At 41.6% G+C, this 57671-nt stretch carries 49 protein-coding genes (2 of these 49 only partly in view); 27 read left to right on the top strand and 22 right to left on the bottom strand.

Features of this window, described 5'->3' with window-relative positions; all coding sequences use genetic code 11:
- The 8 genes from P4S60_RS20185 to P4S60_RS20150 all read left to right on the top strand — a co-directional run.
- On the top strand, positions 1 to 474 hold the 3' portion of the coding sequence (locus P4S60_RS20185; RefSeq protein WP_337117274.1) for a hypothetical protein. It extends 759 nt beyond the left edge of the window; only the last 474 of its 1233 coding nucleotides appear in the window; its start codon lies beyond the left edge, outside the window; its stop codon occupies positions 472 to 474.
- Positions 464 to 1495: a DUF2169 family type VI secretion system accessory protein gene (locus P4S60_RS20180; protein ID WP_337117272.1), complete on the top strand. Its 1032-nt coding sequence runs from the start codon at positions 464 to 466 to the stop codon at positions 1493 to 1495. The genes P4S60_RS20185 and P4S60_RS20180 overlap by 11 nt, the downstream gene beginning before the upstream one ends.
- Complete coding sequence (locus P4S60_RS20175) at positions 1485 to 2393, top strand: hypothetical protein (protein ID WP_337117271.1); 909 nt, start codon at positions 1485 to 1487, stop codon at positions 2391 to 2393. The genes P4S60_RS20180 and P4S60_RS20175 overlap by 11 nt, the downstream gene beginning before the upstream one ends.
- Entirely contained in the window at positions 2381 to 3454 is a 1074-nt protein-coding gene (locus P4S60_RS20170; protein WP_337117270.1) for a DUF4150 domain-containing protein, read from the top strand. The genes P4S60_RS20175 and P4S60_RS20170 overlap by 13 nt, the downstream gene beginning before the upstream one ends.
- 2 nt (positions 3455 to 3456) lie before the next feature.
- On the top strand, positions 3457 to 6738 hold the full coding sequence (locus P4S60_RS20165; RefSeq protein WP_337117269.1) for a hypothetical protein: 3282 nt from the start codon (positions 3457 to 3459) through the stop codon (positions 6736 to 6738).
- 248 nt (positions 6739 to 6986) lie between these two features.
- Positions 6987 to 7793, top strand: coding sequence for a hypothetical protein (locus P4S60_RS20160; RefSeq protein ID WP_337117268.1), 807 nt, complete (start codon positions 6987 to 6989; stop codon positions 7791 to 7793).
- A 51-nt stretch (positions 7794 to 7844) separates the two neighbouring features.
- Complete coding sequence (locus tag P4S60_RS20155) at positions 7845 to 9041, top strand: hypothetical protein (protein ID WP_337117267.1); 1197 nt, start codon at positions 7845 to 7847, stop codon at positions 9039 to 9041.
- Between the two features lie 65 nt (positions 9042 to 9106).
- The gene (locus P4S60_RS20150) at positions 9107 to 9553 is read left to right on the top strand and encodes a DUF6795 domain-containing protein (protein WP_337117266.1); all 447 of its coding nucleotides are present in this window, start codon (positions 9107 to 9109) and stop codon (positions 9551 to 9553) included.
- Here the strand turns inward: P4S60_RS20150 and soxR are convergent.
- A complete protein-coding gene (gene soxR, locus P4S60_RS20145; protein WP_337117265.1) occupies positions 9550 to 10005 on the bottom strand; it encodes a redox-sensitive transcriptional activator SoxR in 456 nt (151 codons plus the stop codon). The two genes, P4S60_RS20150 and soxR, sit on opposite strands and share 4 nt — an antisense overlap.
- Before the next feature lie 76 nt (positions 10006 to 10081).
- Between soxR and P4S60_RS20140 the strand changes: the two genes are divergently transcribed.
- Genes P4S60_RS20140 through P4S60_RS20130 form a run of 3 tightly spaced genes read left to right on the top strand, consistent with a single transcriptional unit; the run spans position 10082 to position 11742 of the window.
- Entirely contained in the window at positions 10082 to 10546 is a 465-nt protein-coding gene (locus P4S60_RS20140) for a flavodoxin family protein (protein WP_239963268.1), read from the top strand.
- 48 nt (positions 10547 to 10594) lie between these two features.
- The gene (locus tag P4S60_RS20135; RefSeq protein ID WP_138624998.1) at positions 10595 to 11119 is read left to right on the top strand and encodes a DsrE family protein; all 525 of its coding nucleotides are present in this window, start codon (positions 10595 to 10597) and stop codon (positions 11117 to 11119) included.
- Positions 11119 to 11742 (top strand): SGNH/GDSL hydrolase family protein, encoded by a 624-nt coding sequence (locus tag P4S60_RS20130; RefSeq protein ID WP_337117264.1) that lies wholly within the window; start codon positions 11119 to 11121, stop codon positions 11740 to 11742. The genes P4S60_RS20135 and P4S60_RS20130 overlap by 1 nt, the downstream gene beginning before the upstream one ends.
- Before the next feature lie 53 nt (positions 11743 to 11795).
- On the opposite strand, the gene P4S60_RS20125 is transcribed toward P4S60_RS20130, so the two are convergent.
- A complete protein-coding gene (locus P4S60_RS20125) occupies positions 11796 to 14054 on the bottom strand; it encodes a TonB-dependent receptor (protein ID WP_337117263.1) in 2259 nt (752 codons plus the stop codon).
- Between the two features lie 262 nt (positions 14055 to 14316).
- Between P4S60_RS20125 and P4S60_RS20120 the strand changes: the two genes are divergently transcribed.
- From P4S60_RS20120 to P4S60_RS20105, 4 genes are all read left to right on the top strand, one after another.
- Positions 14317 to 15324, top strand: coding sequence for a LacI family DNA-binding transcriptional regulator (locus P4S60_RS20120; RefSeq protein WP_337117262.1), 1008 nt, complete (start codon positions 14317 to 14319; stop codon positions 15322 to 15324).
- A 101-nt stretch (positions 15325 to 15425) separates the two neighbouring features.
- A complete protein-coding gene (locus tag P4S60_RS20115; protein WP_063701326.1) occupies positions 15426 to 16676 on the top strand; it encodes an MFS transporter in 1251 nt (416 codons plus the stop codon).
- Between the two features lie 9 nt (positions 16677 to 16685).
- Positions 16686 to 18194: a trehalase family glycosidase gene (locus tag P4S60_RS20110; RefSeq protein WP_337117261.1), complete on the top strand. Its 1509-nt coding sequence runs from the start codon at positions 16686 to 16688 to the stop codon at positions 18192 to 18194.
- Positions 18195 to 18358: 164 nt separating this feature from the next.
- Positions 18359 to 19057, top strand: coding sequence for a helix-turn-helix transcriptional regulator (locus P4S60_RS20105; protein WP_063528060.1), 699 nt, complete (start codon positions 18359 to 18361; stop codon positions 19055 to 19057).
- Between the two features lie 4 nt (positions 19058 to 19061).
- Here P4S60_RS20105 and P4S60_RS20100 read toward each other — a convergent pair whose 3' ends face one another.
- The 6 genes from P4S60_RS20100 to P4S60_RS20075 all read right to left on the bottom strand — a co-directional run bounded on the left by P4S60_RS20100 (position 19062) and on the right by P4S60_RS20075 (position 23370).
- A complete protein-coding gene (locus P4S60_RS20100; RefSeq protein WP_337117259.1) occupies positions 19062 to 19739 on the bottom strand; it encodes a phytanoyl-CoA dioxygenase family protein in 678 nt (225 codons plus the stop codon).
- Positions 19729 to 20127, bottom strand: coding sequence for a hypothetical protein (locus tag P4S60_RS20095; protein WP_337117258.1), 399 nt, complete (start codon positions 20125 to 20127; stop codon positions 19729 to 19731). The genes P4S60_RS20100 and P4S60_RS20095 overlap by 11 nt, the downstream gene beginning before the upstream one ends.
- 112 nt (positions 20128 to 20239) lie before the next feature.
- Positions 20240 to 21013 (bottom strand): CsgG/HfaB family protein, encoded by a 774-nt coding sequence (locus tag P4S60_RS20090; protein ID WP_337117257.1) that lies wholly within the window; start codon positions 21011 to 21013, stop codon positions 20240 to 20242.
- On the bottom strand, positions 21013 to 21438 hold the full coding sequence (locus tag P4S60_RS20085) for a curli assembly protein CsgF (protein ID WP_063701311.1): 426 nt from the start codon (positions 21436 to 21438) through the stop codon (positions 21013 to 21015). Before P4S60_RS20085 ends, P4S60_RS20090 begins: the two co-directional genes overlap by 1 nt.
- Positions 21428 to 21820: a curli production assembly/transport protein CsgE gene (locus tag P4S60_RS20080; RefSeq protein WP_063701308.1), complete on the bottom strand. Its 393-nt coding sequence runs from the start codon at positions 21818 to 21820 to the stop codon at positions 21428 to 21430. The genes P4S60_RS20085 and P4S60_RS20080 overlap by 11 nt, the downstream gene beginning before the upstream one ends.
- A gap of 35 nt (positions 21821 to 21855) precedes the next feature.
- Positions 21856 to 23370 carry a curlin gene (locus P4S60_RS20075; protein ID WP_337117255.1) on the bottom strand — a complete coding sequence of 505 codons (1515 nt, stop codon included), beginning with the start codon at positions 23368 to 23370 and terminating at the stop codon, positions 21856 to 21858.
- Between the two features lie 558 nt (positions 23371 to 23928).
- On the opposite strand from P4S60_RS20075, the gene P4S60_RS20070 reads away from it, so the two are divergent.
- Together P4S60_RS20070 and P4S60_RS20065 are read left to right on the top strand one after the other, a co-directional pair.
- Positions 23929 to 26427, top strand: a complete 2499-nt coding sequence (locus P4S60_RS20070; RefSeq protein ID WP_337117254.1) for a S8 family serine peptidase — start codon at positions 23929 to 23931, stop codon at positions 26425 to 26427.
- Between the two features lie 138 nt (positions 26428 to 26565).
- Complete coding sequence (locus tag P4S60_RS20065; protein ID WP_337117253.1) at positions 26566 to 27777, top strand: sugar efflux transporter; 1212 nt, start codon at positions 26566 to 26568, stop codon at positions 27775 to 27777.
- 55 nt (positions 27778 to 27832) lie between these two features.
- Here P4S60_RS20065 and P4S60_RS20060 read toward each other — a convergent pair whose 3' ends face one another.
- From P4S60_RS20060 to P4S60_RS20050, 3 genes are all read right to left on the bottom strand, one after another.
- Positions 27833 to 28918, bottom strand: a complete 1086-nt coding sequence (locus P4S60_RS20060; RefSeq protein WP_119853088.1) for a methyl-accepting chemotaxis protein — start codon at positions 28916 to 28918, stop codon at positions 27833 to 27835.
- Positions 28919 to 29108: 190 nt separating this feature from the next.
- Positions 29109 to 31508 carry a TonB-dependent siderophore receptor gene (locus P4S60_RS20055; RefSeq protein ID WP_337117252.1) on the bottom strand — a complete coding sequence of 800 codons (2400 nt, stop codon included), beginning with the start codon at positions 31506 to 31508 and terminating at the stop codon, positions 29109 to 29111.
- Between the two features lie 152 nt (positions 31509 to 31660).
- Entirely contained in the window at positions 31661 to 32881 is a 1221-nt protein-coding gene (locus P4S60_RS20050) for an MFS transporter (protein WP_337117251.1), read from the bottom strand.
- A gap of 138 nt (positions 32882 to 33019) precedes the next feature.
- On the opposite strand from P4S60_RS20050, the gene gtfA reads away from it, so the two are divergent.
- Complete coding sequence (gtfA, locus tag P4S60_RS20045; RefSeq protein ID WP_337117250.1) at positions 33020 to 34492, top strand: sucrose phosphorylase; 1473 nt, start codon at positions 33020 to 33022, stop codon at positions 34490 to 34492.
- Here gtfA and P4S60_RS20040 read toward each other — a convergent pair.
- Positions 34489 to 35520: a LacI family DNA-binding transcriptional regulator gene (locus P4S60_RS20040; protein WP_063701281.1), complete on the bottom strand. Its 1032-nt coding sequence runs from the start codon at positions 35518 to 35520 to the stop codon at positions 34489 to 34491. The two genes, gtfA and P4S60_RS20040, sit on opposite strands and share 4 nt — an antisense overlap.
- Positions 35521 to 35649: 129 nt before the next feature.
- Between P4S60_RS20040 and P4S60_RS20035 the strand changes: the two genes are divergently transcribed.
- Positions 35650 to 36321 carry a YoaK family protein gene (locus tag P4S60_RS20035; RefSeq protein ID WP_337117249.1) on the top strand — a complete coding sequence of 224 codons (672 nt, stop codon included), beginning with the start codon at positions 35650 to 35652 and terminating at the stop codon, positions 36319 to 36321.
- Here P4S60_RS20035 and P4S60_RS20030 read toward each other — a convergent pair.
- Complete coding sequence (locus P4S60_RS20030; protein WP_337117248.1) at positions 36311 to 37219, bottom strand: AraC family transcriptional regulator; 909 nt, start codon at positions 37217 to 37219, stop codon at positions 36311 to 36313. The genes P4S60_RS20035 and P4S60_RS20030 overlap by 11 nt on opposite strands.
- A gap of 177 nt (positions 37220 to 37396) precedes the next feature.
- Here P4S60_RS20030 and exaC point away from each other — a divergent pair, with 177 nt between their 5' ends.
- From exaC to P4S60_RS20015, 3 genes are all read left to right on the top strand, one after another.
- Positions 37397 to 38917 (top strand): acetaldehyde dehydrogenase ExaC, encoded by a 1521-nt coding sequence (gene exaC, locus P4S60_RS20025; protein ID WP_337117247.1) that lies wholly within the window; start codon positions 37397 to 37399, stop codon positions 38915 to 38917.
- 134 nt (positions 38918 to 39051) lie between these two features.
- On the top strand, positions 39052 to 39537 hold the full coding sequence (locus P4S60_RS20020; protein WP_337117246.1) for an arsinothricin resistance N-acetyltransferase ArsN1 family B: 486 nt from the start codon (positions 39052 to 39054) through the stop codon (positions 39535 to 39537).
- A 670-nt stretch (positions 39538 to 40207) separates the two neighbouring features.
- Positions 40208 to 41692 (top strand): S41 family peptidase, encoded by a 1485-nt coding sequence (locus P4S60_RS20015; protein ID WP_337117244.1) that lies wholly within the window; start codon positions 40208 to 40210, stop codon positions 41690 to 41692.
- A 104-nt stretch (positions 41693 to 41796) separates the two neighbouring features.
- Here the strand turns inward: P4S60_RS20015 and P4S60_RS20010 are convergent, their stop codons facing one another.
- The 4 genes from P4S60_RS20010 to P4S60_RS19995 form a co-directional block, all read right to left on the bottom strand.
- Positions 41797 to 42258, bottom strand: coding sequence for a hypothetical protein (locus P4S60_RS20010; RefSeq protein ID WP_337117243.1), 462 nt, complete (start codon positions 42256 to 42258; stop codon positions 41797 to 41799).
- A gap of 111 nt (positions 42259 to 42369) precedes the next feature.
- Positions 42370 to 43245, bottom strand: a complete 876-nt coding sequence (locus P4S60_RS20005; RefSeq protein ID WP_337117242.1) for a BamA/TamA family outer membrane protein — start codon at positions 43243 to 43245, stop codon at positions 42370 to 42372.
- 8 nt (positions 43246 to 43253) lie between these two features.
- Complete coding sequence (locus tag P4S60_RS20000; protein WP_337117241.1) at positions 43254 to 43538, bottom strand: hypothetical protein; 285 nt, start codon at positions 43536 to 43538, stop codon at positions 43254 to 43256.
- Between the two features lie 38 nt (positions 43539 to 43576).
- On the bottom strand, positions 43577 to 44368 hold the full coding sequence (locus P4S60_RS19995; RefSeq protein ID WP_337117240.1) for a hypothetical protein: 792 nt from the start codon (positions 44366 to 44368) through the stop codon (positions 43577 to 43579).
- 391 nt (positions 44369 to 44759) lie between these two features.
- Here P4S60_RS19995 and P4S60_RS19990 point away from each other — a divergent pair, with 391 nt between their 5' ends.
- The gene (locus P4S60_RS19990; RefSeq protein WP_337117239.1) at positions 44760 to 46025 is read left to right on the top strand and encodes an arylsulfatase; all 1266 of its coding nucleotides are present in this window, start codon (positions 44760 to 44762) and stop codon (positions 46023 to 46025) included.
- Positions 45977 to 46255, top strand: a complete 279-nt coding sequence (locus tag P4S60_RS19985; protein ID WP_337117238.1) for a hypothetical protein — start codon at positions 45977 to 45979, stop codon at positions 46253 to 46255. Before P4S60_RS19990 ends, P4S60_RS19985 begins: the two co-directional genes overlap by 49 nt.
- 52 nt (positions 46256 to 46307) lie before the next feature.
- On the opposite strand, the gene P4S60_RS19980 is transcribed toward P4S60_RS19985, so the two are convergent.
- Positions 46308 to 48548, bottom strand: coding sequence for a tetratricopeptide repeat protein (locus P4S60_RS19980; RefSeq protein ID WP_337117533.1), 2241 nt, complete (start codon positions 48546 to 48548; stop codon positions 46308 to 46310).
- A gap of 239 nt (positions 48549 to 48787) precedes the next feature.
- Between P4S60_RS19980 and P4S60_RS19975 the strand changes: the two genes are divergently transcribed.
- Complete coding sequence (locus P4S60_RS19975; RefSeq protein ID WP_337117532.1) at positions 48788 to 49651, top strand: HAD family hydrolase; 864 nt, start codon at positions 48788 to 48790, stop codon at positions 49649 to 49651.
- 49 nt (positions 49652 to 49700) lie between these two features.
- Here the strand turns inward: P4S60_RS19975 and P4S60_RS19970 are convergent, their stop codons facing one another.
- From P4S60_RS19970 to P4S60_RS19960, 3 genes are all read right to left on the bottom strand, one after another.
- Positions 49701 to 50927: a threonine/serine ThrE exporter family protein gene (locus P4S60_RS19970; protein WP_082873990.1), complete on the bottom strand. Its 1227-nt coding sequence runs from the start codon at positions 50925 to 50927 to the stop codon at positions 49701 to 49703.
- 149 nt (positions 50928 to 51076) lie between these two features.
- Complete coding sequence (locus P4S60_RS19965; protein ID WP_337117236.1) at positions 51077 to 52297, bottom strand: glycosyltransferase; 1221 nt, start codon at positions 52295 to 52297, stop codon at positions 51077 to 51079.
- Entirely contained in the window at positions 52294 to 53301 is a 1008-nt protein-coding gene (locus P4S60_RS19960) for a LacI family DNA-binding transcriptional regulator (RefSeq protein ID WP_337117235.1), read from the bottom strand. The genes P4S60_RS19965 and P4S60_RS19960 overlap by 4 nt, the downstream gene beginning before the upstream one ends.
- A 162-nt stretch (positions 53302 to 53463) precedes the next feature.
- Here P4S60_RS19960 and P4S60_RS19955 point away from each other — a divergent pair, with 162 nt between their 5' ends.
- Positions 53464 to 55917 carry a S9 family peptidase gene (locus P4S60_RS19955; protein WP_337117234.1) on the top strand — a complete coding sequence of 818 codons (2454 nt, stop codon included), beginning with the start codon at positions 53464 to 53466 and terminating at the stop codon, positions 55915 to 55917.
- A gap of 132 nt (positions 55918 to 56049) precedes the next feature.
- Here the strand turns inward: P4S60_RS19955 and P4S60_RS19950 are convergent, their stop codons facing one another.
- Positions 56050 to 56955: a LysR family transcriptional regulator gene (locus P4S60_RS19950; RefSeq protein WP_337117233.1), complete on the bottom strand. Its 906-nt coding sequence runs from the start codon at positions 56953 to 56955 to the stop codon at positions 56050 to 56052.
- A 110-nt stretch (positions 56956 to 57065) separates the two neighbouring features.
- Here P4S60_RS19950 and P4S60_RS19945 point away from each other — a divergent pair, with 110 nt between their 5' ends.
- On the top strand, positions 57066 to 57671 hold the 5' portion of the coding sequence (locus tag P4S60_RS19945; protein ID WP_337117232.1) for an SDR family NAD(P)-dependent oxidoreductase. The gene runs 153 nt beyond the window's last position; 606 of the gene's 759 nt are visible here — the first part of the coding sequence; its start codon is at positions 57066 to 57068; the stop codon falls past the right edge of the window.

Here is a 57671-nt window from a genome sequence, read left to right as displayed (position 1 = left end):
CATGAGCCTTGCGCTTTATTTTGTAAAGCTCACCCTGAATTTTGCCAAACCGTATTAAGCCACTTTGTGTATAAACCAGCACTGGTATTGGTGATAGAGCTTATGGGTGTTGCGCATACGCAGCAAGCGGCTTATCAAGCTTGGCTAACGTTAACAGATAGACCACTTGCAAAGGCTGAAGCATTAACGCTTGTAAGCTCGCAAAATCAGCATCATGTGCAAGCCGGTATAAACTTGCATGATGCAGAGCATGTTAGGCAGGCACTGGCTTTAAGCAAAGGAGAGTGTGTTCTAAAAGGCGTGAGTTTTACAAAAGCGCAGCCAGAGCAAGGCTTAGCAGAATTTGCCGGCGAGATTGTACAGCGAGTATTTGCCCCTCAGTTTGAATTAACACTGGCCTGTGGCCTTTATCATACTCAGCAAACAGCAGTTCAGTGGCAAAAGTTAACAGCAGGAGCACAACATGCTGCATAACTTTACTCCTTGGCAAGCAAGCGTGTTCGAAGGTTGGCAAGCAGATGGCACTGCGTCTCATGTTGTTTTGGTAAAACAAAGCTTTGAGTTTGATGAAAAAGGCAATACCAGCTTAATGGAACCGTGTATTGAAATCGTCATGGCAGACGAATATAGCGGTGATCCGACTAGCGAGCCGCTGGTGGCAGTGAATGAACAAGTGGCATTTAAGCAAGGTTTCGAAGTGTATGGCAACTTTACTGCGTACCCGCCAAAGGGCAAAACTGCGCGTGTTATTGAGGTTGAGCTAGGTTTAACTGCAAACGACACACCGATAATTAAAAAGCGATTACGCCTTACTGGCGAACGTAAATGGCGCCGTTCATTGCTTGGCCCTGTGGCTACGGATCCTACCCCAATTACGCCAACAGCTGTTTGCTATAGCCGTGCGTTTGGGGGCAAAGCACATCATGAACAAAGCGATTACAGCCTCGAAAATCCTATAGGTGTTGGCTTTAAACTGAAAAACAAGCACGCAGTAGGGCAGCCTTTACCTGCGATAGAGTATGCCAACGAGGTATTAAGAAAACCAAGCCATCAAGTAAGCGTTGCTGGCTTTTCGGCAATTCCGAGTCATTGGTCACCGCGTATAGAGTTAATGCCAGAGATTGACGAACAAGCACTTATGGCTGGTAAGTACCCGTTCAAAACGTCATTGGCTAGCAACTTTTACAATACAGCCCCGACAGATCAACAAACAAAGCAATTGTTTACAAAAGGCTGGGCGTTTTCGTTAAGCGGATTATATCCATTACAAGAATATGGGCAGCAACAAACTGTAGAGCTTCCTGTGCTTAAGCCACTAGTACAAGTGGTTAATACGTTAACGAGGCATGATATCGACATGCACTGCGATACCTTAGTGATTGATTCGGACGCACAGTGCTTTTCGCTGTTATGGCGCGGGCATATCAACAGCGACAACGTGGCAAGTAGCAGCAATATAATTGTTGCTGAGCAAGGAGGTAAAGATGCAGTTTGATACTCTTTATCATGTTAATGCCGCTGGGTGCTATACCGAAAGCTTTTATACTTCAGTGGCAAACCAAATGTTGTATTCAAAGCCAAGCAAAGCGCTGATCCGTCGCGATATTAGTTTAGATGCCCCTTATGTATTTGTAGAACTGACTGAGCTTGCTGGGTTTGATAGGCAAACTCGTTGCTTACTAATTTTGTCTCATATTATTGAAAATATTGAGTTAAAAAAACTTTGTTGTTCATTTAGGGTCAAGAAAGTTCAGTTTATATTACCGCACGGCAGTAATGGCGAGCCGCTGATTGATGATGACACATTAAGTGAATTATTGACTGACGCAATGCCTGAGCAAACACCAGCCTTTGAGCAGGTAAGTGATTGGCAGCTCGAAGCAACCGACCTCGATACCCTCGTAGTTGCCGTTGATTCGTGTAATGGTTTTGAATACGTGTCTGAGCAAGCTAAACAACACACAGTACAAGTTGTAAATGGCCCTAGCGGCGTAATTAATGGCGAAGGTGGCTATGCGTTATTGGTACACAGACAAGGTTGTTTTAAAGCCACGACTTTTGATGAGTCAATGCCTACTCAGCTTCAAAGCGCAAACATACAGGTTAGTGACTCCTTTATTTTTGCTGGCATGCAGTCGTATGAATGGCAAAAACAGTGGTTTAGTTATACCCAAAAGCACTATAAAAATGATGACGAATTAATAGAGTTTGCCGAACTAAATACCGTAATAGGTTATCAAGGCGTGGCAAACCAATCTGCGGCATTTGCATTAGCTGGAAGCTATTTGCATAACCCGCTGATGGCTGACATTGAGCACGTATTTGTGGTGTTCAATCAGCCAAATGAACAGCTATTTAAGATTTCAAGGAGTGAAAGCGAATGTCATATATAAATGCCATGGCTGGCAAAGAATCAGGCAGCGTACAATACGACATAGACGCACTCACTGCTGACGTACGAAGCGGCGGCAGTGTTACATGGCGCCATAATAACCCGACATTACTTGGTCTAACCAATAGTGCACGCAGCAATGGTGCACTTGGCAAAGCCAATGGTATTGCCATTTTTTCGGACCGCTCTGAAGGCGAATCTGCTTTTTTAGATGAAATTGCCAGACCTAAGTACCGAGAGCATACACTTGGTGAATTGGTTAATCGATTTATTCCAGATTACATTATTCCGCCACCACAATGGGATAACGAGAAAAACCAGCCAATTCTGCCGTGGAACGAACCCCAGACCAATATGGACGTTAACAAACCAATCGATAACCCTCGTGCCTTTTTAGATTTAGTGTCGAATCATTTAGGTTGGCAAGCAGGTACAGAGCAGCAATTAGTTAAAGATACAGAATCAGAGGCACCGCAAACCGCAACAGTCTCTGGGCAAAATGTGCTTATTAATGGCCGTACCGCTGTGCATCAAGATAGCGGTGGTAAGCTAACAACAATCGATGTGTGCTTAACCACAATTGGCCCGAGTGTTGTGCCTATTCCCTACGTAAATAATGCTAAATCTTCTGATGTAACTGCGGTTGCAGGCTCAGTTAAAGTCAATGGCAAAGGCGCTGCCACAATTAAAAGTAACTTTTCAAAAAGTAAAGGCGATAAACCCGGTAATAAAAAAGGAATTGTTAGCGGAACGAACGACGGTAAAGCCGAATTTATCATGGGGTCATTTAACGTAATGATTGAAGGCAAGCCAGCGGCTCGCCAAGGCGACCCGATGATATCAAATAATAAAAATACCCCACCCATGCCTCTTATGCAGTCTGGCGGCCCCGCACCAAGGGGACTAAGAGTGCAAGTTAGGGATTTAGATACACAAAGTGAAGACCCAGTAGAAGCAGTTTATGACACCAAAGCTGCATCGAAGGAGTTATTTCTAGGTCAAGGTACATTTAACCTTTCACAAGGTGGTTTTCAGAAAAATAAAGTATTTGGTGAGGAGTAAGTATGTCTTCAATTCGTAATTATGCTGTTAATGTTCCAGATGCTGATACTCCTTGTTCACTCGATTTACATGTGCCAGCCTTATGCGGTGGAAATTTGCTAGTGCCATTTGGTGAAGCTGAAGTTCAAACCAAGAGTAATCCCAAAACATCTGACCAAATTCCACAAAGTTTAGTGATAACGCCACGTGTATTTATTGATCCCTCTTTAAATAAAAGTACAGCGGCAGAGCCTAGCTATATTGAGCAGCCTGAAAATTTTGTCGAAAATACAGCATGTGGTTATATATACCTATTTGTTGATGGTTTTTTGTGGCGAGAATATGCGGCACTTGGCTTTAATGGCTACAGTGAAATTGACTTAACGAAAGAGCATAGTTTAGATATTCGGGGTTATTCAGGAGCTCATGTTAAGAACATTATAATCCCAACGGCAGCTAAAAATTTATACAATGGCAGTTCTCTTAATAAAACAAAAGTAGAAATAGCCTTTTCAAGAATTCAATGGTCTTGGGATTATATTTGCACTTTAGGCGGCATGTTTGAAAGTGATAAACGATTATCAATTAAACCGCAGTTAAAAAAATGTCCGGATCGTGCGAAAGCTGATGCGTTTAGGTCTCAAAGGTGTACTTTGCTTGACTTTACACAAGGAACACCTTCAATTCTTGACGCTGATGGAAATGTGTATCTACATGACAAGCTTGGGATTGCCCATCGTTTGTTTTTGCAAATGGAAATGGCCAAAATAGCCATGCAATTTGATTATAACAAATTAAAGTCAAAACCTTTTTATGACTCGGCGATTCTTGCTTATCAGTTGTATTTAAATGAAAAACTACATAAAAAAATATCAAAGTTTGCAGGCCCAGCAGCAGGGAATGTGGAGGTTCATGAAGATAGGAGTCTAGAAGCTGGATCACTGCGTGATGTAGCAAAGCACCTTGACGAAAAAGAGATAGAAAAGTGGCTTATTTCAGACGCTGCAATTAGTGCGTTAGAAACCTATTTAGACCGTCGAGAGCAGCTTACAGATTTCTTTCAGGATAAGTCGGAAAGCGAATCGCTTCAAACAATATGTAGCAACCAAAATATATCACCCTTACCGAGTTGGAGCGCAGTAACGAGAGATTTAACATGCTTAAATGAAAATGCTTACGGGGCCGCTATAAGTACGCTATACCAGTATTTGAATGCAACCATTGAACGTACCGCTGAATTGCCTATTTTTATTAAACCCATTACGGATGCTGCAAAAAAAGCCGAACTAAAACGTCGTTTAGCCGAAGCAGAAAACGAAGGGAAAGCACTGGCTAAAAACCTATGCAATAGCGCAGAAAGCTTTGTAAGAAAGCAACTAAGTGCTAAAGAAAATGCCTATGGCAAAGACTTTAATAACGCGCAATATGCGAGCGTTGTTGATGATAAATCACAAGAGCCAGGTACATTTGACCCCGATAAATGGCAAGCTTATTTCGATAAGATAAGTCATGCGGGGCACAATTTAGGCAATACTGAAACCTTAATAGCGATTGCACTAAAAACATCAGATAAAGTATTAACAGAGCTTATAAAGTATTGGAAGCGAGCGTTTGACCCAGTCAACAACCCCGATATTTCTACATTACAAATAACCGTTGTTGGCGCAAGTTTAAAAGCGTCAGGTATTGAACCTTACGGAAACATTAAAATACATGATTTTAATGGCGTACCAAAAGGGCATACGATTATTGGCGTTGATATAGTTGAAGCTGCATTATTCCAAAATCCAAAATTACGCAGAGCGAATAAAGCACTTGATAGAGTGATTTCAGCAGTTGAGAAAGGCAATCAACCTGACTCAAAAGACATCAAAATAATAGCGGGTAGTGTTCCTCGTGAGGTCACCGGAGGCAAAGGTGCTCATGGCACTGTTAAAATCACTGACCGCAAAACGGGTAAAACCATCGGTGTACAGGCATCAAAACATGCGGCGGCATTTATTCAAAAAGGACTAGACACCAAAAACTTCGCAAAAGATTTGTCGTCACTCACGTTTAAAGTGATGAGTATCCCGACTGATAAAGTGTCAAATAACTTGCTTGCTGCAAACTACAACAGCTTAAACCCTATTCAAAGTACGGCAATACGTTTACCTAAAACAGCACGCCTTATGGATACGTGGATAAAATCAAATCCAGGCACCTTCTTTTTGCTTGATTCACTTACAACAATAAATACCTATAAAGAATATAAAAAGAACTTTGAAGGCAAAGGTTTCTTTTATGAACTAGCAAAAAATATAGCGTCCATTTCTTCGGTTATTATTTCATCTGCCCAAGTATACGAGGCTTACTTTGATAGTCGTACAGCTATGTCAAATGCGATGTATACAGAGGCTGCAAAAAAGCTTGAGAATAAAGGTGGTTACACTAAAGGCACTGTGCTATTCACTAAGCTAAGGTCCGCAGCTGGCTTTGTAGGTGGGGTTACTTCTGGTTTATTAATATGGGATGCATACGATTTAAATAAAAAAGGGCAACATGGCGCGGCGCTTGCGAGTTTAATCGGCGGCGGCTTAGGCATTGCTAGTGCGCTTCATGGTGCTGTTTTTGTATCTATGGGGCCATTTGGTTGGGCGTTTTTGATTGGCAGTATAGTAAGCGGATTAATTGTGAGCTATTTAACCCTAACAGATGCAGAAACTTGGGCTAATTATGGGCCATTTTCTAAAGATTCATCACAGCGAATACAGCTAGACGAACAGTCATTAAAAGCCACTGTGCCAGCGAATAATAAATATGAATTATTTGCAGACCCAAAACTATATATGCGGTTTATTACCTCGGTGCTGTTTAGCCCACAAGTTGCGATTAAGCATCTCCAAGGCACTTATTATGTAATTGAGGTAAATTTACCGCTTTATAACAACCACAATAGCGATGTGTACCTAAATGTGGGTTTAAAACGTTTTGCCAGAGGGGCGCAATCACTGAATGTTGATATTAAACCTATCAACGTGCCCAAAAATGGCCAGCCTATTTTATCTCAGACTAAATGGGGGATTAAAGAAATAGCCTTATTGCAGCCGCTGCAATTTCAACGTAATGACAATGGGCAAATAATCAAAGCGGAGGCGTTTGGTATGTTTGATGATAACTATGTATTTAACGTCAGTGCTAAAGCGCGAGTTGATATTGAAGGCGTTTCTTACCCACAAAAACTTATTTCATATAAAACCATTGATGAAGAAAAAGCCAACCCTGAAAATGCCACAGATTGGCAAAATACAGTACTTCATCTTTAAGGATATTCATGTCAATTTCATATAAATTTGCAAAATTAAATGCAAGAGTGATAGAAAACTCGCAGAACTTTAAACACTATATAGAATCACACCTTTTTGAATATAAAGACATAATGGGATTTTCTATAGTAGACTTGTTAATTTTTAATAGAAAAGAAAATGGCAAAAATGTCCAACCTCAAAGCTTAGATAACAAAAGCCGCTACTTGGGTTTTCATAATGCTGGGGATTGGACGCTTGGGATTACATTGGGGTCTATTATCTTGGGAGCAACGGGTGGTATTGTCTCAATTATTTTTTTAGGGTGGTGTTATACTCAATTTACATCAAAACCAGAAGACTTCCCATTTTGGTTTATGTTACCTGCAATCGGTTTTAATCTTTTCTTCTTAAACTTTAGACCTATTTTAGCGCGTTACATTTTACCTCGGCGTGAGGTGTATTTTGATCGCTTAAATCAAACGGTGAGTTTTACCTGGTCGGTTGATAATGCGCAAAAGAATGAGCATGGCCATGCGACCTTTCCGTTTTCAGAGATAGAAGCGTTTTATGCTAAAGCCAACCATTCACAAGGACATGGTGTTACTCATGCGATGTATGTGGCTCATAAAGATTACAGCAACCATGCAGGTGCATTCAGTGAAATTCGCGTTAAAGACAACCCACAAAACCCAAACTATTGCCGCTATACATGGGAGCGCGTGGTGCGTTTTATGGATTTAAGCAAACCATTAGTGGACTCACCCGAAATAGAGCCGTTTCGTCATTTAGACCCAGTAACCCGCGATTTTGATAAACAGAACAACCGCCCAGAAAAGTATTGGCGTTTAATGAGTTACAAACAAATGCAGCAAATAGAAGAACAACTTGATAACGATATTTATCGCTTTAACTTTGATGGCGCAATAACCAACCCTAAACGCTGGGCAAACGAAGAAATCACCAAGCCATGGGAAAAATGGCCAATTGACGAAAGCTTAAATCAGCCTGATACAACGCCTTATTGGAAGCGATTAACAAAAACATTGTTAAGACAAATAGCAGTGGGTGTTTGAGGTTTAAAAAGTTTAAAATGGAATGGTTAAAAACAAGGAATGTAGAGAGCTATGACTAGTGATGATAAAAGCTCAGTAAAATCAAGCAATCTGGATGATTTAATTGATAACCTTATTAGTGATGAGGAGCTTGAGCGCTATATTGCTGAACAAAACGACGGTTTAACTCGTGAAGAAAGAGAAAAAATTAAAAGAGAAAATCGTATTAACGCAATTAACCAGTGGTGCGCCGAAAACCCTGGCAGAGACCCAACAAGAGCAAAAGATAAAACCATTAAACAGCTCGCCTTAGATGAAGATGCGGTGGTTCGGAGAGAGGAGTTTCGGAGGGATAACCCTGAAAAAGCGGCTGAAATAAGAAAGCGTACTAGAAACGAAAGTAAATACCGTAAGGATAGACAAACCTATAATGAGCAACTGCCAAGAGACTATTTACATCAAGACAGTTATGAAACGCGATTAAAAAAAGCAGAAGCACTTAATGGCTGTAGTTTCAAAACTCGTACCTTTAAAAGTAAGCGTTTTACTGATCAATATGCAGCAGAGCTTGAATCCCCTAATCGTGGCTCAACACTTGAGGGGCATTGGGTAGAGAATGATGGTAAGCAGTTGGCTATTTCATGGTTTGGAGGGTGGTCTAACTTATTTACAGCACTTGGCTTTTTCTTTGAAACACTCGCTTTTATGGTTTTCTTATTTCATGTATATGCGTTAATTGCGAATGGGTTTGAATACTTCTGGATAATGGCCTCAATCTATGTGACGCTCTTTGGTTTGGGTTATTTCACTTTAAAACACCGCGCTATATTAGCGCACCGAGATAATTTTTACTTTAATCGCCATACCGGCCTTGTAAAAACACCGCATACTTTATTTAGAAAACCGTTTTATTTACCTTACGAAGACATTGTTTGCTATGGCGCAAATGGGCGTAATGTCGGCTCAGCCCGTGGTGGTTCACGTGTATTTGTATCACTCATGGTGCCGTTAAAATACCCTAAACATTATCGCTTCACTAAGCCCACTTTTTATGTGGGTGGTTCAAACCGTGAATGGGATTCACTGGCATACGCCACAGCCATGACCTTTATGGATACATCCATCCCGCTTGGTACTCACTTATATCAATCGATAGAGCATTACTTCAAAATTGATAAAGATATAACAGAAAAGCACGGATTCCCTGAGGAGCTAAAACCTTATTTAGATCCAGTAGATTGCCAAGTAAATAGAGAAGCCGTGTGGTAGTGAACTTTGTTAGGTTAGCATTTATCGCTATTTTTCTTTTTACTTCAACTGAGGTATTCGCAGGCATGTTTGGTTTGTTCAATAAAAGTGATTTTTTGTTATCTGCTCCCGTTCAAGGGGTTTTACTAGATAATGGTAAGCCGGTGGCAAAGCAAAAAGTAACCCGTTCGCTTACTTATGGTAAGGAATATATTGATAAGACGATAACAGATGAGAATGGCCGCTTTCGTTTTGATGAAAAGCTAATAAGAACGGCCAAGCCGGCAAATATGTTTGATAATGACTCACTTATTCAACATATCTACCTTGAAAATGGCACTCCTGAAGGTATTGTGCTTTGGTATACAAGTATTTCAATTCATGAAAATAGTAATACCCTTAAAGGGTTGCTTGGTGAACTTGTTTGCGAGCTCTCAAAAAGACCACAAACAGTTGATATTCAGATAGAAGAGGCGCCTGAGCATACGTTTGCTATTTACGGTATGTGTGAGCTGAGCAAAGCTAACCTTTAATCTCTTTCTAACAGCACAGCGCCGCTGTGCTCTTCACCTAAATAATCATCTTTGTTGTAGATAGGGCATTTGGCCATTGATAAACAGCCGCAGCCAATGCAACCGTTAACGCGCTCGCGCAATCGTTGCATGTATTGAATTCGTTCATCTAATTGCGTTTGCCAGACTTTTGAAAGAGCTGCCCAATCTTGTTTAGTGGGTGTGCGTTGCTCGGGTAGGGTGCTTAACGTTTGTTTAATGTCTTCAAGAGTTATGCCCATGGTTTGAGCAGCTTTTATAACGGCAATTCGGCGTAATACATCGGGTTTATAGCGGCGCTGGTTACCGTTATTACGCCAGCTGCGAATAAGCCCTTTAGACTCATAAAAATGTAAGGTCGAAACTTTTACGCCACTGCGTTTTGCCACAAAGCCAATCGCTAGGTTTGCATCAATAAGTTTGTTTTCTGACATAATTTGCTCCAAGGTCTTGACCTAAAGTTAGCTTGAGGTTTTACGTCGCGCACATCATAAAAAAGGAGTGATAGTCATGCAACAAAAACCAATAACAAATACGGTAATTATTTATTCAAGTGCGCGAAAAAAGGGTAATACGAGTTTACAAGTTAATGATTATAAAGCGCAGTATGGCGGTGATGTGGTATGTCTAGATGATTATGTTATCTCGCCTTATTGCTACGATAAGCAATATAAAAATGATGACTTTTATGCGGTATTTGAAGCGCTGTTGAATTATCAACACTGGGTACTGGCATCACCTGTGTATTGGTATAACACCACACCGCAGTTTAAAGCATTTTTAGATCGGATCACTGATTACATGGATGATGAAACTCTCAGGCCAAAACTGAGAACACTGCGTGAAAAGCAGTTTTCATTGCTCTCAAATGCAGGATCTACTCACGCACCTAACGCGTTTATCGAGATGTTTAAAAACACCTTTAATTACTTAGGCATGACCTTTAAAGGGCACCAACATATTGATGCTAGTTAAACGCGCTTAAACAAGGTAGGCTAGAGTAAAGAATCAACAGGAACTTATATGAAATCAACACTGTTAGGTTTATCTTTAGCCTTATTATCTTCGTTTAGTCATGCAGAACAAGCTGAGCCTGCTATCAAAGGTTTTGGTTTTTATTATGATGTGCCAAACCATGCACCAATCTCTGATCAAACGGTTTTCAAAGTGGCATTTGATGTAGCTGATGCGGCAGAAAAAGGGGCGCAGAATAACAAAATGAACTCATTAGCACGGTTCATTAATATGCATATAGCCCATGGTGTGAAGCCTGAGAACATTCAACTTGCTTTAGTTGTGCATGGTGGCGCAAGTGTTGATGTACTGGAAAACAGTTTTTATAAACAGCGCTTTGACAGCGACAATAAAAATCAGCAATTGATCTCACAATTGTTGGCACATAACACCGTTGTGTATGTGTGTGGGCAGTCTGCAACGCACATGAAGGTAAAACAGCAGCAGCTTATTCCTGGTGTGCAAATGGCGTTATCGGCAATGACGGCGCATGCACAGTTGCAGCAGCAAGGTTACACACTGAATCCATTCTAATGAATATCTTATGTTTCGGTGATTCAAACACCTATGGTATTTCCCCCGTCGATGGTAAGCGCTTTGCTGCCGATGAGCGCTGGCCTAGTTTACTGGGTATTAAATTAGGTGCCGGTTACCAAGTTATTGAAGCCGGCCAACCTAACCGTACACTGGTGAACGACCCGCCTTTTAGTGGCGATAAACTGGGTATTAAATACTTAGAGCCTTACTTAGCGGCTTATCACTTAGATGTGATTGTTATTCAGCTCGGCACGAATGATCTAAAGCGCCGTTTTGCACTGTCGGTTGCTGATATTGCCAATGCCCTCGAAACACTCATTTTAGATATAAAAAACTATTATCTGCACCGCGAATTACCCAAAATAATGATACTAAGTCCGCCGGCGGTGTATGAAGTTGGCGCGTATCAATCTATATATGCAGGCGCGGCTGCTAAGTCTGATGAACTAGTCGCGGCTTTTTCTGAATTGTGCCAAGAACAGCAAACTTTGTTCTTGGATATCACAACAATCGCTACGCCTTGCCAGCAAGAAGGTGTGCATTTAATTCTTGAATCACATAAGTCTTTAGCAGAGCACTTACATTGCTTAATTGAAAAACAAAAAAGCCACAGGTTATAAAACACTGTGGCTTGGGTATTGATTCTTTCAATCAAGGGGTTTGGGAGAATCGCTTAAAACTCGTAGCTAATGCTTAAGCGTGTAGTACGAGGCATAATGTAACGACCATTCGGTGCATCAGCATTACGAGGGTCACCTTCAGTGATACCTTGCTCGTCAGTTAAGTTATCAACCGCTAATTGCACTTTAATACCTTCCATAGGCTCAACAATTAAACCAATGTCTACTTTTTCGTAACCTTCTAACACAACAGTGTTTTCGTTGTCGCCCCAACGATCATCAACCGCTGAGATTGTGCCGTATAAGGTTGCATACATATCGCTTACTTCAAAGTCATAGCTTGGTGTTACGCGTACTTGCCATTTTGGCTGACGTTGGCTTTCGTTACCTTCGTTGCTTGGGCTTTCTGTGATTTCTGTTTCTTGAAGCGTTGAGTTTAAGTTAACTGAGAAACCAGATTCGTGGTTGTAGTTATAATCAAGCTCAATACCGTATGCTTCGTTGGTTAAGATTTCAGCAGGTACACCTGGGCGACGAACAAAAGTGTCACCTTTTACTTCGTTAGTGAAGAATGTTGCATAGAAATCGGTGCTATCAGTTAATAGCTTATAACCAAACTCGGCTTGTGTTACTTCTTTAATTAGCTTTTCGCCACCTTCGTATGCGCTAAAGTTATCGCGGAAGTCGTCAAAGTAAGGCATTTTGTAACCACGGTTTACGCGGGCAAACACACCCATGTCATCGTTAATTGAGTAGTTGATACCCGTTGTCCACGATGTTTTGCTTTCGTCATATTGAACAGACTTGTCGATTACGCCATCAAGACCTTCATCAACCGAGTATTCCACTTCGTGGTTTTCAAAACGAACACCTGCATCAAGTGTAAAGTCATCGTTGAATTTATATTGGGCTGTTGTGTAAAAGGCATTGGTGCGTGCATCGCCTGTAGAGTTGATATCGTAGTTGAAGTCACAACCATCAACACTTGCATTACACTCGATGCCGTCTAGCATTTCGCCGCCTGCTTCAAGCACGTGATACGCTGTGTTACCTAAGCTCCACCAGTCATTTGCTGATGTGCTGGCTGTGTAATAACCAAAGGCCAGTGATAAGTTATCAAGCTTTTTAGCGAATGCTAAATCATTAGTGAATGCGCTAATTTCTTTTAATACCACCCAACGACCAAGTTGTTGAACCGCTGTGTCTGCATCGTATTCTGTGCCAGTTACTGCACCTGTTGCTGTTTCACCGTTATCAGCCACTGCACCAACGGTTGTTGCAGAGCCCGCAGGTACTAAGCCATACGTGTTTGCATCACCTTTGGTGATGTTGAAGCGATCTGTGAAGCTCCAACCGTTATCGAATTCAAGTTTGATGCTACCGCCAGAAACATGACCTTTCCAACCACGGCCTTCACCTAGGTCGATTTGCTGCTCGTCATTATTTGCACCAGTGTAAATAGTCGCTTGGCGATTTAAAGTACCTAGTTGCGTGTAGCTTGCATCAACACCGTCAACATTTAGTGGTGTTGGTAAGTACCATGCACCATGGTCGTCTGTTTGACGTGTGTATAAGTTAATGGTGCCGTTTTCTAATTCTTTAGTGATATTAATTGTGAACTGGCTGCCTTTTTCTGATGTGAATCCAGCATCACGAATACCTGGAGAGCTTTTAACATAACCACCCACCATGAAATATAAATCATCCGAAATCTCACCACTTACCATAGCGTCAATGCGTTGTAAGTCGTAATCTGAAGTTGTGTATTTGAATACACCTTCGGTATCTTCACTACCACGTTTAAGGCGGAAGTTAGTTGTTAAACCTGGTTGGCCATTTGATACAACAGGGTTTGGACCGCCGCGCAGTGCTTCCATCGTTTCGATTGTTTCATCTAAACGGAATAACGACGAGTTTTCTAAAAATGACAAAGTAGGCGCAGGGTAAATTGGCGAACCTTCAAGGCTTAATGTTAAGAATGGTGCATCACCACCACCAGGGAAACCACGTACAAATACGTTCGCGCCAGACTCACCACCCGAGCTTTCTACCCACACACCCGGTACGGCTTTGAATAAATCAGCGGTACTTTTTGGCGATAATTTAATGATTTGCTCTGCATCGATATTGGTTACGGCATAACCTGCATCAATTTTACGTACGCCAATACCCGCTGGTGTACCCGATACAATAATACGTTCAACTTTTTCTTTAGCTGGTTGATCAGTTTGCTCTTCGGCCATAACTGTTTGGCCACTTAAAGCTAGCAAAATTGCAGAAGCTAGCGCACTGCGTGTGTATGTAGTTGTCATTGTGTGTTCCCATTTTTTATGTTGTTGAAAGCAATGTATTAGCGAATATTTTGCAATTGTTAACACCTTGCTTTTATAAACCATAAAGATTTATGCAAACGTTTGCAATTTGTTTTTTCAATTTTTGTCCTTTTTTTACCCACAGGATGAGCTAGCCAGTTTTGCTTACTGAAAAAATATTATGCTCTTTGGCGCGCCGATTTGGTCGAAATGGTGGTATATTGCCAGCATATGTTTTAAAGGAAAGCAGTGTTTCAGTATCATGAACGATAGAAAATTAAAGTTAGCTGATCTTGCGAAATTAGCCGGTGTTTCTACGTCGACAGTTTCCCGTGCGCTCAATGATAACCCATTGATAAAACAGGAAACTCGCGACAAGCTTCAACAGTTAGCAAAAAAACATAACTTTAGTTTAAACACGGCTGCTAGCCGCCTTCGCACCCAAAAAACCAATGTTGTTGCGGTTATTATTAACCTCGATGGTGATACAGAACAGTCTATTAACGACCCTTTCTTACTTAAAATTGTTGGTGAAATAAATTTAGCGCTAAATAAATTTGGCTTAGAGTTATTACTTTCTAATTCGTTTATGGCCAGCGATGATTGGGCAAATTACTTTATTAATAGCCGCCGCGCCGATGGCATTATTGTGGTCGGCCAAGGTAAAAGCCAATCAAATATTGAAGCTGCAGCGAGTGCTGGTGTTCCTCTAGTTGTGTGGGGCGATCCAAAAACACCTAGCAATTACCCCATTGTAGGCAGTGATAATTACTTAGGTGGTCGGCTTGCAACTGAGCACTTATTGGCAAATGGCGCTAAAAATATTTTGTTTTTAGGTGACCCTGGGCACGCTGAAATTAGTGAACGCCACCGTGGTTATTTAGATGCTATTAATGAAGCCACAGCCACTCCTCACGTGGTTTCTATCGATATTACTAGTAGTGCTGCTTATAAAGGAATTAACCAATTGTTGGTAGAAAAAGGGCTGTGCTTTGATGGCATTATGGCATGTAGTGACATGGTGGCTTTTGGTGCGATGAAAGCCCTGAAAGAGCGTTACATTAGTATTCCAAACGACGTTGCCCTCGTGGGCTTTGATGATATTGCCATGGCAGATATCAGTCATCCTTCTTTGTCGAGTATTAAACAAAATACTCAACGCGCTTCAGTTATTCTTGTTGAAAAGTTGTTAGCCCAGTTAGCAGGGCAGTCGGTAGAATCTCAAGTTGTTGAAATAGAACTAGTAAATAGGCAGTCGAGCCAGCGCTAAGCCTATTAAATGTTAGCAATATGTGTAATTTTAAATGCAAACGTTTGCATTTTGTTTTGCGCTAAACTAGACTGAATAAAAATAATCGTAGGTTGAAGTGAATGAATCCTATAAGAATAACTATCGCGCTGGCATGCAGCTATTTTGTCTTTGCTATTATGCTTAATAGTGTGGGCACTGTTATTTTACAAGCAATCAATAGCTTAGATGTAAGCAAAACTCAGGCGTCTGTTCTTGAAGGATTTAAGGATCTTAGTATTGCCATTGTGTCATTTTTAGTGGCGTCATTTATCCCTCGTATAGGCTATAAAATTGCCATGCTTGGCGCTTTATTACTGGTTGCAGTGATGTGCTTGGTTGTTCCGAGCATTGCCGACTTTTGGGTATTAAAAGCGCTCTTTGCCGCAATTGGTTGTAGCTTTGCAGTAATGAAAATCTCTGTTTACTCTGTTATTGGTCAAGTGACTGATAATGCAAATAAACATTCAGCGTTATTAAACACCATTGAAGGGGTGTTTATGCTAGGTGTGCTGTCGGGTTATTGGATTTTTGCGTTATTTATAGACGCTGATGACCCGCAAAGTAGCCACTGGTTGAATGTTTATTACTTGCTTGCAGCGATTGTTGCGGTGGCGTTTGTTTCTGTGCTTGCGGCACCAATAAAATCGCCAGAATTAAAAACTAATCAGCAATCGCAGCTTCATGATTTTATTGACATGTTAAAGCTGACTTACCAACCCCTTGTGCTTATTTTTGTTGTTAGTGCATTTATGTATGTACTAATTGAGCAAGGCGTGGGCACTTGGCTGCCGACCTTTAATAACCAAGTTTTAAAATTGCCTGTTGATGTCAGTATCCAACTGGCTAGTTTGTTTGCAGCTGCGTTAGCGCTTGGTCGTTTGGTAGCAGGGCAAGTACTTAGGTTTATTAGTTGGTTTAGTTTATTAATGGGCTGCTTGGTCGCTATGGGGGTGCTCGTATTATTGGTGCTGCCTTTGACTCACGATGTTGATGGTAGCCAAGTGAAAAGTGTGTTTGATGTGCCTTTTGCAGCATACATGCTGCCGTTGATTGGTTTTTTTATGGCACCGATTTACCCGTTACTTAACTCTGTGATGCTGAGTTCATTAGCGAAGCACAAGCACGCTGCTATGACAGGTTTAATTGTGGTTTTCTCTGCACTAGGTGGAACAACAGGTTCAATTATTACGGGCTTTGTATTCGATAAATTTAGCGGTCAGCATGCGTTTTATCTCACATTAGTGCCAATAGCCTTGCTATTAATCACCGTTTCAATCTTTAAGAAAATTACCCTAAAACCACAGTATCAAGCGGCTTCAAGCGCAGAATAAGGGATTGTCATGAACTTCGTTAATAGCCAATTATTTAAAGACGTACAGCTAGCAGAGGTGTTTGCTGATTCAAAAATGTTTGCCGATGCAGTGCCAAACTTATCTTGGCAAAGTGCCTGTGAGTTATATCAGCTTGTAGGCCCTTTAAAAGGTGATGCGTCGCGTGAATTTGTTATGTCGAACTTTGTGTTTGCTGATCAGTCTATTCCGACAGCGAAATTAGATACCACTTCGGTTAAACAGTATATTCTTGATTTATGGCCGCATTTGCATCGCAATGCTGATACAGATTTAGCAAGCTCACTAATGCCCTTGCAGTTTGACTACATTGTACCGGGTGGTCGTTTTCAAGAAATTTATTATTGGGATAGTTATTTTACAGCCTTGGGTCTAGAAGATTGTGGCGACCTAGCCACCATTGAAGCCATGGTTAATAACTTTATAGACCTACAAGAACGTAATGGCTGTATTCCAAATGGTAACCGTGTTTATTATAGCTCTCGCTCGCAACCACCTGTTTTGGCGTTAATGATAGCGATGCTATGGGACGCTAAATATAAACATGAAGCAGATTTAACTTGGCTGGCAAACGCCGTCAAAGCACTTGAAGCTGAGTATCAATTTTGGATGCAAGGCTGTAATGATCTTAGCAGTGAAACGCCTGCTATTAGGCGTGTTGTAAAAATGCCTAATAAGGCTATTTTAAACCGCTATTGGGATAGTGCAGCAACACCTCGTCCAGAGTCATTAAAAGAAGATTTACATGACGCTGAAGGGCTAACAACTGAGCAGCAACAAAGTTATTTTCAACATATTCGTGCGGCATGCGAGTCTGGCTGGGACTTTAGTAGCCGTTGGCTTTGCGATCATGATGATCTAAAAAGCATTGAAACAACCAATATCATACCGGTTGATTTGAATAGCTTACTGTATAACTTAGAGCATACATTATCTCGTTTTTATCGGTTACTTGGTGAAGAACAAAAGAGTCAATCAATTGCTGAGCTGGCTACACTGCGCTTAGATGCAATTAATACCTATTGTTGGAATTCTGAGGCGGGTGTTTATCGTGATTACAACATTCGACTTAATCAGCAAAGTAGTGTTGATTCGATGGCAATGGCTGTTCCTTTGTTTGTAGGCGCTGCATCTGTACAACAAGCTCAACAAGTGAAGCAAAAACTGATGAGTGAGTTTTTAAAGCCCGGTGGTTTAGTGACAACATTGTGTAGTACACCACAACAATGGGATAGTCCTAACGGTTGGGCGCCGCTGCAATGGTTTGCTGTAAAAGGTTTAACAGAGTATGGCTTTGTCAGCGAGGCACAAGCGATCATGAAAAACTGGCTGAGTATGATCGAAATGCGTTTTGCAGAGGATAAGTGCCTCCTTGAAAAGTACAATGTGTGCGAATTAGTCAGTCGTGCCGGTGGTGGCGAATACACAGTACAACAAGGGTTTGGTTGGACAAACGGTGTAACTTCACGTTTTTACAAACTACTCAATGACTCGCTGTAAAAGAGGAGATGCGGGTATAGCTTGTTTACATTATGTTAACTCAAGCTTCTAGCCATCTAAATGGGGTTGTGATGTTGTAAATTGCCAAAATAAAGGCTTATAAATGGTTGAATCATGTATCCAAATTGGGTATTGTGAATAAAATGTTTCAAGGAAGAAATGAGATGATTCAACCAACTTCTGTATTTCTAAAAACACAGCCAAGGTTACAAAACCGCAGTCAAAATTATCAATATTTAATTAAAATACTCGATGCGTTTTTTATGCGTGTGAAAGTCGATGCAAGCTTGCCTCATGAGTCTATGCGCGATGAGTTTAACCTTTATTTAATTGATAGCACTGATGCACATTGGAAAGACTTATTACCTGCTGAGTTAGTGCAACTTGCTAAGCAACATTTAGTGGTTATTTTTAATGCGGACGCTAATGCAATTTGCGAAAAAAACTTACTTTTAAATGGCATTAAAGGGGTGTTTTTTGCAGATCAATCACCTGAAGATATTTTTGCAGGGCTGGTCAGAGTGATCAATGGCGAGCTGTTTTTTAGCCGTAAAAGTATTTCTACTACGTTTAATCATATGCTGTCAGCAATGTCTCGCAGCCAATTCAATGCCAGCAACGATTCGGTAAATACTGATATTGACCTCAGCTTACTGACTAAACGAGAAAAATCAGTGATTCACTTACTTGCCCAAGGTGCGAGTAATCGAGATATCGCAGAGCGTTTAAATATCAGCGACCATACCGTTAAAACCCATTTGTACAGTGCATTCAAGAAAACGGCATCGCGTAACCGCGTGGAGCTGGCTAATTGGGCACAAAATTACATGGCAGTGAGTTTGTCTTTACAAAATACACAGTGACAAATTACAGCCAGTTTAATCCCAGTGGTAGTGTTTGATCAGAATATTCGATATGTATCACTCGACGGTGTGTTGGCTTTAACGCTTTACTTGAGCTGTGCAGAAGTAGGGGCTTCATTACTAATAAATCTCCTGCCTGTGCAATACACTCAATGGCTTTTCTATTAGCAACATATTCGTCTATCTCTGCTTTAGATAAAATCCCATTTCGATAGCTGTTAGGGATTACTTTTAAGCAGCCATTTTCAGCCGTAGTATTGTCAAGGTGAATACGTAGGGTGACCATATTCTCAAGTAACTCTTGAGGCGGCTGTACATGATGCTGCCCATCTTTAATAGACCAAAATTGCCAGCCAGTTAAATTGTGTTGCTGATTAACTGCGATAGTTCGGTCTTGGTGCCAAGGAACAAGCCAATTTTTATCGGGGTTTTTGTCGAATAAAATGACCCTCACAACCTGCGCATTGGGCGATAAAAATTGCGCGGCTTTTTGTTGTAAGTCGGGCATTCTTATTAGCTTTGCTACTGTTGCTAACTTTTTATCTGCATGGCGCAAACCATGTTTTGGGTGATGAGAAGGTAGTTGCTCTATTTCTGCTACTATTTCAGCCACTTGCTCGATGCTTAAAAAACCGGCTTCGAGCAAGTAGCCTTCAAAATCGTGTTTCCGTTTAGCTTCCATTATTCGAGCCTCGGTTCGATTTAGATGTGACCTTATTCATAAAGTACAGTGGAATACACAGTATTAATAATCCCAGCCATTGCCATAATGGAGCAAAAAGAAACACCAGTGCTGATTGTGCATCATGAGAAAAATAGATTGAACCTATGGCCACAGTACCAAATAAGACACACATAATAGTGACAATAAACGTGGCAATTTGTGTCACTCTTGTTTTACTGTGTTCAACCATCCACGCCATTAATAAATAGGGCGAAATACCCCATAAAACAAAACCAATTGGCAGGCTTTTTGAACTGTCAAAATTATCAATGGTGATAACCAGGGTAATTATTGCGGCTGAAACAACAAGAGAATAAGCGCATTTGGAGAAAGTAATCCATTTCATAAATAAAACTTAATTAACTGAATGCTATAAGTATTTATTTCGATGGATAATTAAGCAGAAAGTTCAAATTGGGCGCTGTGATGTTCAGCGCCACATTAATTAACTCATTAAATTAGACTGCTTTTGCAGACCAAATGCCTTTGTTAATACCTTTTAATACAAGGTCGCTAAGCGCTTTTTCAATTGCTTGCGTAACGCAAATACTCATAGGTTCATTGTCTGTGAATCCGGCTTCTGCTTCTGCAAGACGCTTGTAGCTCACATAGCGAAAGAAGCCTGCGCGCATTTCTTGGCTGAGTACTTTTTTGCTTGTCGCAACGGATAACAAAACTTGCCCTGTGCGAACATCGACAGCGCGTAAATAAATTGAGATTGCATCTTCACGATATAACTCTGATGCGCCAATCCCGAAGTATTCCATACCAATCCCGCCGGTTTTGATATTTGTGTCGTAACTAATAATACCGCCTTCTAAGATTATTTTTGCTGTCGTGAGCGGTGGTAATTCAGGTAGCTTATCGTTTTCGGCTTGCGCAGCGCGAATAATTTTACGCTCAGTTAAGATATTTTGTAGACCTTCGCGTTCTACCGGAATAAACCAATCAGATTCATGTAATGCTTGCACTAAAATAGAGTTGGCGCCTTGGGTCACTGCGGTAGAAAATGAGCTAACATTTGCCTGTGGTTTGTATTGCCCAGTTTGGTCACGAAATGAGTACACTGACACAGGAATGCTTCCCATTGGTTGAGGAAGGGCTTGTAAAGCCTGGAATGTTTCGGTTGGCTCAAGAGAGTCTGCCAGTTGCTTACTTGGTGGAATTAAATTGCTCATTGATGAACAACCCGACAGAAGTAATACCATTGCTGCTAATGTGAGTGTCTTCATTATCCAAACCTCGGTACTTCAATTACTGTCACTGTGCCATCAGCGGTGTTGGTAATTCTAACGGTGATTGTGTCACTGGTACTGGTGATAATTTGAATTTCATAATCACCCGTCATAAAGGTCGAGTCACCATTAAAGATGCTGTCGTCGATTTCGTCACCAAATGCCATATCTGTGATTTCTCGTACCATTCTATTTAAGTAGGTACGCTCTAACGAATCTTGAAATTTTTCCCCGTAGGTCTGTTCGACAACCGGCGCTTTGTGTTTATTTTGCGATTGCGCTTTGTTAAGTAGCATGCTGCCATTCAGTGGGCTGCCACCAAAGCTTGGGTTAATTGGGGTATAAACGAGTTCGGTTGCCCAACTAGAAAGAGGGCAGAGGATTATTATTAGTGTTGTTAAGTATTTCATTTTACCATCCATCTTTTGCCATATCGGGTGATGATTGCTGCATTTGACTGCGTGCCATGGCATCCATCACGCTATACATGGCTTGTTTTACACGCTCATCTAATGGCTCTAAGCGACGTCCTAAATAAGTTACGTACACTATTTGGTTATTCATTCTTAAGGCAAGTCGAGTCCCCGCTCTGGGTAATACCGTTTCTTTTATTTCGATATTAAAACCTGCTGTTGAAGGTAAGTCGCGCCATAGGTTGGCAAATTCAAAATAAAATTGATGACCAAATCGGCTAATACTTCTATCGAGTACTAAGCCATCGATTTCGAGATCTTCACCAAAACTAGTCGTACTTTGAGCTGCAAGCACGATGCAACATATACGTAGTAAGTTTATTATTTTCATAGTGGAATGAGGGAGCAAAGCTCCCTCTTAAGCGATTATTCTTGGGTTACAGTTGCGACATTGCCATCACCTAATTGAGTGATAACAACTGTGCTGTTAGAGCCAATCATAGAGCCTTCAACAAGGTTTGCGTTGCCGTCTTGTACAACGACCAGTGAGTTACCCTCACCACCTAGCAAGAATGCACCTTCACCGATACCTGCAACCAAGTTCTCTGAGCCTGTTTGGCTAATATCTACAGAGTTGTTGCTACCTTCCATAATAAGGTCGATTGCATTCAGTTCACCAACTTGTGTGAAAGCGACTTGGTTGCTATTGCTATCAAGTACGCTTGCAAACGTTAACGCAGCTTCGTTTAGGTCACCTAACTGGTTAATTGCAATGTCATTATCGTTTGAAGATAGAGATTGGTCTGGGTAAGAAGACTGTACTAGAACCGTGTTTTCATTGCCGCCTTGAGCGATATCGACGTTATTGTCGCTACCATTGAAGTTAGCAACGTGAGCACTGTTTGCGTCACCAATTTGGTTAGCAACAAATTCATTGCTATCGCCAATTGCACCTAAGTACACATCATTACCGTTACCATTTTGGAACGCAGTGAGTTCGTTGTCGTTACCAATAGCATCTAAGCCAGCGGTATTACTGTCATGCTTTTGATTGACCAATAATGTATTGCCATCGCCAACAATCACGCCTGACTCAAAGCTGTTGCTGTTACCTTCTTGATCAGACTTAACTTCGTTGTCATTGCCTGTGATTTCTGCAACTAATGCGCTGTTAGAGTCACCATCTTGCTCAAACTCAACTTCGTTATAATCACCATGCAGCGAAGTAAGCTCAGCGCTGTTGAAGAAACCTGTTTGGTCAATAGTAATTTCATTGCCGTTGCCAATTACTTCATCAGAGGTAAACGCATTGAAAACACCTTCTTGCATTACTTCGATGCTGTTGTCATCACCTCTAATTACATTGAACGTTGCTTCATTTAGTAAGCCGCTTTGCTCTGCGCTGATTGTGTTGCTGTTACCTTGTAAGTCAAAGTTGTAGAACCAATGGCCGCCATCACCTTGGGTGACAGTTGCGGTATTTTCATCACCAACCATGACGTTGATAGCTTCGTTGTTAACACCAAAGAATCCTGTACCTTCTTGCTCAACGCGAATAGCATTACCGATACCAACGGTTTCAGACAATGCGCCATTCATGGTGCCGTTTTGGCTGTGCGAAACAGTATTATCGTCACCTGTGTTGTAGATAAGAGATAAGTTTGATGTTTGTGCTTGGCTTACTTCAACGATGTTGCCATCACCTACACTGACAGTTTCTGCACGGTGACCTGTACCTTGTTGAGCAATAACCGCCTCGTTACCAACACCGGTAACCGATACTTGATCTAGGGTAATTGAGTTTGACACACCCAGTGTTGATACTTGGCTTGCAAGCTCCGAGCTAGATTGAGCTTTATCATCTGTGTTTGCACTTGCTGCGAAGCTTGAACCTAACGCAATAGTGATTGCACAGGTGAGTAGAGACTTTCTTAACTTCATGATTATTTCCTTTAAATTATTATTAATCAAAGCTCTAAAATTATTATTTTCGCTTTTAGAACCATGTACCAGCATGCCTTGCCGGATTAATTTATGTGATATTCAACTGTTAGCTAACAATCAGAAGTGAATGAAGCAACGTTGTTATTTGCGACTGTGAGGTCATACAAATAACAAGGAAATTACTTTAGACAGATTTGGAATAATATAAAATCATCAGTTTTTGTGGTTTTTATAAATTATTTATTTTCAATTGGTTATGTGTGTTTGTTTAGGTTTTAGTATGGGTTTTGATTTAAAAGCAGTAAAAAAGTTGGAAAAATATTAATGGATCATTGAGGGTGCTTTTTTCACAAAAAAGTGTGGATTGGACGTGTTTTTATTGATTCAATCAGCAAAAAAGTATGGATTTAAACTTAGCATCATTTTTTTCTTGCCTGTTATCTGCAATTTGCCATTTATGAAATATGCCACGTGATATTCATCATTCAGAAGTAATGAGCTTTGGTGGTCGGATCATAGTGATTCGATCAGTTCAACAAATTATGGATAGTAAATATGAAAACTAAATTATCTGTATTAAGCCTAGCCTTATTACCATGTTTAGGTGCTGCACAAATCAGCACACCAGCAAAAACAACTGTCGTTGGTGCAAGTGAAGACTCTGTACTTGTTATGTATAAAAAAGGCACCTCTGCTGCAATGCGTGCCCATGCTCGTAGCTTAGTTAAAGCCACCATCAGCGATATCAACAAAGATGGTGTCGATGATAACTATTCAGCTATTTTGTCTGGCCGTTTAGCTAAATTTAAAATTGCAGGTATGAGCAGCAAAGAAGCTATCAAGCGTCTACAAAACCATGCTGCTATTGAATATGTAGAGCCTGACTACCGTGTATCGATTGCGAGTGTACCTAATGATCCTGATTTTTCGTCGCTGTGGGGTTTACACAACGAAGGTCAAACTGGTGGTGTCGTCGATGCTGACATTGATGCAGTTGAAGCATGGTCAATCTCAACGGGTAGCCGCGAAGTTGTTGTTGGTGTAATTGATACCGGTGTTGATTATAGCCACGAAGATTTAGCTGATAACGCATGGATCAACCCTGGCGAAATCCCGGGGGATGGTATCGATAATGATGGTAATGGTTATATTGATGACGTGCATGGTATTAATGCAATTACCGACTCAGGTGACCCAATGGATGACCAAGGCCACGGTACTCACGTATCGGGCACAATCGGTGCGTCTGGTAACAACGGCACGGGTGTTGTCGGTGTAAACCACGAAGTATCAATCGTGGGTTGTAAATTCTTAAGTGCAGATGGTACGGGTTCAACTTCTGATGCAATTAAATGTATCGATTACATGGTTGATCTTAAAAACCAAGGCGTAAATGTACGTGTTTTAAATAACAGCTGGGGTGGCGGTGGCTTTAGCCAAGCACTGGCAGATGCTATTACGGCAAGTGAACAAGCTGATATTCTATTTGTAGCGGCAGCGGGTAACGATGCAGTTGATAACGATCAAAACCCTCACTATCCGTCAAACTACGAGCATGACAGCGTGTTATCAGTTGCCAGTACTGACAACAGAGATAACATGTCGAGCTTTTCACAATGGGGTTTAACAAGTGTTGATTTAGGTGCACCAGGTAGTGCAATTCTATCAACGGTACCGGGCAATGGTTACGCTAGCTATTCTGGTACATCAATGGCAACACCGCATGTTGCAGGTGCAGCAGCACTCGTGCTTTCGATCAACCCTGATTTAACAGCGCTTGAACTTAAAGAGTTGTTAATGAATAGCGGCGACCAAAATGAAGCGCTGCAAGGCAAAACAGTATCTGGCAACCGCTTAAATGTAAATCAAGCGCTTGAGCAAGCTGATCCAACACCGAGCTTCAAAATTTCAGTTTCGCCAAGCTCACAGCAAATTACCGCAGGTGAAACAGCAACCTATACCTTTGAAATTGGTTCAATCGCACAGTGGGAAGGCGTCGTTAGCTTAGCTCTTCAAACTGATTTAGCGGGCGCTACACTATCGCAAACAGAAGCTGTACCAGGTGATGTAGTTACACTTACCGTACCAACACAAGAAGCAACAGCATGGGGTAGTTATAGTTTTGTTGTTGATGCTACATCAGGTGAGTTAGCGAAACAAAGCAGTGCGTCATTGTTTGTTAACCCTGTTGGCTTAAATGACTTTACTTTCTCAAATGAAACACCAGTGTCTATTCCAGATAACAATGACACGGGTATTGATTCGGTAATTACGGTAGCTGATGAACTTACTGTGTTCTCAACGGATGCAAGTATTGATATTACTCATACTTACATTGGTGATTTAATCGTTACATTAACGTCGCCGCAAGGAACAACTGCAACGCTTCACAGCCAGTCTGGCGGTGGTGCAGATGACTTAGTACAAAGCTATTCGCTGGCTAACTTTAATGGTGAAGTTGCGACAGGTGATTGGGTACTTAATGTCAAAGATGTACTGTCTGCAGATACCGGTACTTTAAACAGCTGGTCACTGACGTTTAGCGCCATTGGTGAAGTGAGCCCGCAGCCACCACAAGCAGGCTTTGCATTTGATACATCAGGCTTAAACGTCACTTTCACTAACACCAGCACAGATAGCAATGACGATATCGTTGCTTGGGCGTGGGATTTTGGTGACGGAGCATCATCAACAGATGCTGATCCTATGCATACTTACGCACAAGCAGGCAGCTATGAAGTGACGTTAACTGCGACAGATAGTGAAGGTCAAACAGATACGTTCACGCAAACGGTTGTGGTATCTGATGTTGAAATCGAGCTTTCGGTTAAACGTGCTAACAAAACGCGTTTAGGTACTATGCGTGTTGATTTAAGCTGGCAAACTGTGGCAGATCAAGTAAGCATTTACCGTAATGGTGAACTACTTGAAACAGTCGCTGATCGTGGTTTCTATCGCGATGTAGAGCGTAAAGCTGAGTTACCAAGCTATGAATATCAAGTGTGTGTATCTGATACTGTTTGTTCTAACCCAGTGACGGTGTCCTTCGACTAACATTGTTTCACTGCTCAAAGCCCAGTTTCCCCACTGGGCTTTTTTATTTGTATTACAAAATGAAGTTTTCGCTAAAACTGTGTATAATTTGCGCCCTTTAAATATCTGTTCACGTGTCGTATTAATGTGGGGTTGTGAGTGAAAGCATTGCTGAAACAGCATGGTGTAATTTTTATTCTTCTAAGTATGCTAACTGGGTTAATGGGAGCTTTTGTTAACCCGTTGATGAGCTTATTCATCGTCGAAGGGCTGCAAACACCGCCCGTGTATTTAGGTGTGTATATGGTGGCGGTCACTATTACTGGGTTAGTTATTAGTCAGTGGCTAGGTGGCATGGCTGATAAAGGCACCAGTGCGCGAAAGTTATTTATGGTGGCTGTATCAGGTATGGTGTGTGCGTTAGTGACCTTTGCGAATGCTACTGCATTTTGGCAAGTCTTGCTCGCAGGCGTGTTGTTTCTTGCGATGGGCAATGCAGCAATTCCGCAAATGATGACTGTGGCAAGACAATGGGCTGGGCGCCAACAGAACATCGACATTACCAGTTTTAATTCGCGTTTACGTGCTGCTATTTCCTTTGCTTGGGTGGGTGGCCCGCCGCTTGGTTATTTGTTAGCCGCTGGAGGCGAGTTCAGCCGCTCGTTCTACTTTGCTGCGGTGTGTGCCTTGGTCGCACTTATCTTTGCATTTAAGTTTATTCCTGACTACAGCGCTAAAAAATCGCAACATGGCAGAGAGCCTGCAGCCGCGGCGAGTTTATCATTTTGGTTGTTGGGCTTAGCAATTATGCTTGGTTCAACAGGCAATATTATGTATTCATCGGCACTGCCGCTTTATAGCATTACTGAACTAGGATTTGCTGAACATACGCCCGGGCTGTTTATGGGTGTAGTGGCACTGTTAGAAATTCCCATCATGTTGTATGGGGCAAAGCTTGCTAAAAAATACAGTAAAGTCGCGATGCTTGCGGTGGCATTTTGTTGTGCCATTGTATTTTATTTAGGGGTGTTTTTTGCCACTCAAGTATGGCATTTAATCGTGTTGCAAGTTTTAAATGGCCTGTTTTACGGTATATTTGCGGGCATTGGCTTAACCGTATTACAAGATCAGCTCCCCGAGCGAATAGGGTTTACCTCAGCGTTTTACACGAACGCTATTAAACTGGGTGTTATGTGCGGGGCAGGGGCGACAGGGGTTATTGCACAGTTTTATAGTTTTAGGTTTGCAACCCTTGGCTCTATGCTAGCTGCAAGTTTAGCCCTTGGATGCTTAATGTTGTTTAGCTATGTAAAGCGCCAAGAGCAGCAAGGAGCTGTTATGCCTGTACTGCAAGAAGGCTTAGTTGAGTAACTTGATAAAAAACCGAGCATCGGAGCTCGGTTTTATTATTTTTAGTAATTAGGCATTAGCCATTGGCGATTTGATCCAGTAAATGCATGACTCGTTCACTGGCTGCTTCCATCTTATTAATGTGATTAATCGCCGCGTCTTTATTGCCAGTTTGCAGCATGACTAATGCTTCAACACCATTACGATGAACTTCACGATGTGGCTCTTCTAATTGACGATAAGCATTGTGCTGTTTGAAGCCATTTGATTGCTCTGAATTATACCATTTGCCCAATCGGCACATAGTGTGATCTGAAAAGTCATCAATCGACTTGTTACTTGTGCCATTAGCAACCGCATAGACTTCACCTTTCCAAACAATATGATCTAGTTTTACGGTTTGCACAAATGAGCGTGTGGCTGCATTAATAATGGTTTCTTTCATTGAATCACAGTGGCTCATGATTGAACCATAGTCATTGTTTAGCGTATCAAAACTCGTTGAAAGCTGAGTGTTATTTTGCTGGATATCTTCAACTGAGGTCACCGTTTCGCTGGTTTTGTTGATGATCTCTTTGACTAGATCAGACACTTCTTGGGCTGATTTATTGGTGTTGGTTGCAAGTGTACGCACTTCGTCGGCAACAACGCTAAAGCCACGGCCTGCCTCACCCGCACGGGCAGCTTCGATTGCGGCATTTAGCGCAAGTAAGTTGGTTTGATCAGAGATTTTAGAGATGGTTGATACAAAGGTGTTGATGCTATCGGCCATATCAGACAGACCCGTAATGTTACTGGTCATGCTACCCATTTTACCTGCCATACTCGCCATTTCACTGACAATATGTTGCAGTGCGTTATTCGAGTCATTTAATAGTTGGCTTATTTGTAAAGTTACTTGGCTTTCTTCTTCGATAACAAGGTATGAGTCGAGTACCGTTTGGCGTACGCCCTCAATTTGCGTGATACATTCAATCGAACTATTCAATAAGTTGGCAAGGAACAGTTGGTCTGCATCATCAGCTTGCTGATGTAATTTTGCTTCTAAGCGTTCGTTTTCGTCACGTAATACGTGATTATCGGCTTTAAGTGCCTCAACTTCAGCTAATAGCGCGTTGTATTGATCTTGGAGTAAAGAGTGGCTTTTGCTAGAGACAAACATGTATGTTCCTAATTCATATGGTTAATACTTATACCAATCCTGATTATAGATCAAAGTATTAACTTATTATCAGTGTTTTTTATTAGAAAGAGGGTAATTACGACTATATGGTTAAGTGTAGTAGAAAAAGCTGGTTATTAAAGCCGAAAAAGCCCAGTGAAAACTGGGCTAAAACGAGGGAGGAGAGTAATTAATAGAAAGAGTATTTTAACGTAAGCGACGTTGTACGGCCGTTAATAGTACGGGCACGGATAATGTCGTTATCTGGTACTGAGCCTTCTTCTGCTTCTGTGATACCTACGGTGTCGAACAAGTTGTTCACGTTAAGCGATAGGCTCAAGTTTTCAGACAGATTGTAACTTACAAAGCCATTCACTTGTGTGTAGCCATCAAACTCAAGGTCGTTACTATCTTGCGCGTAAGCATCCGTTGTACCAATAAAGCTTAGGCCAGCAGCACCTTTGTCAAAGTTGTAAGTTGCCATTAATGAGTAAATAAGGTCAGCTTGACGACGTGGTGTATTACCGACTAACTCTGGCGATAACGCATCTTTAGCAATTTCTGCGTCTGTCCAAGTAAAGTTACCACGGAAATCCCAATCACCAACGTAGTAGGTTGATTCAACCTCAATACCTTTTGCTTCGTACTCGCGGTCGAAGAATTTTTGTGATGTTGCTTCGAAGTTTTGCTCTTCAGTTTCTGCGTAGAATGCAGTTGCAAATACTGATAGTGAATCAAAACGTTTTTTCACACCGATTTCGTATTGGTTTACTTCATCAATTGCATCCGCTTCGGCAACCGAACCATCTGCTTCTACTTTACCGAATAGTAAGCGGTCTGCATTTGCGCGGCCGCCTTTACTTAAGCGGGCAAATGTCGCAAAGCTTGGATCAATTTGGTAGTTCGCACCAATTGAGTACGAGCTGTAGTGCCAGTCGTAGTTAACAATGCTTGGGTTCGCGTTATCAATACCAACAACACTTTGCTCAGGAATTGAGATGGTACCGTCGCCATTCATATCAATAGTCGATGTTACTGCACCTGCGTAGTTACCGCGTGCTTCACCTGAATCATAACGAGCACTTGCATCAATGCTTAAATCGCCAAACTTAGTGGCTAAGTTAATGTAAGGTGCGCGTGTTTCGTATTCAGTATCGTAGTTACGTTGACAGCAGTTACCCCAGTAAGGTGTGCCATAAGCGTACAAGCCATTATCTGAGTAGCTGTCGCCATTTGCAGCGTAAACGTCAAGTAATGCAGCGTTGTCGCCTTTTAGCTCCATAACATATGAGTTCCAAAGCCACGACATATCAATCGATTGGCTTGATGCAAAGTAACCAAAGGTTACACTGGTGTCATCAGAGAACGACTTAGTTAATTTAAGGTCATTAACAATTGAACCCATGTCATTTAGCGTTACATCGAAAGTGTGAATACGCATTGCTAAATCGTCATCGCCATAATTTTGGCCTGCTGAACCACCATTGGCATATACAAGCGATGCACCATCACCAGCAATACTAGAAGCAATAGAGCTTGCAGATGCAACTTCAGCAGGAATAAGAGAAATAAAGTTTCCGCTTACTGATGATGTTCTAAAGCGGTTTTCGATGCGCCAGTCGTTTTCTAAATCAAATGCCGCCTCAAAACCCACTGAGGTAACAACTGGGTTCATACCATCGGTCATATCACCTGTGCTGATTTGGTTATCACCATTTAAACGCGGCGTTTGTGTGAAAAGTGCTGAATGCGGCGTATCTGATTGCGCATCGAAACCTGGGATTGAGTCGCCATTTGAATACATTGGCATAGGTAGGTAACCTACGCTTTTATCATCGAGGTGTTTAAAGTACACACGTACATAACCGGCATCAAATTCTTTGGTTAGGTTTGCCTTAATTTGGCCACCTTTATTAGATGTATAACCAGTTTCACGCGGGCCTTCGCCTTGACGAACAAAGCCACCAATGTGATAGCGCACACTGTCGTTTAGGTAAGTACCATACTCAAAGTCTGTACGAATTGAGTCATAATCAAGGCCAACAGTGGTTGATACACTGCCTGACTCGTTCTCACCTGTTTTTGAAATAAAGTTGATAATACCACCTGGGGCATCACTTGCTGCTGTCGACGCTGAGCCACCACGGATTGATTCTACACTTTGCACTGTTGAATCTAAGCGCATGAAAATGTCTGCGTTACCAAAGGCAATATCGCCAAACTGCATAACAGGTAAGCCATCTTCTTGTAGTTGCAAGAATTTAGCTCCGCCCGATGCAACTGGTAAACCACGTACCGCGATATTTGCGTTACCTTCACCGCCCGTTGATTCTGAACGTACACCCGGAATTGTTCTGAATGCTTCTGCGGTAGAGCGTGGTGTTGATACTTCAATTTCAGCTAATGTCACACTGCTAACCGAAGAACTAGATGCCATGATGGTTGTACGGCGTGGTACACCGGTTACAACGATTGTTTCAAGGCCGCTTTTTTTAGCCTCAGGTTGTGCTTGCTCTTCGGCGTGTAAGTTTTGGCTTACTGCTAATGCAAGCGCGCTTAATGTGTAAAGGGCATGTTTGTGTGTTGTCATAATGTGCCTCGTCTCAATCCCAGATGGTTTGTTGTCTAAATTGCTATCTTAATCGATTAAGTAAAGATAACAATAATTTTACACAGTGCAAGTCTTTTTAGTGAAAAACTTGCACAATTTATGTTCGATAATTGATTTTTAACGATTTTTAATTAGTGGCTTAATGCACTGTGCTGCGCTAAAGCTTGCTCAGCAGGGTTACGTAAGTAGTTATATAGCATGGCTAAAAACAGTAAACATGCGAAACCTGTTGCGAGATAAAAGCCGTAACGAATGTGGCCAAAATAGTCACTGATCATACCCATTAATAAAGGGCCTGCTGCCGCAGAAAGGGCGGTAAAAAACAAAATAACCCCAGCAACTGCGCCGTGCTGTTGCACCGCAAAGCAAGAAATACCTTTCGAGTTTAAAGTTGGGTAGATCATCGACATGAATAGCCCAGATAAGGGGAGTAAGAATACCGCCCAATCAACGCCGCCGAAGATTAAGCCTAAATAACACAGTGCAATTCCTAAGCTTAAATACAGCATCGCCGCTTGCCAGCTTAAGTGATTTAACAGCCATACCGCTAAGAAACGCCCAGCAGCGCGTAATATGAAAAACAAGGTCAGTGCATAGGTTGCCAGTAATTGCCACGGGCCAGTGTAATCACCAAGTAGAGTAGGCATCCAAACGTATATTGCCACTTCGGTTGCAACATAAAGGGCAATCGCTAACGAAAAGCCCAGTGCATAAGGGTTTTTCATCATACTCATGGTGGTTGCAAGAGAGGCCGGTTTTGCGTGCTCTTCAAGCTTTTTAGGTTTTGGATAATCTGCACGCCAAGCAATTAAGGTTAAAATTAAACATAAAACCCCAGCGATAACGTAAAGGTAGGTCCAGCTTACCTGTTGGGTGATTAAAAAACTGACAAGGGCAGGGCCTACAATGGCGCCAACACCAAAGAAACCTTCGACCAAATTCATGGTTTTTGTGTGCTCTAAATTGTTTTTAGAAATATCACCTAACAGTGCCAAGGCGCCGGTTTTAAATAAGCCAATTGCAAGACCAATACAGCTAAGCAGCACTACAAATATGCTAAAACTACTGCTAACTGAGAACAGAAAACAACAAATAGCGAAGATGCCAAGTCCTAGCATGATGGTTTGTTTGCGGCCAAAACTGTCGGCCAAAAAACCTAAAAACAGGCCACTAAAAGCGATAAGTGCCATAGGTGCATAATGAAAGGCACTGGCTTGGGTCATAGTTAAATTAAATTCATTGATAAGCTCAGGTATGATCATACCAACCGCATCAGAGGTCATCGCAAACATAAAAAACATCATGTATGTCAGCCATCTAATGGTTTGCAAAGGGTCGTGTGTTCTACTCATTGTTGTTTCCCCACCGAAAGGTCTGCGCCTTTACTATGTATATTAGTGTATAAAAACTATAAAAACTGCTTGAATAATTTGCTGTCGTGGTTAAAGATATATCTTAATCGATTAAGTTTCAACTTGGTATTAACAATTATGATCAACAATAAAGTGCAATTAATCACCTACGCAGACCGCATTACTGGTCAAGGTATTGATGAATTAAGTAATTTATTAAATGGCCCACTTAACAATGTGTTTGCAGGTGTACATTTGTTGCCATTTTATAACCCGATTGATGGCAGTGATGCTGGCTTTGATCCTATTGATCATAGTGAAGTCGACTCTCGTCTTGGTAGCTGGGACGACATTAAAGTCCTTGGTGCAAACTATGACCTTATGGCTGACTTAATTGTTAACCATGTTTCAGCACAATCTTTCCAATTTAAAGATGTACTCGCTAAAGGCAAGCAATCTGAATTTTGGGATTTATTTTTAACTAAAGACGATGTATTCCCAAATGGCATGTCTGAGGCTGAGCAACAAGCGATTTACCGTCCGCGTCCGGGTAGCTGCTTTACACCTATTGCGTGTGGTGATGGCCAAACCTATGATTTTTGGACCACATTTACCGATAACCAAATTGATATTAATGTGAAATCAACGGCGGGTATCGAGTATTTAAATACGGTGCTTGGCAAGTTTGCTGATAATAATGTCAACATTATTCGTTTAGATGCGGCAGGCTATGCGATTAAAGAAGCTGGCACAAATTGCTTTATGCTGGATGAAACCTTTGACTATTTAAATAAGCTTTCGGCGCAAGCAAATGAAGCGGGTATGGAAACCATTGCTGAGATCCATAGCCATTTTCAAACTCAGGTTGAAGTCGCAAAACGTGTAAATATGGTCTACGACTTTGCTTTACCACCCCTTATTTTACACAGTTTGTTTAGCAATGATGCGCAAGCATTACTGAATTGGCTAACCATTTCGCCGCGTAACTGTTTAACGGTTCTCGATACCCATGATGGCATTGGCATCATTGACGCAGGCCCAATGGGTGATAAACCGGGTCTATTAAACGCGGCGCAAATTGATAACTTGGTTGAAACCATTCATAAAAAGAGTGAAGGGCAAAGCCGCCTAGCAACTGGTGCAGCAGCAAGTAATGTCGATTTATATCAAGTTAACTGCACATACTACAATGCCTTGGGCGCAGATGACTTTGATTACTTATTAGCGCGTGCAATTCAGTTCTTCGCGCCAGGTATTCCACAAGTTTATTATGGTGGCCTGTTCGCTTGTGAAAACGATATGGAATTACTGGCTCGTACCAATGTAGGTCGTGATATCAATCGCCCTTACTTAAATGCGCAAGACATTGATGCTGCACTTGCTAAACCTGTGGTGAAAGGTTTGATCAAGCTGATTCAATTACGTAATGAGCACCCAGCATTTAACGGTGAGTTCATTGCAAAAGGTGAAGGCAGTGTGTGTCGTTTAAGCTGGCATGATGATACCAGCTCAATCGAGTTAAAAGTTGATTTTGCTAGCCGTGAAGTGATCATTGTTGATCACCGTGAAGGCGAACAACGCATTGTTGATTTGGCTGACTTTTTAGCTTAACTACTTTGACCCAATTGCAGTTGATAGTCGATTTCGGCTGTTTGCTGCTCTTTCGATAGAAACAAGGTCGCAGCAATGCGGCCTTTTTCTTCGCTATTTTGATGCACAGTGGTGAGTTTTGGCACAAATCGTTGGCCTTCATCTATGCCATCAAAGCCAACAATCCTGACATCTTCAGGAATAGATAAGCCCATTTTTAATGCTTCGCGCATGGCGGCAAGGGCGATTAAATCACTCATGCACAACAACACGTTCGGCCTTGGTGTGCTGCTAAGTGCTTCTTTGGCGGCAATGCTTGCAAAGCGCTCGCTGCTTTCAGGAATATTCCATGTTCTATCATCACCCAGGGTGATGCCAGCATCGCTGATTGCTTGGTGATAACCGCGCAGTCGTTGATGAGCAATCGACTGACCTGCTTCAAACTCATGATGTTCGTATACTCGGCATAATACGTCGTTATCGAGTAAACGCAGGCCTAAAATAGCAACCCGATCATCACTTTTGTGCAGTGCATGTTTGGCGATATCAAAGCTGGCTTGTTGGTTGTTTACGTTTACTGAGGCATCGCGACCGATATTAAAATCAACCGTTACCACATGTTTTGCGACCTGTTTTAATTGTTCCACAAGTTGCTTGTTACGAGGGCGACCATAACAAATAAAGCCATCAACAAAATCGACCACGCTATTAAGGTTATCGCTGTTACCAGAAAATAATAAAAGGTTAATACCATTTTTTTCGAGCACTGCTGATACACCGCGCATAAAACTGCTAGCAACCGGATCTGATACCATATATTCAACGCTGTCTGGCAATACTAAAGCAACAATATTAAAGGTGCCTCGGCGTAATGATTGCGCCGCCTTGTTTGGGCCAAAATAGCCGAGCTTTTTACAGGCCGCCAAAATTTCTTCGCGGCGTGCTTTCGATAATTGATCAGGGCGGTTAAACGCATTTGATACGGTGGCATTTGAAACACCTAACTCTTGGGCAATACTTTTCAGCGTCCAACTTTTTGGCTTTGTCATTGTAGGTTCTTAATCGATTTACTTAATTGTAAATTACCATATAAAGAGTCGAAAAAAAGTGTTTTTAGTCATAAAAATAGGCGTACCATAAAAGAATGAGCACGAGAGTGAGAAAAAGGCGAGTAGCGAGTGATTTCTAAGTTACCAAAATGGGTTGAGATTGGCGCATTTATTTTGGCGCTGGTGGCTGGGTGTGTGAATGCAGTTGGTTTACTTAGCTTTGAGCATCAAGCGGTATCGCATTTATCGGGAACTGCCACCTTGCTTGGCGCAGATCTTATACATGGCAATAGCCTTGATGCTTTGCATTTATTAGGCGTATTACTGTCATTTTTAGTTGGGTCTGGTATTGCTGGCTTTTTACTGCATAGTTCAGCACTTAAACTAGGTCGTCATTACGACACGGCATTGTTGATTGAAGCAGGGCTTTTACTGGGCGCACTTTGGTTATTGTTTAATGGCTCGGGCTATGGGCACTTTTTAGCGTCTGCGGCATGTGGTTTACAAAACGCCTTGGCAACAACTTACAGTGGTGCAATTGTGCGTACAACCCATGTAACGGGTATTTTTACTGATTTAGGTATTATGTTTGGTCGGGTTTTACGTGGTGAGGCGCTTGATAAACGTAAGGCTAAACTGTTCGGCCTAATCATTATAGGGTTTATATTTGGTGGCTTAGCAGGGGCGTGGTTATTTGCAAAAATGACCTTTGCGGCGCTTTATGTGCCAAGTGCTATTTGTTTTCTACTTGCCTTAACCTATCGTGTTTATTCTCATCGCAATCCAGAACTTAATGGTTAGCGATACTTTTAGGTGTTGCGCCAAAGGCTTGTTTAAACACACGGCTAAAATGGCTTGGGTTATTAAAGCCTAATTGGTAACAAACTTGGCTAATCGCCTCACCTTTTTCGAGCAGTTTATACGCTTTTTGTAAGCGTAATTGCTGTTGCCAAAGAGCGGGCGTAACACCAAAGGCCAGCTTAAATTGCTGATAAAATTTACTGCGGCTCATACAGGCTATCTTACATAACACATCAATATCAATATTCTCAGCAAGATGCTGTTCTATATAACTTACTACATGGCTTAATGGGGTTGCGAGCTTGCCTTGCTTACAACTTGCTATCATTAAGTCTCGGCTTTGCTGCTGTAACAGACGGGTTATGAGTTCATTGAGTGATAAATCAATTAAGTAATCGCGGTGTTGCTCATTTTCGCTAAACAGGGTGATCATGCGCTCAAGCAGTTGTTGAGTTTGCGGATTATGCTGGGCGTGCACTAACTTGGCTTGATATTGGAAAAAGTCATCCTGGGTAATTTGTTGGTTAAAATTAAGAGCATCAACTACTTGGCTTATTTTATCGGTACTGATTTCAATCGCTAAACAGGTTGTTGGCTGATTAAGAGATGCATTGGGAAAGTCGATTAGCACTCCTTGCTCTGGGGCAAGTACAAATGACTGGTTTGGTAAAAACTCTTCATGGTAATCACTGTCGGCAACATGCATGATTTTTTTACCGCTGATCATGCCACAAAATAATAATTCAGTGGAATGTAAGGCCACTTTTTGGGCATCTAAATAGGTGTCGTAAATACTTAATTCAGCATGTTCGCCTGCAAAACTGACTTTATTTTCAATAAGCACATCAATACGTTGTCGTTTTTCATCTAAACTTCTGTTACTAACTGATGTGTTCATTGTAGCCTCGCTGTCGTCCTAAATTCTGGACAGATAGTCAAAAAGTCTGGACTAGGAATCAAGTGTGTTTTCAGTAACTGAGCTAACTTCAATTGTTAGCGGTTCATTAAACAATAACCTACCGCATAATTTAGTCAATGCTAAATAAAACACAACAATTTGAAGAGAGAACACATTATGATTTATGCAAATCCAGGTAGTGAAGGCGCAAAAATTAACTTTAAAGCGCAGTATGAGAATTATATTGGTGGCCAATGGGTTGCCCCTGTAAAGGGAGAATACTTTGAAAACATTAGCCCAGTAAACGGTAAAGTGTTTTGTAAAGTACCTCGTTCATCAAAAGAAGATATCGAACTGGCACTTGATAAAGCCCACGATGCAAAAGCGGCATGGGGAACAACATCAGTCACCGAGCGTAGCAATATCTTATTAAAAATTGCCGATCGTATTGAACAAAACCTAGAAATGCTGGCAGTGGCCGAAACCTGGGATAACGGTAAAGCAATTCGTGAAACACTTGCGGCAGACGTGCCACTCGCGGCTGATCATTTTCGCTATTTCGCAGGTTGTGTGCGCGCGCAAGAAGGCTCAATCGGTGAGATAGACGAAACCACAGTTGCCTATCATTTTCATGAGCCATTAGGTGTAGTAGGGCAAATTATTCCTTGGAATTTCCCATTGTTAATGGCGGCATGGAAACTTGCACCAGCCCTTGCTGCGGGTAACTGTATTGTTTTAAAACCAGCTGAACAAACGCCTACGTCTATATTAGTGCTGCTTGAAGTGATTGGTGACTTGTTGCCTGCAGGTGTTCTAAATGTGGTAAATGGCTATGGTAAAGAAGCGGGCGAAGCGCTGGCAACCAGTACTCGAATCGCGAAGATTGCCTTTACTGGTTCAACGCCAGTGGGTTCACATATCTTAAAATGTGCTGCTGATAATATTATTCCTTCGACGGTTGAGCTAGGTGGTAAATCGCCAAATATCTTCTTTAACGATGTAATGGAAAAAGACGATGAGTTTTTGAGTAAGGCGATTGAAGGGGCTGTACTTGCGTACTTTAACCAAGGTGAAGTGTGTACGTGTCCATCGCGTTTATTTATTCAAGAAGATATTTACGAGCAATTTATTGAGCGTGTTCTTGCCCGAACTTTACAAATTAAACGGGGTAACCCACTTGATACTGAAACCATGGTGGGTGCTCAAGCATCACAAGCTCAGTTTGATAAGATTCTAAGCTACATCGAAATTGGTAAACAAGAAGGGGCCGAAGTGCTTACGGGCGGTGAAGTCGAGCAACTGTCTGATGAGTTTAACGGCGGTTACTACATTCAACCAACACTGTTAAAAGGCACTAACGACATGCGTGTGTTCCAAGAAGAGATTTTTGGGCCGGTAATTTCAATGTCGACTTTTAAAGATGAAGACGAAGCGTTAGCACTTGCTAATAGCTCTGAGTTTGGCTTAGGGGCTGGTGTATGGAGTCGAAACATGAACCGTGCTTATCACTTTGGTCGTAAAATTGAAGCGGGCCGTGTTTGGACCAACTGTTATCACATGTATCCTGCGCATGCTGCGTTTGGCGGTTATAAAAAGTCAGGGATTGGCCGCGAAACACATAAACTCGCCCTTGATCATTACCAACAAACAAAAAACTTATTAGTAAGTTACAGTGAGAATCCACTGGGCTTCTTTTAAAAGCAATTTCTTATTGTTGTCGAAACTACCCAAACGCCACATCTAGTGGCGTTTTTATTTTGCGTATATGTATTTCCAAACTTGCTTTTCTGTTATTAATTAACCAATCAATATTGAGTAAGGAATTTTCAATCATGATTAGAAATGTAAGGATTGAAGATAGTGATGCCATTGCGGCAATTTACAATCACTATGTTGTTAATAGTACGGTGACATTTGAAGTTGAGGCAATCACAGGTACTGAAATAGCCAAGCGAATACAGGCTAATCTTGATGCTGACTTACCTTGGTTGATTGCTGAAGCTGAAGGTAACGTCATTGGATATTGTTATGCAACATCTTGGAAAGCACGAAAAGCTTACCAACACTCAGTGGAAATCTCGGTTTATTTAGCCGCTGATAGTCATACTAAGGGAATTGGTACACAACTTTACGCTGCTTTGTTTACTCAATTAAAAACGCAAAATATCCATGCTGTTATGGCAGGCATTGCATTACCTAATGAAGCAAGTATCGCCTTGCATGAGAAACATAAAATGCAAAAAGTCGCGCATTTTAAGCAGGTTGGTAAAAAGTTCGGGCAGTGGATTGATGTAGCGTATTGGCAAGTAATTTTATAACGGGCATAAAAAAGCCCGGCGAACACACAAGCCAGGCTTTTCGACAACAATTTGGTTGAGTCACCGCACGTGCAGTGACTCGGAATAAAAAAGCTTAGAGAACACACAAACTAAGCTTTTGACAACAATATGGTTGAGTCACCGCAAGTGCAGTAACTCGGAATAAAAAAGCTTAGAGAACACACAAGCTAAGCTTTTGACAACAATGTGGTTGAGTCACCGCAAGTGCAGTAACTCGGAATAAAAAAGCTTAGAGAACACACAAACTAAGCTTTTGACAACAATTTGGTTGAGTCACCGCAAGTGCAATGACTCGGAATAAAAAAGCTTAGAGAACACACAAGCTAAGCTTTTGACAACAATTTGGTTGAGTTACTACGTGTGCAGTAACTCGGTATATAAAAAAGCCCAAAGAACACACAAGCTAGACTTTTTGTGACAACAATTCGGTTAGCGCAAACACTCTCAATGGTGTGAAGCTGTTTAGCTTAAAAGCGCTGATGGGTTAACTTTAGAGTAATCCTTCTAAACCGACAAACGATTAAAATAAACCTGATAGATGAATTTTTTTAATCTATTCACATGTGAAGTCCTTTTTATTGCCACAACAATGCCTTAGTGATTAAATAGGGTGTTTTTTAAACATAATAATTATTTAAAATGGATTTTTATGAAACGCTTGACGCTTTACTTATCACTCATCTTTACAGCTCTAAACGTTAGCCCTTTTGGTGTGAATTTATGTCGCGCCGATGAGGGCGGTACAGTCACTCACTCTGAAATTAATTGGTCTGAACTTGCTATAAAAGATGTTGAAGCGGCTTATCAGTTATCGGTTATCAATCACCCTGGTATGCATGATGTACGTAACCCAGGCTTTGCTAAACAGCTCGAAAAAGCAAAGCAAGAAGGCTTAAAGCTGGCTGTAAAAGCGCATAGTTCACAAGGTTTTGCTGCGGCTATTGCACGTTTTAGAACTGTTCTACAAGATGGTCATGCGGGAGCGATTGATACCTTACCAAGTGAATTAAAACCACAAAGAAGTTGGCCGGGTTTTTCAACTGTATGGCGCGGTGATGCGTTAAAAGTGTATTACAGCGAATTAGATACAGTTGCCAAGGGTGATAAGCTCGTAAGCTGTGATAATACAGCAATTAATACTTTGATCGTTGAGCGCGTTTTTCGTTATTACGGCGAAGTTGAGCAACCCGGTAGTTGGTGGAATCATGGCTGGCGACTAACTATTGATGACGGAAACCCGTTTTTGTCGCCGCTTAATCACTGCACGTTTGAAAAAGCCGACGGCTCTGTTTACAGCTTAAAGTTAAATTGGCGTATTAGGCCTGATGATGTTAGTGGCAAACTTAAACATGCTTACAATGGCGATAAGTTACCAATCGAACTTAATTGGCCTTTAAAGGATATTGCGTGGATCAGTATGCCAACGTATGCACCCAATGAGCAGCAACAAGCAGATTACCAAACGATGCTGAGCGCCATTGAACAGCAACATGATAAGTTAATGCAAGCTAAAGCTGTGGTACTTGATCTTCGCCATAATCAAGGTGGCTCATCGATGTGGAGTGAGCAAATAGCCTCAGCACTTTGGGGCAGTGGCCAATTTAAATATGGCCGCTATAAGTTACACAAAAATACCCAAGTGTGGTGGCGAACCTCTAAAGGTAATACTGACTATTTTGGCGATGTAGTCGCAAGCTATGATACGGCTAGCCCTTGGTATCAATGGTTAAAGACAACCCACGAAAGTATGCAGGCGGCTTATGAAAAGGGTGAACAATTTTATGTCGAGATAGTCTCAGCAGAGCAACAAGCAATGCCAAAAAACGCCAGTCAGTTTACTACACCTGTTTATGTGATTGTGCCAGGACAATGTGCCAGTGCTTGTTTAGATGCGCTGGATAGTTTTAAGCTTTTTACAAACACACAATTAGTTGGCGCTCCAAGTAGTACAGACTCTACCTACATGGAAGTAAGGCTCGAAACCTTACCTTCAGGCTTTGCTAAAGTGATTCTGCCGATAAAGGTCTATGTAAATAGACCACGTGAAAAAGGCTTTTATTATCAACCTGATATTAAATTCAATGAACTTGAATGGACCACACAAGCGCTTGTTAAAATGATAGCTGAGTTGTAATTAAGCAGTATCTTTAGCAAAGCGTTTGGTAGACCCCTGAGGGGGTTGGTTGAAGTGCTGACCTTGCGGGAAGAAGAACAACACTTTTTAAATTAAATTGTGTGTTAACAGGCTAATTCTGCAGCAGGCTCTTCTGCTAACCAGTTAAGGGCCGCTGTTTTTGACTTAAATACACTCATTACCATGCCAGCTCGTTTATACAAATTGCAGTAGGTATCGCTAAGCAAACTACCGCCTTCAAGCCCTTCTTTTATGACTAAGGCTGTTTTGGCCGGTGCGATGCCTTTACGTCGAAGCTCAACAAAATACACCATTAGCTTTTCAAGTGCCCCTGGTGTTGCCATGCATGAGTTTTCAAATTCAACCAACTCAAACCATTGGCCATAATCAGCGCTGAGTTTGTTGATGTAATCTTTTTGCATAAAAGAGTGCGCGTCAATAATCTCTTCGTTGAAAGGCCCAGTAGCAGTCGTTAAAAGCACATGCTCACGTTGATAAAACTCTACGAGACCATGGGGTTTAAAATCTTTGAATGGATAATGGTTGGTTGATACTTTTTTATGCATCCGTTCAATCCCTGAATATTTATTGAGCTATTGATAATAGCAGTGAAATAAATTAATTCAATCTTTAGGTTTAGCTAATTGCTAAAATAATAACAAAAGTATTAGTTTGGGTTACCAAGTAGAGCCCGCCTGAATGTAAATTGCATTCTGTTCAGGGCCATGGGCTACATCTAAGCCAATACTAATACCGTAATGTTCATCAATTAAATAGCGAAAGCCTGCACCCACCGTATCTATGGTTTCAGCCTTCGATAAGTCAGAAAAGTTATCGGCTGCCCAGCCCATACCAGTAAACACATTGAGCTTTATTTTGTGAGTGATTTTATAGCTCGCTTCTGCTTCGGTAACAAATACATCGAGACCTTGATAGCGAGTTGCAGACACACCGCGTAGGCTAATACTTGGCGGAATATAAACCGGTAAGCGTTTTTCACCACGGTTGTTAACTGAGTCATACTGCATGCGCAGAGCAAAGTTAAATTTATCGGTGTAACGCCAGTAATTTAAGGCGGTAAGCTTTAAGCTCGTGTAATCAACTTTACTGCCAATAGCCTCATCATAATATAAGTATTCGGCCTTATAATTAAAGCCGCGCTCAGGGTTAAGGGGGTTATCTCGGCTATCGTATTCTATTAATGGGCCAATACCTGACGTATTTACATCAAGTGAAAGGTGGTCTTTGATAATATCGTTTTCGAGCAGAAAATCTTCGATAGGGTTTTCGGCTAAGCTTATTTCTACTTTACGATAAATCTGTTTAAAGCCGTAAAAGAAGTTACTGTCGTTATAGCGCAACTTAAGGTTTTGAAACACCGCTGGGCCTTCAATATTCAGCGATAATGGTGTGAGTAGCTTGATCTCGTCGAAGGTATAAAAATCAAGGTTTATACTCGCCCAGCCAACAATCCCTTGATAGCGAATACGGTCTTCATCCCAAAAGGTAATGTGGCCAACAGCACCGCCTTTGGTGCCATTTTTAGTGCCCATTAGGCCCACTAAACTAATGCTTTGTGGTAGGGTAGAGCCTTCTTTTTCTTCTTTTTGGCTTTCTTTTCGTTGTCATGAAAAAACAAGCCAACAACACCAAGCCCAGGTCCTACAGCTGGCTCTGTAATAAAAGTCGGTATGGGTAAAAATGAAATCGGTTCATCAACTTTTTGTTGTTGATTACTTAATTGCTGTTCTGCAGGTTTTATTGCATATTCATCGTAACTTGATGCAAAGCTTTGTGTGCTTAGCAAACTTGCTGTAAGCATATTTATTAGTACAACTTTTTTCACTTAATCCCTTACCTTGTTGTTTCTTGTTACTTAAAATTTTATAGCTGATAATTAAATTCTAGACGATGATCGCCATCCATAAAATCAACGTTTTCATTCCAATTTGCGAAATAGCGTAGATTCATACGCGGGTTAATTTGGTAACTCGCAGCAAATTCATGAGTCAAAATATGGCTTTGGTTTAGACCATAATAATGATCTTTATAGTTATCGCTGCCGCCGATAGTTGTTAACCAAAATGGATTATAATTAAGCCAAATTTTGTCGTTAATAGTGATTTTTGCGTACATACCTACTAAACCATAAGCACCCATAATGGAGTAACCACTGTCACGACTGCCGTCATCTTCTAGGGTATTTTCACCGAGCGATGCTCCCACACCAGCTAACGGGTAAAACGTAAAACGTCCCATAGGTTTTAGTGCTTTTATATAGCTATACGAAACATCCATGCTTTCGTCAGCAACAAGGTTGGCATTCAGGTTATAATTAGCATCAATCTGCGTTGCACTCATAGTGCTTAAATCAACTGAGAAGTTTCGAAAGCGAAATGAGTCAATTGAATCTGTCGTTTTGCTATCGCTTTCCCAGCCTAGCGCATCGCCATATATGCCTTTTACTTCAAAAACATTCATGCCAGCAGTTGTTGCTATACCCGTATCGTATGCTTGACCTACTTTAAGGTTAATACCTTTGTTTGTTGAGCCAACACCTACTTGAGTGTAAACAGCCAGAGGGTCTGACATGTCCTGTACTTCTTTTTGCTCAGCAGCATGGCTTGAAGCAGCAATCATAAGTGCTAGTAAAGAGGGGAATCGAAGAGATGTCATGTGTTTTCCTTACACAAAAGGTTGAATAATAAATGCTTGGTTTAGTTTATTTAAGTTGAATTTAGATACTTTTGGCTTAATAAATATTCGACTTCAGCCTCTAAAGAGGCATCAATTTATTCCTTTCTAAAATAAAAATAGCATAAAAATAGTGACAAAGGCGAGCACAAAAAGCGAACAAGCATCAGTAAATAAAACGAGGCTATCAAAAAGCACTTAAGTATTATTTTGCTATTGTTTTTCAGTGACTTAATACAATTGTGTGATTTTTGTGGAAATTTGATTTAAATCGTTTTTGCCGCTTTTAGATACTAGACTGGATTGTTTTTTAATCTATACTTGAATTTGCTCTTCTGGAGTAAAAAGTACTATTAATGAAAAGGGATGATTTATGAAAAAACTAATAGCGGCGGCTATTTGTGGCTTAGTTTCAACGGTAAGCCTTGCTGCAGATAAACCAAACGTATTAGCCATAATGGTTGATGACGTTGCGCCAATCTCACTCAGTGCATATTCGCACGGTATGACCTACCCAACCCCTAATATTGATCGCATTGCTAACGAAGGTGCATTGTTTACAGACCACTATGCACAACCTAGTTGTACAGCAGGGCGTGCTGCGTTTTTAATGGGGCAATTACCAATTCGAACAGGCTTAACAACAGTGGGCCAACCAGGTAACCCACTTGGCATAAAAGAAGCCGATCCTACCTTAGCTGAATTTTTAAAAGATCGCGGTTATATGACTGCGCAATATGGTAAAAACCACCTAGGTGACTTAGATGAACACTTACCAACAAAGCATGGCTTTGATGAATTTTACGGTAACTTGTATCACCTCAATGTATCCGAAGAGCCTGAACAAGCGGATTACCCGAAAGATCCTAAGTTTGTGAAAAAATTTGGTCCACGTGGTGTTATCGAATCTTACGCCAACGGCAAAATCATCGATACTGGCCCACTTACTCGTAAACGTATGGAAACTTTTGACGAAGAAGTGTTAGAGCGCTCACTTAACTTTATGGAGCGTGCAGTTAAAGCCAAAAAGCCATTCTTTATTTGGCATGCAACGAGCCGTATGCATGTTTACACTCACTTAAAACCAGAAAGCCGTCATTTAGCGACGGGCATTAGTTCGGAAGAAGACGTATTTGGTAGTGGTTTAATGGAGCATGATGGCCACGTAGGCAAATTGCTTGATAAACTTGATGAGCTAAAAATTGCTGATAACACCATTGTTATTTACACCAGTGATAATGGCCCTGAGCAATCAAGCTGGCCTGATGCAGGTACAACTGAATTCCGCGGTGAAAAAATGACAACTTGGGAAGGCGGTGTACGTGTGCCTTTCTTAGTTCGTTGGCCAAACAAAATACCAAAAGGCTTAAAACTAAATGGTATTTCTTCGCATGAAGATGTTTTCCCAACCATTGCTGCGGCCCTTGGTGAAAAGAACTTACGTGAGAAACTTAAAAAGTCAGACAAAGTGTATATTGATGGTGAAAACAACCTAGCTTACTGGACAGGTAAGTCTGATGAATCAGCACGTAATTACTTTTTTATTACTATGAGTCACAACTTACAGCGGTACGTTTTGGTCCATGGAAAATGCACTTTGCAACGAAGCCAACAGGAATATATTACGATGATATGGTAACGCATAGTATGCCTAAACTATTTAACCTGCGTAAAGACCCATTAGAGCACTATGATGGCGTAACAGGGTTTCATCAAATCATGCGTAAAAGTTGGTTGATGCAACCTATTATTGCTAAATTAACGGAGCATGTTCAAACATTTGTAGAGTTTCCGCCTCGTCAAGAGTCGGCATCTTTAAATATTAATGAGACAATTGAAAAAGCAAAAGCATTAAATCATGGTCATTAATTATTAACCATAAGTTAAGTTGAAAAGGGCCTATTAGGCCCTTTTTTAATACTTATTGATTAATGCTATTCATCATTTCGAGCTGTTTCACAAACTGCTCAATTTGCTGGTTACCAGGTACCAAGCGTGCTAGGTTTCTGGCATAAAACAACGCTTGGCTGTAGTTCTCTTCTGCCACATACCACTGCGCCAAACTGTAGCTGATATCTGGGTTATTAGGGGTTAGATTAAAGGCGCGCTCAAGGGCAGATATTGCCGCTGGCATATTGCCTAAATCTTGTAATAGTAGCGCGTAGGTAAACTGATAGTTTGCATTTTCTTGTGCAAACTGTGCGGCTCTCTGTAAATGGTTAAGGGCCGTGTCTTTTTGTTTTGTGCGAATAAGGCTCATTGCAAGGGCATAATGAATATCACCGCTTTGTGCGTTAACCTCTAAGCCTTGTTTTAAGATGGCTTGTGCCGCTTTTTCATCGCCTTGATTACGGTATAAATCAGCTAAATTAACATAAGCAGGAGCAAAAATAGGCTCAACACTGATTGCTTGCAGGTAATGTGTTTTGGCTTGCTCAGGCTTTTGTAATGTGAGCGCCAGATTACCTAAATTGGTGTGGGAATAGCCACGCTCGGCTTGGTATTGTTGAATGCCTTTATACTCATCAAGGGCTGAATTTAAACGCTTGCTGTCTTGCTCATTAAGACCCGCCGGAAAAGGCTGGATTAACATGGCCGCTAGTGCTCTTGAAGCTTCGGCTCTGATTGGTAAATGTTCATCGTCTAAAAGAGAGTTTAATAGGCGCCAGCGCTGATTGATATCAAATGGCATCGCCGCTTCAATGGCCGCTTGGCGTTTTAATGGCTCGCTGTCTTTTACTGAGCGAGCAATCGCAACAACGGCATTATTATCTGGGCTTGCAGCTAATCGGCTTAATGCTGAAGCGCGGATAATGTCAGGAAAGCCTTTATCTTGTACGATTTTGGTCAACATGGTTGAGGCATTAGGTAAACGGTTATCGGCGGCATAAAATGCTTCAGAAAAATGCGCAGTGCCAAGGTGTTTTGAATGAGGATGCCAGTCTTTTATTTTGCCAACCGCCCACTGCGGTGTCTTATCTTCATGGCAGCTATTACAGGCATTTGGGGCATTGGTTTTTAATGTTAAATCTGGGCGCGGTACCCGAAAGCTGTGGTCGCGCCTTGCATCAACTTGCATATAAGTAGTAGTGGGCATATGACAATCAACACATTGGCTGCCTGTACTTGCCACTTTATGACCGTGATGTTTCGGCGTATCGAACACCTCTTGGCTATGACATTGCGTACAGGTTTGATTACCCGGCAGCTTTAATTTACCCGAATGAGGGTTATGGCAATTACTACATGTTACCCCTGCATTGAACATTTTACTTTGTAAAAATGAGCCCCAAACATAGTCTTCATCCCACACTTGACCATCAACGTGATAAAGCTCAGGAGTCAGTAATGAGCCTTGAAAGCGTTGTAAAAAACTGTGAGGGTCTTTGCGGTCGTCAAGTTGTGAGCGGCGAGCATGACAAGTTGCACACACTTGCACTTGCTCGCTTTTTACTAGAGGCTGCACGCTCTGCATACTGCCATCGGCTTGTTGAGTAAACAGTGGGGTTTGCTTTTTAATATTATGCGTAAAGCCCTTATCGGCAATACTGCTATCGCCATCAGCCCATTTCAAATGAGCTTGTGTATCGCCATGGCACGCTTTACAGCTCACGTTAATGCTTGAATAAGTTGAATCAAAGCTATTCGTTTTAAGGTCAAATTGCTTTTTGAAATCTGTTGAATGGCAATCGGCACACATGTGATTCCAGTTTTGGCCTTTTTGAGACCAATGAAATAGGTCGTGTTTTTTCTGCTCAGGATGCAGTACAAACCAGCGCTGACCGCCGTCTGCTTTACTGCGCGAGTCCCATGCAAATGGAAACAGCTGAATGTGGCCTTGACCCATATCAAACATGTATTGCTGCAATGGTTCATAACCAAATGTGTATAAAACAGGGTAGTCGGTCAGCTTGCCATCAAGGTTTGGCATGCTTATAAATAGTTGTTGGTCTTGTTGATAAAAGCGCGCTTGCTGGCCTTGATAGTCGAGGGTTTGTTCGTTGAAATTACCAAGCACCGAAGCGGGAGTGGCTTGTTCCATAGCATGAAAATGATGGGATGTTTGCCAGTCTTCAACTTGGCTTTGATGACAGTTCACACACTGAGGTTCTGCAAATGCACTAAATGCGAAAAAGCTGCATAACAGCCAAGCCAATCTCATCACTGAATAAATCCTTTTTATTTTTCTACATCAATAGCAGCTTATCTTAGATAGCTTTGTATAAGCAATGACTGTGTTGGCTTGAATCTTATAATAGCGCTAAGATAACAAGAAGATCAGAAAATAAAAGAGGGAATTTTTAATGAAAAATATTTTACTGTTATTAGTGTGCTCATTTTTTTAAGCCTGCGTATGCAACATCTGAACTTGCTAGTTGGAACGAGTCTGCAAAGAGCAGAATAACTGAGTTTGTAAAAGTAACAACGACGATTGGCTCTGATAATTTTATTCCTGTAGCCGATAGAATAGCTGTATTCGACAATGATGGAACTTTATGGTCTGAACAGCCCGCTTACTTTCAATTGCTATTTGCGTTAGACCAAGTTAAGCAACAAGCTTCTAAAAATCCAACATGGCAAACAAAACAGCCATATAGCGATATTTTAAAAAATAACATACCAAGTAGCTTATCAGAGGAACAATTGCTGGAGCTTGTAAAACAAACGCATACAGGGATCAGTAGTCGTGAATTTCGCGAGCGAGTAAATCAATGGATTAATGATTCTGTCCACCCAACAACATTAAAGCCTTATACTGAAATGGTCTTTCAACCTATGCTTGAATTACTGAGTTACTTACAACAACACCAATATAAAACGTTTATTGTTTCTGGCGGGAGTGTCGAGTTTATGCGTGTGTGGGCTTTTGAAGTGTATGGTATACCCAGTGAACAAATAATCGGGAGTAGGTTTGCCAGTGAGTACCGGGTTATTGATGGTAAACCACAGGTTTTTCATTTAGATAGAATTGATTTTGTTAATGATAAAGAGGGCAAACCAGTTGGTATTTATCAAGCTATTGGAAAGCGACCTGTTATTGCTTTTGGTAATTCGGATGGTGACCGCGCCATGCTTGAATGGACGGCTGCTGGAGAAGGACCTAGGTTTAGTGCTTTAATTCATCATACGGATGCTTTGCGTGAGTGGGCTTATGACAAGCACTCTCATGTAGGTAGGCTCGATGAAGCTTTAAATCAAGCAAAGTATGAAGGTTGGCTTGTCGTAGATATGAAAAAAGATTGGAAACAAGTGTATCCAAATTAACCTAATCTTTAACTAAAACAAAAAGCCCGAGAAACTCGGGCTTAGTACGTTATAGACTTTTCTTCGGTGGCAGCGCGACGTTAGCAAAGATAAGCCCCGCGACTAATGACATAAATATCAAGAAGGTTTGTTGGCCTATATGCTCTGCATAAACGAAATCTTGACCTTCAATTAAAGAGTTCAAACCAATATAGGTTTTACTTCCTGGTACTAATACAATTAAACCTTGCATGGCTACAATAGAAGCTGGTGCATTAGCAACACGGTTAAACAAGTTACTGAACACCCCAACAGATAAAGCGCCAACAAATGTGCCCAATGTGTAGTCTAGATACATGGCTGAACCAATACTTGTGCCATACGCGATGAAGCCAGAAGCAATAGACCAACCCGCATGCTTTAGTTTGGTTCTAAAAATGACAATTAGGCTGCTACAGAGCATGAATATAGCAAGCCATGCGGTCCATTTTGGTAAAGGCTCTGGTTGCACGTAGTCTGCTTGACCAAAAATAGCGAAACCAATACCAATACCAATGAAAGCACCAAAATACAGCTTAAACAGCAGCATGAATGAGTCCATCACCCGTGCTGTACCAGACACCAAGTGCCTTGCTGCTAACTCAGCTAATCCAAGTGCTAATGCTAAACCGGGTATAAACACAATGATGGCTGAAAGCACCACCAATCGTATATTTATTTCGGCATCTAGGTAAACACTGACCGCACACGCGATAATTGCAGAAACAATGGCAACTAAAGGCTCAAGCATATGCGCAACGCGTTTTGAGCGTGTTGACCAAAGCACAAACAAATACACCACTAAGGTGATCAGTGCTGACCAAAATACATCATTCCAGCCTGTGCCCATTAACATGGCAAATGCACCACCAGAGGTTGCAAAAGCAACGCCGGTCATAAATCTATTATATGGGTTTGGCAGGTTATAAATGATGTCGAGTTGTTTATCGACCTCTTGTAGCGTTAGCTCACCGTTAAGCATTTTGTTTACTAAGTCATCGGTATCTGCCAGCGAGCCTAAGTCGTGATCGCCCGGATCAACACGCGCAACATGGGTGTACTCTTCTTCGTGACCATCTGTCCAAATAACAAAGGTGACAGATGTTGGCGACATAACAAAAGATGATTTTAAGCCGAGGTAAGTCGCAACTTCCATTAAGTGCGCTTCTAGTCGGTATGCAGGTGTACCGTATTTATGAAGCATTTTGCCAAGCTTCACGATAAATTTTCGTTTTTCAGTAAACGTTGCGGTTTTCAAAGGCGTTTTGAACCAAAGGTTAAATTGTTCAGTTAAGGATAGACCAAAATTCAATAAGATATAGTCTAGTAGCAAGACTATATCGCTTAAATTGACCAGCGCGATTTTAGCGGCAAAAGCCGCTATGTCTAGTGTTATTTACGGCAAAATTACTTATTTTTTGCTTCAATCCACTGCGCCATATATTGGGTCGAACGCATGGTGTGATGTTTGAGCATTTGGCCTGTAAAATTTAGCTCTCTATGCAGTGCTAATGACTCACTAATAGCGGTGATTTTAGCGATTAACTGCGACTGAAGTTTTGATTTATCATAATATTTTTGCAATAACAGCTGGCCATTTTGCTGTGCTTGGGTAAACAGAGCTTCATCTTGATAAAGTGCCACTGCTGCATCAGCAAATTGCTGTGCATCTTCACAGATTGCGCCTGACCATGGTTCGTCTTGATGCATGCCTTCACTACCAATTGGACTTGTTACGCTTGGCGTTTGCATGATCATCGCTTCGAGTAACTTGCCTTTAATCCCCGCCCCAAAACGCAGTGGCGATAAACACACACGGGCATCTTCCATTACTTTATAGGCATCATCTGCCCAGCCCTTAATTAAAAATCCGGTTTTCGGATTGTTAAGGGCTGTCGCCTTTGGTGGCGGGTAAGAGCCATAAATGTGGAGTTCGGCATCAGGTAATTGTTTGCGGATTAGCGGCCAAATTTGTTGTAAGTACAAGACAGCGTCCCAATTTGGTGCATGACGAAAATTACCTATGGTCATAAAGTGTTTGCGCTCAGAAAATGCTTTGGTGCTGGTGGGAATATGCTGTAAATCAACCAAAAATGGTAAGTGGTGAAGTAGGGAGCTATCGACTTTGAAAACATCATTGAGCAGCAGCATCTCGTAGTGAGAGATAATTAAGCTAATGTCTGAGCGTAAAATAGCTGCGATTTCTCGTTTTGCAATATCACTGTGTAAATCGCTATGGCTGAATGCTCGACCTGCTTTATGAGCGTCGTGACGGGCATTTCTTAGGCACTGTAAATCTTCGGTATCAAGAATCTTAAGTGCATTAGGGCAGTATTTATCGACTCGCCAACCGAACTGTTCTTCCATCATAAAGCGGTCAAACATCACAATATCGGGGTTATACGCTTGCACGTACTCATCAAAGCTTGAGCAGTTTAAAGCAATGACCTGTGTGGTAATGCCATCTTCGCTGAGATCCACCATGTGCTCGGTTTTTTGCGCTGGGCTTGCAAATTCGACTTGCCAGTTTTCTGCGCGAAAGGCGCGCAGGAGTGACATCATGTGGGTGCCGGCTGCCGACGAATTAGGCTCAGGCCATACATAGCCTACCACTAACACTTTTTTCATTGACTTGAGTCTCGTATTTTTAAGTTAACATCCACCAAAGTGCGAACTGGGGGTGTTGATTTATCTAAGAGTTCTTTTAACACCTGACAGGTGCGTTTACCGATTTCATTGGCATTAATGGCGATGGTTGAAAGAGAAGGCAGCATTAAGCGCGAATCTTCTAAGTCATCAAAGCCAATAACTTTGATATCTTGACCCGGCTCGAGGCCGTGTTGACGCATTGCTTCAATCGCGCCATAGGCAATCACATCATTAAAACAGACAATGGCTTTGGTATTTGGCGCTTGCTCTATAAGGGCATTAAAGGCTTCTCGGCCACCTTGACGATTTGTCGGCGCTTGAATAACGGGTTTTTCATCGGTGATATTAAATTGCTCAAGCGCAGACAAAAAACCACTTAACCGTTCATGGTAATCAGATATTTCTGCGGTGCCGCCTAAAAAGGCAATTTCTTCAATGCCTTGTGATAAAATATGGCTGGTTGAAATGTGCGTGCCTTTTTTGTTGTCAGGCAAAATACACGGCGCTGCTGAAAACGGAATTTCACGCATGATATTAATAACCGGAAAGCCGCTATTTATTAAATCATCTTGCCACTGCTGCTGTGTGCCCGGAGCCGGACACATGATGAACGCCGAAACGTTGTACTCTTTTAAGGTTTTTACCACTTGGGTTTGTCTTTCTACACACTCTGCAATATTCACCAGCATTGGCAGCATGCCAAGTTCAAAAATGTGTTTTTCGAGACCAACAGCAAGCTGAGCTGAATAGGGGTTGGTTAAGTCGTTTATAACCAACGCAACTAGGTTTGAGCGTTTACTGCGAAGTGCTGCAGCATCACGGTTATATACATAACCAAGCTTATCAATGGCAGCCAGTACTTTTTCTTTACTTTTTTTACTGACCTTATCACTGTTGGTAAGGACCAAAGACACGGTTGATTTTGAAACTTGCGCTTGTTCAGCAACATCCCAAATTGTGACTTTGCCTGTCGATTTTTTCATTTTTATTAGCAAAAAGTGGTGAATAGAGTGCTTTTATTTTAGCGTAATTTAGCAGTTTAAGTCACTGATTGGCTGCTAAAAGACTCGAAACTCTTTATGAAATGCTGCAAACATGTTCTACTTGTTTACAGAATAGAAAATAAAAACGAAAAAGGAACGAACATGAAAGCATTCAAATTGCTTTTTGCGCTGGTCATTGGCGCAGTTGTTTGCACACCCAGTTTTGCCAATCAAGGTTATCAAACCCCATCGCCTGCACTGGCTGCTGTGGTTGATGCTAAGCTTGCGCCGAGTAGTTATTTATCGAATGATGGCCAGTGGTTGGCGTTATTTGATAGAAAACGCATCGATACCTTACAAGACTTAGCCAAAGAAGAGTTAAAGCTAGCGGGGATTAAGCTTAATCCAGCTAATTTCTCGCGCTCGAGAGAACGAAATAAATTTACATCTTTAGTGCTTAAGCATGTCGAAACCGGTTCTGAAATTGTTGTATCGGGTTTGCCAAACGGTATTTTACGTTCACCAAGTTGGTCAAGCGACAGCCAGTACTTGGCGTTTGTGGTTGAGCAAGCAACGAGTGCTAATCTATGGGTTTATAATGTAAGTACTAAACAAGCCCGCCAACTCAGTGATACCTCGCTGAACTCGGTTTTAACCAGCACACCTTACACTTGGCTGCCAGATAGTAGCGCCATTGTTGCTAATGCCGCGGTCAATATTGGTAAAACGCGCATCAGCAATGACAGCACGCAAGTCGTGCCGGTTATCCAACAAAGCAGTGGTGAAAAAGCACCTGCGCGTACTTATCAAAACTTGCTAACTAGCCCATATGATGAAGCGCAATTTAAATTCTTTGCACAAAGCCAATTGACTTATATTCCACTCAGTGGTCAAGGCCAACCAATTGGTCAACCGGGCTTAATTAAATCATTTTCGGTCTCGCCTGATTCTACCAATATTTTGGTTGGCATGATTGATGAGCCTTTCTCGTATCAAGTGCCTTACAGCCGATTTGCTGCAACTTGGCAAATTTGGGGCATGCGTGGCTATACGCTAGCAGAGCTTGCGAAGCAGCCTTTAGCTGATAACATTCCACAAGGCTATGACAGTGTGCGTACTGGTCGCCGTGATTTTCAATGGCGAGCAGATCAAGGGGCTGAGGTCATTTGGGCAGAAGCGCAAGACGGCGGCGATATGAAAACCGACGTGCCTTATCACGATCACCTTTATAGTCTAAGAGCACCTTTTAAACGTGATGCACAGTTATTTGCTAAAGTCGAACGCCGATTTGATTCAATCGCTTGGGGCAATGGCAATGTTGCTTTGTTATCTGAGTGGCGCTTTAGCGACCGACAAGAGCGCGTCTTTGTAATTCAACCGCGTAATGCGGATAAAAACCGCGTGCTATTTTCAGAGCGCAGCTATAACGATGCTTATAAAGATCCAGGTTACCCAATTTATGAAAAGAATGATTTAGGCGCTGACGTATTAAAAGTCGTTGGTGGGCGTTATCTTTTCTTACGTGGTAATGGTGCCTCTGAACAGGGCAATATTCCGTTTTTAGACCGTTATGATGTAAAAACCAATACCACAACACGCGTTTGGCAATCAGAAGCGCCATATTATGAGCGTGTGCGTGCCATGCTTGATGACAAAGGTGAGCGTTTAATTACTATTCGCGAATCTAAAACTGAGCAACCTAACTTCTTTATTCGCAACCTAGACGATAAAACCCTGACCCAACTTACGACTTTTGAGCACCCTTACCCAGAGTTTAAAGGAGTGACTAAAGAGTTAATTCGATACAAGCGTGATGATGGCGTTGAGCTTAGCGGTACGCTTTATTTGCCGCCTGGTTATGACTCAACTCAAGGCCCGTTACCAGTTCTAATGTGGGCTTATCCGCTTGAATACAAAGATAAAGCCGTTGCGTCACAAATGCGCGAATCGCCTTATGAGTTCACTTATATCGGTTATTGGGGACCAATGCCTTATCTTGCAAAAGGTATTGCTGTATTTGACGACCCGAAAATGCCAATTGTGGGTGTTGACGGTAAAGAGCCGAACGACTTATTCCGTAAGCAGCTGGTGGCAAGTGCTAAGGCTGCGGTAGATGTACTTGTTGAAAAGGGTGTGGCAGATAAAGACAAAATTGCGATTGCCGGTCACTCTTATGGTGCCTTTATGGTGGCGAATTTATTAGCGCACAGCGACTTATTTAAAACCGGTATTGCCCGCAGTGGTGCTTACAATCGCACCCTAACGCCATTTGGTTTCCAAGGTGAAGAGCGTGATTTTTGGCAAGCGCAAGATGTGTATGCGGCTATGTCACCGTTTTTCCACGCTGAGAAAATCAATGAGCCTATGCTGATGATCCACGGTCAAGAAGATCCAAACTCGGGTACTTTCCCAATGCAAAGTGAGCGTATGTATGCTGCATTAAAAGGCTTAGGTAAAGAAGCCCGTTTAGTGATGTTACCTTATGAGGCGCATGGCTATCGTGCTCGTAAGAGCTTGCTGCATGTACTTTGGGAGCAAGAGCAGTGGTTAGATAAATACTTATTAAGTGACGAAAAACCCGCAGAGCCAGTTGCCGCTGAAGGTGTCACTCAGTAATTATTTAGTTACTTATATAAAAAATCCCCGCCCTTTAAGCGGGGATTTTTATTTTAACGGTAGTGTTTTTGTTATTATTAGAAGCCGCTTTAAAAGAATCGATTTAACAATGAGCCGAGCATTGACGTAACACTAACTCTGCGTAATCGGTTTTAATTGCTCACTTAACCAATCAATAAACACTCGGGTGCGCCTTGGTAAATGGCGTCGATTTGGGTAGACGATATTCATAGGCATGGGTGGCAAATTATAGTCAGGTAAAACTTGGATAAGTTCACCACGGCTGAGCTCGTCGAGAACCCCATGACGAGGCACTTGAATAAGGCCAAGCCCTGCTAAACACGCTGCTTTATAAGCATCCGTATTGTTGACTGTGAGCTGCGATTTCATGGTCAGGGTTTGCCAATCGCCTTGTGTATCTTGGTACTCAAAGCCGGGGTCAAGTTGGCCGAGTGTTTGGCTATAGCGAACAATGTAGTGCTCGGCTAATTCGCTAAGTTTTGTGATGTTGCCATAGTTTTTAATATAACCTGGGCTTACACAGTTAATCATCGGGCAGTGGCCAATTCTTTTCGCAATCAGCGATGAATCTACTAAATGACCGACTCGCACTACACAATCAAAGCCTTCTTCAATTAGGTTAACTCGTCTGTCAGAACTACTCAGTTCAATCTCTAATTGCGGGTGTGCAGATAAAAAGCTATCTAGATTCGGCAGCACTAAACGTCTGCTAATTGGCTGTGGCATATCTACTCTAAGACGCCCTGATAACGCTTCGTCTTTTTTATGAAATAGGGTTTGTAGTTCGTCTATATCAGCAAGCATATCTTTGCAGCGCTGATAAAAAACTGTGCCTTCATTAGTAAGCGTAACTCGCCTTGTTGTGCGGTTTAAAAGCCGAGCACCTAACGTATCTTCGAGTTGTTTGACCAACTGCGAGACAGATGATTTAGGCATGCTCAGTGCAAGTGCTGCAGCCGAAAAGCTTTTTAACTCGGCAACCTGAACAAAGGTTTTCATGGCATTTAGTTCATTCATGATTGTTTTTTATTTACGAACAGTTAATTCAATTTTACATGGTTTATCTGGATTTGCAGTGTAAATATACTGGTTGCTCACAATTACTTCAAAGCAAAAAGGTAAACACGATGAGCAACAAAATTGCAGTGATCACTGGTGGTAATCGCGGTTTAGGTAAAAATACAGTTTTAAGTTTGGCACGTAAAAACATTGATTGTGTATTTACTTACAGAAGCCATAAAGATGAAGCACAGCAGGTTGTAGAGGAAGTAGCCGCTCTGGGGGCAAAAGCCGTCGCCATTCAACTTGATGTGAGTGATATATTAGGTTTTGCTGAATTCAAACAAACACTTGAAAGTACCTTAACAACACAATGGCAAACGTCTCGATTTGATTATTTAATTAATAATGCAGGCCATGGCAGTGACAGTGCATTTGCTGATACCAGCGAAGCTATGTTTGATAATTTGATGAATGTACATGTAAAAGGGGTGTTTTTCTTAACGCAAACATTGCATGAGATGATCAATGATGGCGGGCGTATTATTAATTTATCTTCAGGGCTGACACGCTTTGCATTACCAGGAAAAGCGGCCTACGCCACCATGAAAGGGGCCGTTGAGGTATTAACCAAATACATGGCAAAAGAACTTGCTGGTCGCAATATTGCCGTGAATGTTGTTGCGCCGGGCGCAATTGCCACTGATTTTGGTGGCGGTGCTGTTCGTGATAAT

The organism is Pseudoalteromonas sp. Hal040 (assembly GCF_037162425.1).
Taxonomy (GTDB): domain Bacteria; phylum Pseudomonadota; class Gammaproteobacteria; order Enterobacterales; family Alteromonadaceae; genus Pseudoalteromonas; species Pseudoalteromonas gelatinilytica.
This window is presented reverse-complemented; position numbering and strand designations above follow the sequence as displayed.

What these genes read in the sequence shown, in the direction of transcription:
- P4S60_RS20180 (WP_337117272.1), top strand. Translation starts at nt 464, where the DNA reads ATGCTGCATAACTTTACTCCTTGGCAAGCAAGCGTGTTCGAAGGTTGG.
- P4S60_RS20175 (WP_337117271.1), top strand. Translation starts at nt 1,485, where the DNA reads ATGCAGTTTGATACTCTTTATCATGTTAATGCCGCTGGGTGCTATACC.
- P4S60_RS20170 (WP_337117270.1), top strand. Translation starts at nt 2,381, where the DNA reads ATGTCATATATAAATGCCATGGCTGGCAAAGAATCAGGCAGCGTACAA.
- P4S60_RS20165 (WP_337117269.1), top strand. Translation starts at nt 3,457, where the DNA reads ATGTCTTCAATTCGTAATTATGCTGTTAATGTTCCAGATGCTGATACT.
- P4S60_RS20155 (WP_337117267.1), top strand. Translation starts at nt 7,845, where the DNA reads ATGACTAGTGATGATAAAAGCTCAGTAAAATCAAGCAATCTGGATGAT.
- P4S60_RS20150 (WP_337117266.1), top strand. Translation starts at nt 9,107, where the DNA reads ATGTTTGGTTTGTTCAATAAAAGTGATTTTTTGTTATCTGCTCCCGTT.
- soxR (WP_337117265.1), bottom strand. Translation starts at nt 10,005, where the DNA reads ATGTCAGAAAACAAACTTATTGATGCAAACCTAGCGATTGGCTTTGTG.
- P4S60_RS20140 (WP_239963268.1), top strand. Translation starts at nt 10,082, where the DNA reads ATGCAACAAAAACCAATAACAAATACGGTAATTATTTATTCAAGTGCG.
- P4S60_RS20135 (WP_138624998.1), top strand. Translation starts at nt 10,595, where the DNA reads ATGAAATCAACACTGTTAGGTTTATCTTTAGCCTTATTATCTTCGTTT.
- P4S60_RS20130 (WP_337117264.1), top strand. Translation starts at nt 11,119, where the DNA reads ATGAATATCTTATGTTTCGGTGATTCAAACACCTATGGTATTTCCCCC.
- P4S60_RS20125 (WP_337117263.1), bottom strand. Translation starts at nt 14,054, where the DNA reads ATGACAACTACATACACACGCAGTGCGCTAGCTTCTGCAATTTTGCTA.
- P4S60_RS20120 (WP_337117262.1), top strand. Translation starts at nt 14,317, where the DNA reads ATGAACGATAGAAAATTAAAGTTAGCTGATCTTGCGAAATTAGCCGGT.
- P4S60_RS20115 (WP_063701326.1), top strand. Translation starts at nt 15,426, where the DNA reads ATGAATCCTATAAGAATAACTATCGCGCTGGCATGCAGCTATTTTGTC.
- P4S60_RS20110 (WP_337117261.1), top strand. Translation starts at nt 16,686, where the DNA reads ATGAACTTCGTTAATAGCCAATTATTTAAAGACGTACAGCTAGCAGAG.
- P4S60_RS20105 (WP_063528060.1), top strand. Translation starts at nt 18,359, where the DNA reads ATGATTCAACCAACTTCTGTATTTCTAAAAACACAGCCAAGGTTACAA.
- P4S60_RS20100 (WP_337117259.1), bottom strand. Translation starts at nt 19,739, where the DNA reads ATGGAAGCTAAACGGAAACACGATTTTGAAGGCTACTTGCTCGAAGCC.
- P4S60_RS20095 (WP_337117258.1), bottom strand. Translation starts at nt 20,127, where the DNA reads ATGAAATGGATTACTTTCTCCAAATGCGCTTATTCTCTTGTTGTTTCA.
- P4S60_RS20090 (WP_337117257.1), bottom strand. Translation starts at nt 21,013, where the DNA reads ATGAAGACACTCACATTAGCAGCAATGGTATTACTTCTGTCGGGTTGT.
- P4S60_RS20085 (WP_063701311.1), bottom strand. Translation starts at nt 21,438, where the DNA reads ATGGATGGTAAAATGAAATACTTAACAACACTAATAATAATCCTCTGC.
- P4S60_RS20080 (WP_063701308.1), bottom strand. Translation starts at nt 21,820, where the DNA reads ATGAAAATAATAAACTTACTACGTATATGTTGCATCGTGCTTGCAGCT.
- P4S60_RS20075 (WP_337117255.1), bottom strand. Translation starts at nt 23,370, where the DNA reads ATGAAGTTAAGAAAGTCTCTACTCACCTGTGCAATCACTATTGCGTTA.
- P4S60_RS20070 (WP_337117254.1), top strand. Translation starts at nt 23,929, where the DNA reads ATGAAAACTAAATTATCTGTATTAAGCCTAGCCTTATTACCATGTTTA.
- P4S60_RS20060 (WP_119853088.1), bottom strand. Translation starts at nt 28,918, where the DNA reads ATGTTTGTCTCTAGCAAAAGCCACTCTTTACTCCAAGATCAATACAAC.
- P4S60_RS20055 (WP_337117252.1), bottom strand. Translation starts at nt 31,508, where the DNA reads ATGACAACACACAAACATGCCCTTTACACATTAAGCGCGCTTGCATTA.
- P4S60_RS20050 (WP_337117251.1), bottom strand. Translation starts at nt 32,881, where the DNA reads ATGAGTAGAACACACGACCCTTTGCAAACCATTAGATGGCTGACATAC.
- gtfA (WP_337117250.1), top strand. Translation starts at nt 33,020, where the DNA reads ATGATCAACAATAAAGTGCAATTAATCACCTACGCAGACCGCATTACT.
- P4S60_RS20040 (WP_063701281.1), bottom strand. Translation starts at nt 35,520, where the DNA reads ATGACAAAGCCAAAAAGTTGGACGCTGAAAAGTATTGCCCAAGAGTTA.
- P4S60_RS20030 (WP_337117248.1), bottom strand. Translation starts at nt 37,219, where the DNA reads ATGAACACATCAGTTAGTAACAGAAGTTTAGATGAAAAACGACAACGT.
- exaC (WP_337117247.1), top strand. Translation starts at nt 37,397, where the DNA reads ATGATTTATGCAAATCCAGGTAGTGAAGGCGCAAAAATTAACTTTAAA.
- P4S60_RS20020 (WP_337117246.1), top strand. Translation starts at nt 39,052, where the DNA reads ATGATTAGAAATGTAAGGATTGAAGATAGTGATGCCATTGCGGCAATT.
- P4S60_RS20015 (WP_337117244.1), top strand. Translation starts at nt 40,208, where the DNA reads ATGAAACGCTTGACGCTTTACTTATCACTCATCTTTACAGCTCTAAAC.
- P4S60_RS20010 (WP_337117243.1), bottom strand. Translation starts at nt 42,258, where the DNA reads ATGCATAAAAAAGTATCAACCAACCATTATCCATTCAAAGATTTTAAA.
- P4S60_RS20005 (WP_337117242.1), bottom strand. Translation starts at nt 43,245, where the DNA reads ATGGGCACTAAAAATGGCACCAAAGGCGGTGCTGTTGGCCACATTACC.
- P4S60_RS19995 (WP_337117240.1), bottom strand. Translation starts at nt 44,368, where the DNA reads ATGACATCTCTTCGATTCCCCTCTTTACTAGCACTTATGATTGCTGCT.
- P4S60_RS19990 (WP_337117239.1), top strand. Translation starts at nt 44,760, where the DNA reads ATGAAAAAACTAATAGCGGCGGCTATTTGTGGCTTAGTTTCAACGGTA.
- P4S60_RS19985 (WP_337117238.1), top strand. Translation starts at nt 45,977, where the DNA reads ATGCACTTTGCAACGAAGCCAACAGGAATATATTACGATGATATGGTA.
- P4S60_RS19980 (WP_337117533.1), bottom strand. Translation starts at nt 48,548, where the DNA reads ATGAGATTGGCTTGGCTGTTATGCAGCTTTTTCGCATTTAGTGCATTT.
- P4S60_RS19965 (WP_337117236.1), bottom strand. Translation starts at nt 52,297, where the DNA reads ATGAAAAAAGTGTTAGTGGTAGGCTATGTATGGCCTGAGCCTAATTCG.
- P4S60_RS19960 (WP_337117235.1), bottom strand. Translation starts at nt 53,301, where the DNA reads ATGAAAAAATCGACAGGCAAAGTCACAATTTGGGATGTTGCTGAACAA.
- P4S60_RS19955 (WP_337117234.1), top strand. Translation starts at nt 53,464, where the DNA reads ATGAAAGCATTCAAATTGCTTTTTGCGCTGGTCATTGGCGCAGTTGTT.
- P4S60_RS19950 (WP_337117233.1), bottom strand. Translation starts at nt 56,955, where the DNA reads ATGAATGAACTAAATGCCATGAAAACCTTTGTTCAGGTTGCCGAGTTA.